This window comes from Archaeoglobus fulgidus DSM 4304, assembly GCF_000008665.1.
Lineage (GTDB): Archaea > Halobacteriota > Archaeoglobi > Archaeoglobales > Archaeoglobaceae > Archaeoglobus > Archaeoglobus fulgidus.
The window spans coordinates 935,806-988,712 of record NC_000917.1 but is presented as its reverse complement, the minus strand read 5'-3'; the positions used below and the strand labels follow the sequence as shown (position 1 = coordinate 988,712).

Below are 52,907 nucleotides of genomic sequence, written 5' to 3'. Positions count from 1 at the left end.
GACGTTTATGATTTTGATGTTCTTTGGACAAGCCTGCTCGCACTTCATGCACGCAAGGCACTGCTCCTCAAGCTGTGCGAGCTTGCTCAAATCTCCCGTTTTCTGCGCGTGAGCCATTCCCTGATCAACTCTAAGGCTGTGCGGGCAGGTGAAGACACAGTTCATGCACTGAGTGCACTTGTTAATCTCCTCCATCAGAGCTTCATCACTCTCGAAGAACTTGTACTTCCTCTCTCCGCCGTGCTTCTTGAATATTGCCTCAGCAACAAGCGGTGCAACCTGCCCCACTTTCTCAGGAATGGGCAGGAAAACTCCGGGCAGCTTTCCGCTGACGAGGGCATCAACAATCTTCTCAACGGGCCAGTCGCTCACATCCGGCAATCCGCGAGCGGCAGCATCGCTCGTTGCTATGAGCGGTATGCCCATCTTCTTGCATGCTTCGAGCAAATCAGCCCTGATACACTGCTCGTCGCTGATCATGACGTCAGGAATTCCTGCCCTTATAACTCTCAGCTGGTAGCTGATGGGCCCGAAAATCTTTGCCTTGGCGTTGTATCTCGTCATGTCGTGGGCTGTGCAGCAAAGCCCCGCAAGCTCGAAGTCGTCAATTCTGCCCATTTCCTCCAAGTAGTCGGCAACAGGTCTTGCGTACATGACGTTGTGCCCTACAACTACAATCGTTGGCTTGGATTTGTCGACGATGCCAAATCCAGTATCAACGAGCGGCGTATCTGGCTCAGCCTTGGGGAAGTTGTAAGCCACAATCTGAGCAATGTCTGCAACCTCCATTCCTACGTGGTCTGCCATGCTGACGTGCATCGCCTTGCTCTCGTAGTCGAGCAGGCTTTCCTCATTTCCTATGTGGGTTGAGTGGAGAACCTTCACAATCTCCTTTTCGGCCCAGTTCAGAGCCTCTCTTAAATCTCCCAGCGTTTTCGGTTTGATTCCCACGACTGTTCTTATGATTGGGGCCTCAACGTTCACATCCCCTCCCAGATCAATGGGGAAGTCCTCTCCAAACTCCTCAATGAGGTGGTCAACCAGATGCCTCGCATGGGCTGTGTGGGCTGAGGCACCAATGCAGCATGCAATAGTCACAAGTCTTGCCTTTGCAGTTTTCAGATCTATGCCGCAGGCTCCCCTCTTGTTCATTGACAAATCGCATGGCCCCATTGTGCAGAGGTTGCAGAAGTCCTGCATCGGGGCGTAGAAGGGTTCATAGCGCTCAAGCAGCTTGTGATCCCACTTCCTCAGCTCAAGAATTCCGGGCTTTGGTGTAGGGCCAGCCTCCTCCCATACTTCTTCCTCTTCCTCAACAACTTTGCCTATGCGGATGCTGACGTTTTTCATTTCATCTACAAAAAGTGCTCCTTTTTTCAATTCAAACATTTCACTCACCACCAACTAACCAACAATTAAAACATAATTACGACTTATACCTTATAAACCTTTGCGGCTATGGTGCTCCGGTAAAAACCGCTACTATTTTAAGGGCTGTGCGGAGTAACTTCATGGAATATAATGATGTGGTTGAGGCAGTTATTTCCGCTTTGAAGAAGGCACACACCGAGCTGCCGGAGGATGTCGTGACGGCAATAAAGAAAGCGTACGATTCTGAGGAGAATGATATTGCTAAAAGGAATTTGGAGGCCATACTTAAGAATATTGAGGCTGCAAAAAAGCTGGGAGTTCCGATGTGTCAGGATACTGGAATTCCTGTGTTCTTTGTTGAGGTTGGGAGGGAGCTATGCCTCGACTTTGACCTGAAGGAGGCGATTGTAGAGGGAGTTAGGAAAGCAACGGCGGAAATACCTCTGAGGCCCAACGCAGTTCATCCGATAACGAGGGAGAACAGCGGAGACAACACTGGCTTGGGAATTCCGCAGATAAACGTCGAGCTGGTTAAGGGAGATGAGCTGAGAATGGTCGTGATGCCGAAAGGGGCAGGGAGTGAGAACGTCTCAGCCCTTAAAATGATGCTCCCCACTCAGGTTGACAAGATTAAGGACTTTGTTGTCGAAACTGTCAAAAACGCTGGAGGAAAGCCCTGTCCCCCCATCTTCGTTGGTGTTGGTGTGGGCTCGACCTTTGATGGGGCAGCAAAGCTCGCTAAAAAGGCTTTGCTGAGAAACGTTCTGGAGATGAACGACTTCGAGCTTGAGCTGCTTGAGGCGGTGAATGAGCTTGGAATCGGTGCAATGGGGCTTGGAGGTAAATATACTGCTCTGGCCGTGCTGGTTGAGTTTGGCCACTGCCACACTGCCTCGCTGCCGGTTGCCGTGAACATCCAGTGCTGGGCGAACAGAAGGGCTGAGGTCGTGCTGAGGTGATGGTTATGGAGTATGAGCTCAGAACACCTCTCGTTAAGGACCAGATTCTGAAGCTGAAGGTTGGTGATGTTGTTTACATCACTGGAGAGATTTTCACCGCCAGAGATGAGGCACATGCAAGGGCTTTGGAGTGGATGGAGGAGGGGAAAGAGCTGCCCTTCAGCTTTGACAAAGGAGTGGTTTACCACTGCGGGCCGCTGGTTAAGAAAAATGATGAGTGGAGGGTTGTGTCGGCAGGGCCGACAACCTCAGCCAGAATGAACCCCTTCACGCCGAAAATTCTTGAAAAAGTAGAGTGCATGGGCATAATCGGCAAGGGAGGGATGAGCGAGGAGGTTGTTGAGGCGATGAGGGGCAAGGCTGCTTACTTCGCCTTCACGGGCGGGGCAGGGGCTTTGGCGGCGATGAGCATCAAAAAAGTCAAGGGTGTCGTGTGGGAGGACCTGGGAATGCCGGAAGCGGTCTGGCTGCTTGAGGTGGAGCGCTTCGGGCCGTGCATTGTGGCAATTGACGCTCACGGGAACAGCCTTTACAGGAGGTAACCTTTTTTAATTTGTTACCAACCTTTTTTCTGCCCCCGTGGGGTAGGGGACATCCTGGTGGCCTTCGGAGCCACAGACCCGGGTTCGATTCCCGGCGGGGGCGTCAGAAAGTATTTTATTAATTTCACTGATTTCAGGATATGAAAACTCTGATACTCGCAGGCGGAAAGGGGACGAGGCTCTGGCCTTTAAGCAGGGAGCTCATGCCGAAGCAGTTCATCAAGCTCTTCTCGGAGTCACTATTCCAGAAAACCGTAAAGAGGGCTCTTTATCTGTCCTCCCCCGACGAAATCTACGTGATTACAAACAAGGAGTACCGCTTCAGAGTTCTCGACGACTTAGAGGAGATCGGAATTTCAATTCCGGAGGAGAACATCATTCTGGAGCCGGAAGCGAAGAACACCTTGCCCGCAATCTGTCTTGGCGTCAAGGCGGCTGGAGAGGGGAAGTTTGCCGTCTTACCATCCGACCATCTTATTAAAGCGGATGAGGAGTACCTGAATGCCTTCAGGTCTGCAGAGAAGCTTTCTGAAAACTACATCGTGACCTTCGGGATAACCCCAACCCGCCCTCACACGGGCTACGGCTACATCAAGCCGGGAAAAGAGCTGGAGGGCGGTTTCGAGGTTGAGCAGTTCAAGGAGAAGCCTTCCAGGGAGCTGGCCGAGGAGTACGTCTCCAAGGGATACCTATGGAACAGCGGCATGTTCGTCTTTGACTCCAAAGTATTCGTTGAAGAGTTGAAGGAGCTCGCCCCCGAGTTCGCAAAGGTGCTTGAGGAGGGTGAAGAAGCTTACAAGCAAATTCCAGAAGCCTCATTCGACTACGCCATACTCGAGAAGTCGGGAAGGGTTGCAGTGGTTCCAATCAAAACCTTCTGGAGCGACCTCGGCAACTTCGATTCGATTTATGAGGTCATGGAGAAGGATGAGAGGGGGAACGCTATCAAGAGCGAGAGTTGCATTCCGGTCGACTCGGAGAACAACCTCGTTATTACGCAGCGCCTCACAGCCCTGATAGGCCTGAGGGATTTGATTGTCATCGACACCGACGACGCTCTGCTAGTTGCGAGAAGGGGGGAGGCTGAGAAGGTCAGGGAGGTTTACAGGCTGCTCGCCGAGAAGGGGGACAAGGCCGTTGAGGTTCACAGAACGGCCCACAGGCCCTGGGGAAGCTACACGGTCCTTGAGGAGAACAAGAGCTACAAGATAAAAAGGATAACGGTAAAGCCGAAGAAAAGGCTGAGCCTCCAGCGCCACTACCACAGGAGCGAGCACTGGGTGGTGGTTAAGGGCACAGCCAGAATTGTAGTTGATGGAAATGAAATTCTTCTGAGGAGCGGGGAGAGCACCTTCGTTCCCGCAGGAGCGATTCACAGAATCGAGAATCCCGGAAAAATCCCCCTCGAAATCATAGAGATACAGATCGGGGAGTATCTGGAAGAGGACGACATAGAGCGATTCGAGGACGACTTCGGGAGGAGATAGCTCACACTGTGTGACCATCATAACCGGTGAAAATTTTTCACTCTTTTACCTGCCAAATCGAAAGGGTTATATACCAGTTATGGTAATAATGATAATGCTAATGGGGTTTAACCCCGGTTAGGGAGGTGGTTAGATGGTAAGGAGAAAGATGGATGAGAAAGGTGTGTCGCCAGTGATTGGCGTGATACTGATGGTGGCCATCACCGTCATACTGGCGGCAGTGATTGCGAGCTTTGTGTTTGGGATGTCGAATGTGGCACCTGCAGCTCCGCCAAGCGCTCAATTACAAGTAAGAACTGGTAGTAGTGCTGATACAGTGGAACTAAAACACATGGGTGGAGATCCAATAAATTGTACAAGTATTAAAGTACTGGTGAATGGAAAAGAAGAATCAAATGCTCTAGGCAGCAGTGGAGGTTGCAGCGATAATTTACTTAAGGTCGGCGAGACCGAGACAATTACACTATCAGGATACGGTGGTCAATACGTAGAACTTACGTTAGTTGATATCCAAACTAACAAACCAATATTAATGACCCACGTTACTGTAGGAGGTTAATTAGTCGGTTAAATCTAATATTTATTAACAATTTTTATTTTTAGCAATGAAAGAATTTCTTCGGATGGTCTGATGTTCGTATTCTAAACCAAGGAATCTAAACCAAGGCGCTTTATCGATGATGTATTTTTTCCCGCAGCATTTCAGGACTTCTTTGGCGATTTCAGTGTAAAATGATCCTGTTCGCTTTGAGGACATCTTTGAGAACAGTATCGTCAATCAGCTTTCAGTGGGAACGGGTTTTCTTTCTTTGCCATTCGTGAATGGCATCGTAGAGACAGGATGAATTCAAAATGAAATTCAGAAAGGCCGTTCTCCTCGTCGAAGAAGTTTGGATGAAGCTGCTATTCCAATACCTTTAATCTCAGTACTTTGCCCATGATCTCTAACTTTCTCGATTCTATCAGACTTCATGCTGTAGCTGGGATTTATTGATTATTGATTCTTCTTGACGAGTTGAGGAGCAACTCTATCAGCGAAACCCTTTTCTTCTTCCAAGACAAATCACAAACATGCCAAAAATCATCGAGGCAATTTACGAGAACGGAGTCTTCAAGCCTTTGCAGAAGGTGGATTTGAAGGAGGGGGAGAGGATTAAGCTAAGAATAGAAGAAGGAATATTGGATGTGATAAAAAAATATCAAGGAAAGTTTAAACTTACAGAAAAGGACATCGAGAAATTCTTGGAAGAGAGAAGATGATTGTCGTAGATACGTCAGTCTGGCTCGATTTATTCTTAGACAACGAAAACAGGCGAAGACGAGCCTGCAGTAGTGGGTTGGAGTAGCGAACGCAGATTCGAATTGAAGCAGTCCAGACAAAATACCGACCAACGAAACCCTTTTCTTCTTCCGAGAAAGAGTTTGTGGAGTTTGATAGGTTTTTGCAGATATCTCCTCTGACATCTCCGCCTTTTTCATCTTTGATATCTAAGGCTGGGTGAAATCTACATGCATAATCAAGGAGTCTAAAACCTTATATTTACGATTCAACAAAATTAGATTGTGAAGGTGTTGCTGGATATAATTGAGGATATTGAAAACTTTATCAGACAGCTTGAAAAAAGAAGGGGAGAGCTGGAAGAACTTAAAGATGAGATTCTGATTTTTTCTGACGCTGAATTTATAGATAGCATACAGAGAGGACTTTCAGATCTTGAGCAGGGTAGAAGTAAAGTTTGCAGCAATTTGGAGGAAGTCAAAAAACTCTTTGAGGATATATGAACTACAAAGCACAGTTTTCTGAAGAATTCCTGAAAATAGCCAAAAAGTTAAAGGAAAAAGACCCAGAGCTTCTAAAAAGGCTTCAATCAAAAGTTGAAGAGATTATCAAACAACCTGAACACTATAAACCTTTAAGGGGGCAGATGAAAGGATTGAGAAGGGCACACGTTGGGAAATTCGTAATTATCTTCAAAGTGGAAGAGGATACGGTTAAATTCGTGACCTTCAAACACCACAACCACGCTTACAAATGACTGAGAATAAGCTCAATGTTTCCGAAACCCTTTTCTTCTTCCAAGACAAATCATTAACATGCCAAAAATCATCGAAGCCATCTACGAGAATGGCGTCTTCAAACCCTTGCAGAAGGTGGATTTAAAGGAGGGGGAGAGAGTGAGGGTTGTTGTGAGTGAAGTCGTAGCAAAAACGAGAGGGTTGCTGAAAGGTTGCGAAATGGAAGAGATAATCGAGGAGATCGAAAGTGAGGGTTTTCTTTGACTCAAACGTTTTCCTGCACCACTTAGCCGACACGAAAGATGAAGCTACAGAACTTCTTGAAAGGGTTGAGGACGGCACCTTTGAGGGAATCGTAAATGACATAGTCGTATCTGAAGTAATCTACGGTTATCTCCGTGCAACCTCCGGTTTAAAACCTTACGAGCTGAGGAAGAAAATTTTAACAATAGATATGGATCTCAAACCGGTGGAGGAGCTTTTTGGCCTCTTCGAGCTGCTTCCTTGCAACTTTGGTGTCGGTTTGACGAAGTTTATTAAAAAATACAAACTTCTGCCTAACGACGCCCTAATCGCCGCCACATGCAAACATTACGGCATCAACAAGATAGCCACTTTCGACGAGGATTTCAGGAGGGTTGAGTTTCTGGAGGTTGTTGAACTCTAACTTCCAACGAAACCCTTTTCTTCTTCCAAGAAAAATTACAGACATGCCAAAAATCATCGAAGCTGTTTACGAAAACGGAGTCTTCAAGCCTTTGCAGAAAGTTGATCTGAGAGAGGGGGAGAAAGTGAAAATTATAGCCGGAAATCTTGTTGAAAGACTTAGAAAATACAGAGTGAAAGTGGATTCGGACATAGTTGCAGAATTCATTTCGGAGAGGAGATGATGAGATATACAGTTGATACATCAATTTTCGCCGATTTTATTTTTGAATTCGATGAGAACAGAACAAGTGCGGCAGAAAAGGTTTTAAGCGAAATTAAAGGGAGAATTTTAAATCCTAAGGTCTTTAAAGTTGAGATGACCTGCATTCTTTCAAGAAGATTCCATTCTGAGATTGTTGAGAAAATAATTTCTGAAATTTTAGAGGATGTTGCACTGATTGAGAATCCTGACGAAATTGCATTCGAAGTTGCCCTAAAAACTGGAAGCAGAGCAATCGACGCTTACTTCATCGCCACAGCAAAGCTCACAAACTCAATTTTGATAACCAACGACCGAATTATGGCTGAGAATGCCAAAAAAGCGGGTATTGAAGCTTACTATTTGCTGGAAGAGTTTGAAGAGGTTAAGAGAAGGTTGCAATAAGGTCAGAGTGGGACGCAGATTCGAAGTGAAGCAAACAAAACACCCAACAATGAGACCCCCCTTTCTTCTTTTCATCATTCACAAGTTTAACGAAACCTCGTGTAATACTGTACACAAAATTATATATTGACCTCGCCAGAAAAGAAGAAATATGAACGAAATAACACCTCTCTTCGATGAGGAGGTAATAAAAGTTTTAGTTCAAACAAGAAATTTACTGGAAGAGATTCTAGAAACACTTGACATTATGGCGGATAAGGAGCTGATGGAGGCTATTTTCAAGTCGGAGAATGAGATAAGGCAAGGAAAAACCAGAAACTTCAAGGAGATTCTGAAAGAGCTGCCATGAGCTTTTAAATTGTAGCAACTCAAAAATTCGAGAAACTCTTTAAGAGGCTTCCGAAGCACGTACAGGAAAAATTGGTAGAAAAGATACTCGAACTCGCAGAAGAGCCCTTCAGAGGAAAACCTCTTCACGGGGAAGCTGAAAGGCAAATACTCGTTAGTTGTGGGAAATTACAGGGTTGTTTACATGGTGGAGGAAATACTGTCTACCTGCTTGCAGTCGGTCACAGAAAGAAAATCTACGAGAGATTGGAGAGAGGCTAGTCTTAGTTAATTCTATAATCCAAAAATTGCAAACCTAATCCATACGAAACCCTTTTCTTCTTTCAGTGCAAATCATCAACATGCCAAAAATCATCGAAGCTGTTTACGAAAACGGAGTCTTCAAGCCTTTGCAGAAGGTGGATTTGAAGGAGGGGGAGAAAATAAGGCTTCGCATAGAGGAGGGAATCGCAGACGTTATAAAGGAATTCAGCAGAAAAGTAGACCAAGACGTTTTGGAGGAATTCCTAAGGGAGAGAAGATGATTGTCATTGACACCTCTGTGTTTATTGATGCTCTGTTCAGATTTAACGAAAAAAGGTCAAATATGGCAAATGAGATTTTCGAGATTGCTCAGCATCGTCAAATTGCAGTTGTGGAGCCGGAAATATTCAGAATGGAGATAATCGGACAACTTGTCAGAAGAACTCCAAAGTCGGAAGCCATCACATTGTATGAAGGTATAGTGTAAAAAGTTAAGCTAATAGACTTTGCAGTCTTAAACGAAGTTGCATTTTCTGTTTGCTTGGAAACCGGCTGCAGAGCAATCGACGCTTACTTCATCGCAACTGCAAAGCTCGCAAACTCAACTTTAATAACCAACGACCGCATTATGGCTGAGAATGCCAGAAAGGCTGGGATTGAAGCCTACTATTTGCTGGAAGAGTTTGAGAAGGTTAAGAAAAGATTGCAGTAGCGGATCAGCCAGAGTAGTGAGCCATACTTAGAGAAGTCCAGATAAAATCTCAACAGCGCAACCATTTTCTATTCCCCAAGCCTGTTATTAACATGCCCAAGATAATCGAGGCAATTTACGAGAACGGAGTCTTCAAGCCTTTGCAGAAGGTGGATTTGAAGGAAGGGGAGAAGATAAGAATATTACTGAAAAAAATCGATGTCGAGAAGTTTATAATGGCAAAATTACCTGAGGAGAAAATCAGAGAACTTGAAAGGAGATTTGAGGATGAGAATCTTTATTGATACCTCTGTTTTCATCAGGCACTACTACGGTTCGAATAAAGCCGTGAGAATATTAGATTACGCTCTAAACGAGGAGGAGGCGATAACAAGCCCGAACGTAATCGAGGAGACTTTCTTCAAACTTCTGTATATGGAGACCGAAAGAATATTCGGTAAAACCGGAAAATACGCCCTAAAGGACAAATTCAGAAAGGAAAAATAAAAGTACGGGACTGTTAGAGAGTACATGACCGAATTTATACTTGATAGCCTGAACTCGGAGATTATCGCTCTTCTGATTCATAACGAGATATCCTGGAGTCCTCAGTTGAGTTAGCCTTTGAATTTGGACTCCTACCCAACGACGCTTTAATAGCTGCAACCTGCAAGCATTTCGGTATCAAAAAGATAGCCACCTTCGATGAGGATTTCAGGAGGGTTGACTTTCTGGAGGTTGTTGAGCTATAATTGATTGCAACCTTCCAGCTATTTAGAGGGAGGATTAATTCGTTGTTGAACCTTAGACGAGATCGCTGATGAGACGAAAGACTTAAAATTTTTTATTCTGAAATTAAAACATGGACATTCAGGTAATAAAACAGGCAGTCCGAGAGGTTCTGAGGGAGGAACTGCCGAGCATCCTGAAAGAGGTCATTCTTAGCACAATTCCACCGGATGAACCGGAAGCTGATGAAAAGCAGTTTGTGGATGAGGAGATTAACGAGGACGATTACGTGAAATTCGATGAATGAAGTTCTTATCCACAAAAAATTTCTTGACGGCTTAGACAGCGGGAGGAGAAGTAAGGTTTTGGATGCAATCAGAATGTTGAAAGACTTCCCTATCATACGGGCAGATATCAAAAAGATAGGCCCCAAAACTTACAGGCTCAGGAAGGGAGAGATAAGAATAATTTTCGATTTCGATATCGGGACAAACAGAGTTTTTGTTAAGTTTGCCGCTTCAGAGGGCGTGTTTACAAAAACTGAGGAAAAATTTTTCTAATCTCAAAACCAACTATTTGCATGCCAAAAATCATCGAAGCTGTTTACGAAAATGGCGTCTTCAAGCCTTTGCAGAAGGTTGATCTGAGAGAGGGGGAGAGAGAGTGAGAATCAAAATAGAGGACAGAAAAACGAAAAGGCTTAACTTTCTCAACTCATGGAAGCCGCTAAGGCTGGAAGGAAGATTAGCCGCTGAAGATATAGAAAAACTGAGGCTGCTGAAGTATGAGAATCTTCCTTGATACGAACTTCATTGTAAACTTGATTTTTGAAACAGAGTTTACCGAGACTGCAAAGGCAATATTAGTGAAATATGCCGACTCCGATTTAATAACCTCCATCTCTGTAATTGAGGAAACTTTGTTTGTCTTGAAAAGGCTCACAAGAAAAACCAATCGAGAAATTGCTGAATTGGTGGCAAATTTATTGGACGGAGTGGAAATAGAAGTTTTGGAAAAGCTACCACTAAGCGTTTTTCTCGAAGTGTTTCGAGAATACGACCTTTTACCCAATGACGCCTTAATCGCCGCCACATGCAAACACTACGACATCAAAAAGATAGCCACCTTCGATGAGGATTTTAAGAGAGTGGACTTTCTGGAGGTTGTTAAGCTTTAAAGCTTTAGTTTTTGATGTCATGCTTCTCGCAATTCCGTTACAAATCTTGAAGCGCAAGTCAAGCAACCGTCACAAACATCCCAGAAATCATGGAAGCCAGCTTCGGTAAGTTTTTAAATTTTCAGAAATAAATGGATTCATGGAAGTCATTCAAATCTCAAAGGATGAGCTTGAAGAAATCATAGAGAGAAAATTCAAGGAAGTCCTGATTAAGGCTTTGATGGAAATTACTCCTTACGTTTCCGATGAAGAGCAAGAAGAAATCGATAAGATAGCTGGAAAGCCTGATGAATACGAAGGTGAATTTGAAGAATGGCATGGAAAGTGAGATACCACAAAAAAGCAATAAAGTTTCTTGAAAAGCTCGATGAAGGAAAGAGGAGCATTCTATTGAGCAAAATTCAAGAACTCGTGAACTCCTTGGAGAGTGGAGTTTTACCAATCCAGAGAATGGACATAAAAAGGTTGAAAGGAGTCTGGGATGGTTTCTTAAGACTGAGGGTTGGAGAGGTAAGAATAATTTTCAAGATAAACGTTGAGGACGAGACCATTTTCATCTACAGCATTCATTTCAGAGAAAAAGTTTATTGAACCATTATTTAAATTAATCAGCAAGGTATAAGGTTTGACTTTGCTTTTATCAACCAACGAAACCCTTTTCTTATCCCGAGAAAAATTACATACATGCCAAAAATCATCGAAGCCATCTACGAAAACGGAGTCTTCAAACCCCTGCAGAAGGTCGATTTAAAGGAGGGGGAGAGAGTGAGAATTAAGCTCGAAAAGGTGGAAGAAGTTGTTGATGAAGTCTTTGGGATTCTTAAGGGAAAGGATACGCTAAAAGCTTTGAGGGAGCTTGAGGAGTGGGGTTTTTGTTGACTCCTCTGTGTTTCTGAAGATTCTTGAGGGAGATGAGAAAGCTAAGAATAAGTTTATTGAGTTGTACAGAGAAGGGCTTTATCGAAATGTTGTGGTTTACAGTGAGGTTGTGTCCGTCTTTCTCAAGCTCGTTACCGAAAAGAGAAGTTGAGAAAAAACCCCGAATTTGTTAAAGAAGCAGTAAAATTTGATTTTGCCAAGATAAAGCGCCTTCTGGATTTAGCTCAAACCTTATCTATCGCTCCAGAAGTAGAGAAAATTTCCGCTGAAATTATGAACTCATATGGGCTCTTACCCAATGATGCGCTAATAGCAGCAACCTGCAAGCATTTCGGCATCAAAAAGATTGCCACCTTCGATGAAGACTTTAAGAGGGTTGAGTTTCTGGAGGTTGTTGGGATTTAGTTTTTTAAGCTGCCTCACAATTCCACAACTCAGCAATGCTAAATTATCTGCTTCCATCTAATCCAGCAAATCAAATTGTGATCAATATCGAATCATAGCAACATTTTTACAAAAATGAAACCTATTTAGCTTTCCACAACTTAAAATTGTTCATGAAATTCGCTATTGTGATAGAAAAAGACGAGGACGGTTACTATGTGGTGAAAGTCCCTTCTCTCCCGGGCTGCCACACTCAGGCTAAAAGCCTCGATGAGCTCATGGAAAGGGTGAAAGAGGCGATTGAACTCTACTTGGAAGTTAAGAAAAACGTAGAAGATGGAGAGTTCATCGGGGTGCAGGTTGTTGAAGTTAAAACCGGTTAAAGCTGAAAAAGTAATAAAGGCTTTAGCCAAACTCGGTTTTGAGATAGTTCGGCGAAAGGGGAGCCATGTAATTCTCAAGCATCCAGACGGTAGGATGACAGTCGTGTACTGTTCCTCAGTGTGAAGAGCTTGGAAGGGGCATACTCAGAGAAATCATAAATGATGTTGGAATGGACAAGAACGAATTTCTGGAGTTGCTGAAAAAGATATAAACATTAACTATTTGCCTCTTCGTTTTAGCATTTTTCCAATACTGTGGTATCCCAAATTATTTTTACATCCTTTCAATCTGGGGGAAGCTTGCACCAGAAAGCATTGCAGAGTTCATCCCACTCCAAACTTCTATGAGGCTTAATCTCGTTATGCCATCCAACAACTGCTTCAACTGAGCCAAACTTTTCACTTTCTCTCAACCTTACTCTCGCAAGAATGTGCTTAACCTTCTCTCTGCTTTTCGCAGCCACAAACTGAGTTCCGTGGTCGGTAAGAATCTCTTCAGGAATGCCATACTCAGCAATCTCTCTCAGAACCTTGAGTATGTCCTTGTTCCTTAGCTTCCTCACGTGCTTATCCCATATTTTGCGATAAATCCTACGAAAAAGGTATTAACCTAAATCAAGGGAAAGTTTTTTAAATCAACACTCCTGTCTTTTCTAACATGAAAGATGTCGCAAGGGATATATACCTCTCACGGGACAAGATTGATGAAATCAAGCGAAAAAGATTCAGAAGCACTTTAAAGTATGTTTACGATAACTCGCCATTTTACAGGAGGCTTTTCAAGGAGAGCGGTGTAGACATCGACTCTATAAAGGAGCCCGCTGACATAGCAAAGCTCCCCTTCACCACAAAGCAGAATCTCCGCGAGAGCTATCCGCTCAAAATGGCCTGCGTTGAAAAGGAGAAGATCGTCAGAATTCAGATGAGCGGAGGAACGACGGGCCAGCCTGTAATCATCCCCTACACCCGCCACGATGTGGAGCAGTGGAAGGAGATGCTTCTAAGGGACTTCTACCTTGCGGGAATAACCTCAAAGGACGTAATTCAGATTACGCCCGCCTTCGGACTGTGGAACGGTGGTTTTGGCTTCCACTTTGCCGCTGACGCAATAGATGCTTTCGTAATACCAATTGGCGCGGGAAACACGAGAAATCAGGTCAGATTCATGGTCGACTTCGGCACGACTGTGCTTTGTGCCACTGCAAGCTATCCTCTGAGAATTGCAGAGGTTGCTGAGGAGATGGGCTACGAGCCAGCAGAGCTGCCTGTCCAGAAGATGCTGCTTGGTGCTGAGCCATGGAGCGAGGAGATGAGGAGGCAGATTGAGAAAACTTTCAACTGCAAAGCCTTTGACATCCCCGGCCTGACGGAGATGGGGGGTGTTGGGACTGTTGGCTTTGAGTGTCCCAGCAGAAACGGCCTGCACATATGGGAGGACAACTACATCGTCGAAATAGTTGACCCGGAAACGGGTGAAGTTTTGGAGGATGGAGAGGAGGGCGAGATAGTTTACACGTCCCTCAACAGGGAGGCGATGCCCCTCATAAGGTATCGCAGCGGTGAGGTCTCTGCTGTAGTTTCGAGGGAGAAGTGTGAATGCGGCATTGAGCACATGACGATAAAGAGGATAAGAGGCAGAACGGACGACATGGTGATTTACAAGGGAGTTAAGTTCTACCCGAGCGACGTGGAGCAGATTCTCGCATCCTATGGAGTGAGGCACTACAGAATTGAGGTTGGTGAGGGGATAAGGGTGATTTTCGAGGGTGAAAACGGACTTGCGAGGAAGGTTATAAAGGACATAAAGGAGTTCCTGGGGTTCAGTCCGAGGATTGAGGTCGTGCAGCCCGGATCACTTGAGAGGTTTGAGGGTAAGGCAAAAAGGCTCTTCAGGGGGTGAAAAAATGGTTATTGCAACTGTTTATGCGGCCTCTATTGGCCTGATGGTGTTTGGATTTGCCGTGGCACTGTTCAAGGCGAGGAGGATGGCATGATTATTGAAGCTGTGCTGATTGGCTACCTTGCCGTAGTCCTTCTTATTGGGATTTACGAATACCGCAAAACGAGGGGATTGCTGGATTACTACCTTGCAGGTAAAAAGCTTGGAACGCTGGTCGTTAGCTTCTCCTTCTTCGCCACTTACTTCAGCACGGCCGCCTTTCTGGGAGGAGGGGGGACGGGTTTCCTGCTGGGCTTTCAGTGGTCCGCGTTCCTAACCTTTTTCCACGTTCTCTTCGCAATTCTTGCGTGGATGGTGATAGCCCCACCGATGAAGAGAATTGCTGATGAGTATGGGGCTCTAACGATTCCTGAGCTTTTCAGAAAAAGAGCAGGTGTTTTCAGCCAGATTGTGGCGGCGGTGGTTATCATATTTTTCTTTGAGCTCTACATGGTCTCGATTTACAAAGGTGCCGGAAATCTCCTGCAGGTGATGCTTTCAATGGATTACACCACCGGTTTGGTGATAACGGCTGTAATCGTGATGGTTTACACTGCGATCGGCGGATTCAGAGCTGTTGTGATGACCGACCTCATTCAGGGGGTAATCGTTCTAATTGGTGGCGTTGCTCTGTTCCTTACCTTAATTTACTCACTTGGAGGTTTCAGCTCCGCAATTGAGGCTCTGAGCAATGCAAAGATTTTCGGAGAGATGGTCGGAAAAGCCTTATTTGAAATCGGAAAAGTTGGCCCACCGCCAATAGTTAAGGCAGGGATGATTGTGCCCTTTGTCCTCAGCCTGACCTTCGCCATTAGCGTCGCCCAGCTCGCAAGTCCCCAGCTTGTTGTAAGGTTTGTGGCAGCGAGAGACAGCAGAGTAATCGCGAACGGGATGATTTTGACACCTCTGATTATTGGTATTTTTGCCATCTGCGTTTTCAGCATCGGCCCCTTCGGCTGGTTGGTTATACCAAAGTACACCGATGATGTCACTCAATTTCTCAAAGACGTCGATCTGGTGGTGCCCTTCATAGCGATGAAGCTGTTTCCAGCAGGCATCAACGCACTGCTCCTCACGGCGATAATTGCTGCCGCGATGTCCACGATAAACTCCTTGATCCACTTGGTTGCCACCGCGTTTGTCAGGGACTTGGTTCAGAATGTCAAAAAGATAGAGGAGAGAACCGCGTTAAACCTGACGAGGTTTGCGGTATTCATCTTCGCAACCATCCCTGTAATCTTTGCAATCAACCCCATGGGGGTTATTGTCGAGATTGTAGGTGTGAGCTTTTCCGTTATCACCTCAGCTTTCCTCGTTCCGCTGATTGCCTGCCTTTACAGCGAAAAGCCCAATTCAGCTGCAATCTCAGCCTCTATGGTTGCTGCTGTGCTTGCAAGCGTTCTATGGTACTTCTACTACTACAAGGTTTACTGGATTTACCCCGTTGTGCCCGGGCTGCTGGTCTCGATTGCGGTGTTTGCAGCCTTCAGTCTCGCATTTCCGCAGCCTTCAAAGGCCGAAGCGTGAAAACGAGCTCAGTATTTTTTTCCTTTAAGTATTCAACCATTTCTCTGCTTAAGTCTGCAGCAGCCTTGTTTGCCTTAACGAGAAGAGTTCTGGGGCATGTGTAGTTGCTTTTTCTCACAACAATGTCCTCCGGATGGCTGAGCGTAAGGCTGGCATCTCCCCTACCCACGACCTTTTCAGACAGCCCATAGTCAGGCAAAAGAAGCTCAACTTCGAAAAAATGGCCCTTTTTGAGGAGCTGCTTAAAACTTTCGGGAATGTCTGGAAGCCCCTTATCCGCACCAACGCCGATTATGCAGTCTCCTCTCGGCGTTAAGTGCTCACTTTTCGTTATCTCAAAGGTCGTTCTGTGAGTCGCCCTGATGTTTTTGTGACCATGTGCAAAAATTTTAAACATGAAAAAGAAAAAAGTTTACTTCTTGGCGAGGATAATCTCGATAGCCGAAACGTTCGCGGTTCCCTGCTCGCTGTCAATCTGCTCGGTTGAAATTTTAATGTCCTTCACATCCACGTCTGGCAGGAAGCGCTTCCTGACAATCTCTGCTACGTCAACAGCCCTGCTGATTGCCCTACCTCTCGCCTTAATTGAAACCTCCGTCGCTCCACTGTTGAACTGCGTCAACACGGCCAGCACGTAATTCATCACAGGCTTGTTCCCAACAAACACCGAATTCTCTGCCATTTTTCTCGACCCCCTTTTTGTTTTTGTGATGAGAAACAGGATGGGAGTTATATTAAATTTTCTGCTATATCTGCTAAGTGCATTATCCCACTACATGATAGACCAATAATCAAAAGAACTCTTCCAGGAAGGCAGGGAGAATGCGCCAGAATTAAGAGATTCAGGGAGATTTCTTTAAAATCGGGGGAGAACTAGGAGATGCTCATTTAACCTAAAATAAAATAGGAAAAATTTACTTCAGCTTTGGAATGATCTCCTTTCCAATAAGCTGAATAGATTTCTTCTTGTCCGGGCCGATTGGAGAGCCTGCGACAACCTGTGTAACTCCAGCCTTTGATAGCTCGTTTATTCTCTCGATAACGTCGTCAGGAGTTCCGCTTATCGAGAAGATGTCGATCATCTCATCCGTAACACTCTTGGCAACTCCTCCCCAGTCTCCCTTGGTGAAGGCATTGTTCAACGCTTCCCTCACGGCGTTTACAGCGTCCTCTGACAATCCGTGTCTCTCAAGCACTGTCGGTGGACTTCCTGCGACGATGAACGCCACAACGATTCTTGCGGCATTCCTTGCCTTGTCCCTGTCCTTGTCAACGCTCATTGAGGCATACGCAACCGTATCAAAGGCATCCCTGCTCTTTCCAGCTTTGGCCAATCCCGCATCGATGTTCTCCTTTGCAACCTCAAAGTCCTTGGGGTGTGAGGCGTTTATCAGCACACCATCTCCAAGCTCTGCCGCAAGCTGGAGCATCTTCGGCCCCTGAGCACCGATGTAAATCGGAATACTTCCGGGCTTGAAGCCCAGCTTTGCCCCATTGAACTTGAAAATCTCACCGTCATACTTCACGGCCTTGCCCTCTGTGAGCTGCCTGATTATCTCAACAGCCTCCCTCATCCTCTTGAGCGGCTTCTCCCAGGTTATTCCGATCCTCTCAAATGTAACCTTGTCTCCAGCACCAATGCCCAAGACAGCCCTTCCACCGCTGATTTCATTTATCGTTCCGATTGCCGATGCCGTTAAAGCAGGGCTGATGTGGTAGGGATTTGTCACACCGGGGCCAAGCTTGATGGTTCTGGTCTTCAAAGCCAGAATTGTCAGCATCGAATAGACATTCCTGTTGTTGTAGTGGTCCGTAATCCACGTGTAGTCAAAGCCGCTGTCCTCGGCCAGCTTCACATAGTACTCAAGCTCGTAGTACTTCATATCTGGCACAAACTCAATACCAAACTTCATAATATCACCATTTGGGGGAAAGCAGGAAAGCAAATAATCTTTTCGATTTATTTTAGGTCAGTCAATCTTAACCCAGACTTGCGCTCCGCGAGGTATTTTAACCCTTACCTTCTTCTCAAACTCTTCTGGCTCCTCGAAAACCCAGGCATATAGTTTTTTTCCGCCTGAGTAGCTTCTGAGAAAGTCCTCGTCCGCTCTGTGGTAATCCTTAAACTCCAGAAGCTCCTCAACGGTAAACGGCCCGAGAACGTCAGCGAGCTTGGCCTTTCCCAGCGCATACCCCTGGCTCAGAATGATTACCTCCCCCCTTATGTTCGTGTTTGTCTTCCTAATCTCCCATTTTTTTTCTCCCCTCACTATCATGGATGCAAAGGGCTCTCTCACAATCAGACCTCTCACGAAAATTGTATAACTTGGAGGGAAAAATAACTTTTGATGATCGCAAAAGTAGTATCTCACGAGTTGCCCAAGCACCGGCACAGGTGGTTTGGAGCGGTTGAGCTCGACAACGGTTTGACGCTTTACATGTCCGGCATCGCTGCCTGGCTCTTTGAAGGTGATGTTGTTGAGGTTGTAATTAAAAACGAGCCGAAGGAAATCTACGGGAGAAAAATACTGTTTTTCGCAGATTACGAGCTGTACAAGTTTTACGGGAGTGAGAGGATCAAGGTCTGGGACGTTTTTTCAAGAAATCTGGAACTTCCGCGATACAGCTTCGGAAAGGAGGTTTACAGATACCGAATCAGGGCGAGAGAGGCTGTTTACGAAAAGGACTTTGAGAGGATCGCGGAGCTTGAGCAGTACCATTACGCAAGCCAGAAAAGCAAGGTTGCGCTGTGGAAGTGCTATGACTGCGGTAACCTCATCGAGGCAAACACGAAGCCCGTTTGCGAGTGCGGAAGCAGGAATGTGCACATTGTCGAGATAAAGGGCTCCACTCCAGCTTCGCGATTTTTGATCTTCGAGCTCGTCGAAAGACAGCCATTCGAGCCTGAGGTTGTTGCGTACGTCCGAGTTGACCCTCCTGTGCCGCTGATGCACAGAAAACTTGACGGAAAGATTGTGGAAAACATCAGAGAAAGGGTTTTCCCCAAAGAGTGGTTTGAAAACGTCTTCTCCCCAGAAAAAGAGCTTTCGGAATTGTTCAGGAAATTAAGAAGCCGCTTCTCGCTAAAGGTTGCGAGACACAGGCTATGGGAGGAGGCAAGCGAGGAGGCAATGAAGAAGTGCAACTCAGCAGCATCGAGAATTGCGAGGGTCGTTGTTCATCCCGACTACAGAGCGGATGGGCTGGGAATTCTTGCAGTCAGGACTGCAGTTGAGTGGATTGAGGAAAGAAGAGTCCCTGAGATGAGGATGAGAAAGCACCTCGTCGAAACAATTGCCCAGATGGCCAGGTTCAACCCCTTCTTCGAGAAGGCTGGATTTTACTACCTATGGGATACGGCTTCAGGAAAACCGGTTCTGTACAAGCCACTTAGCGAAGAGGCTGAGAGGTACATAAGGAAGTTTCTGGAGGAGGACGAGGTTGCGAGAGGCCACGGGGGAAAACTGTGTGTTTCAAGATACGGCAGCGTTAAACCTCTTGAGAAATTAAAATTCAGGAATGTCTCGAAGCTCTTTGCAAGCACCCTTGATCTGGAGAAGGTTAGCGATGAAGTAAGAACCGTCCTTGAGTCCTTCGGAGTCAGGCAGAGGGTGGTGGAAAGATATGTTCTGAGGGATGTGAATCTGGAGATAAAACCCGGAGAGATTGTTGCCGTCGTCGGTGCTAGCGGTTCTGGAAAAACCACCTTTCTGAGGTTGATTGTAGGAGAGGCTTTGAAATTGGACGATGATGTGTATAAGCCGAGCAGCGGGATGGTGGAGGTTGTGGTGGACAGCATAGCTGCGATGATACCGTCCGAACTCGAACCGCAGATAACCGAGAAAAGTATTCTGGAGCAGATATTTGACATAACCGGAGATATTCATCTGGCAGTGGAGGTTCTGAACAGGGCGGGAATCTCTGACGCGGTTCTCTACAGAGCAAGGTTCAACGAGCTCTCAACAGGGCAGAAGGAGAGGTTCAAGCTCGCAGCCTGTCTGGCCAAAAAACCGAGCCTGATGCTTGTGGACGAGTTTGCCGCCCATCTGGATGAGATGACGGCCGTGAGGGTGGCGAGAAAAATATCAGAGCTCGCAAGGGAGGCGAAGATAACTCTGATTGCGGTAACTCACAGAAAGGAGGTTATAAACGCTCTCTCTCCGGACAGGATTCTTTACGTGGGTTATGGTGGGGTTACCGAATCCCCTTAATAAAACTTCAGCTAGTTCATGAAATGCGAAGAAAAGTTTTTATTTTTTTGGTTGCATCCCAATATAATGACGAAGATACTCGTCGTTGACGATGATTGCAGCATCTGCGAGCTTTACAAGGAAATTCTTGGCAGCTTCGAAGTTGTCTCGGCTTGCAGCGGCCGGGAAGGGTTGGAACTTTACAGAAAACTCATGCCTGATTTGGTAATCGTGGACATCAATATGCCGGATATAAGTGGGGTGGAGGTTGCGAAGGAGATTTTCAAGCTCAATCCCGAGGCGGTTGTAATAGTTGTAACGGCCTACTATCAGGAGTTCGAGAGCAAAATGCTCAGACTGGGGGCAAAGGAAGTGCTGGGAAAGCCCTTTAACCTTAAACACTTCCGGGAGTGCGTTGCGAAGTACCTAAACAAGGGAAGCTGAAAAAATGTCCAATCGTTCAATTAGAAATGCAGCAAGCTCCTTTTTCAAGAAAGAGCGTTAAGAGTATGTCGGTCATTAACAAAACTTTTTTAAACTTCAAAGAGAAGAATTGAAAAGCATGCCGACGATATCGCGAATTCAGAGGATTAAAGAATACCTCTCAAAGAGAAAACTATCTCAGCGCAGGAAAGTTGGCGTACTTGTGGATGGGCCAAACATGCTCAGGAAGGAGTTTAATATTAATTTGAAAGAGATTAGAGAAATTCTTTCTGAGTATGGCGATATCAAGATTGCCAAAGTTTTTCTGAATCAATATGCCACTGAAAAGCTTGTTGAAGCAATAGAAAATCAGGGGTTCGAGCCTATAGTGACTTCCGGAGACGTGGATGTGAGGATGGCGGTCGAAGCCATGGAGCTCATATACAACGACTCGATTGATGCAGTTGCCCTCGTTACGAGAGACGCCGACTTCAAGGCTGTTTTGATGAAGGCAATGGAGATGGGAAAGGAGACGATAATCATCGGTGCCGAGCCCGGCTTCTCAACGGCCCTCAAAAACTCTGCTGATATTGCCATTGTTCTTAATGAGGATGAGGAAAAAGAAAAAGGAGATGCTGACGAAGAAGAAATTATAGAGGTATGAAACTTTTTTTATTCGAGTTCGCAACCTGCGGTGAAAGAATAGAGGACAGTACGGCCGTTGAAGGCCTTGCGATGTTTAAATCAGCCTTTGATGGCTTTAAGAACTACTACGAAATCACCGGATTCGTCAGACCTGAGTTCTCATGCCTCTTCACTCTCCCCGTGGACTCAATGGACTCAATGGAGAAATATCTGGAGAAAAGTGATGCCTTTCTGATCATCGCTCCTGAAGACGATTTTCTGCTCTACACTCTGACTAAGAAGGCTGAAAAGTACTGCGAAAACCTCGGCTCTTCAAGCAGGGCAATTGCGGTAACCTCAGACAAATGGGAACTCTACAAAAAGTTGAGGGGGGAGGTTCAGGTTCCGCAAACCTCCTTAAGGCCGCTCGACTGCAAGTTCATCATCAAGCCTCGTACGGCATGTGCGGGAGAGGGGATAGGCTTCAGCGATGAGGTTCCTGACGGCCACATTGCCCAGGAATTTATTGAGGGAATCAACCTGAGCGTCAGCCTTGCAGTTGGAGAAGACGTGAAGTGCCTGAGCGTTAACGAGCAGATTATCAACAATTTCAGATATGCTGGAGCCGTCGTTCCGGCTAGGATATCCGATGAGGTTAAAAGGGAGGTTGTGGAGGAGGCTGTGAGGGCTGTTGAGTGTGTTGAAGGTCTGAATGGATACGTTGGCGTCGATATCGTTTACTCTGACCAGCCCTACGTGATTGAGATTAATGCCAGGCTAACAACGCCGGTGGTGGCCTTTTCTCGAGCATATGGTGCAAGCGTTGCAGACCTGCTCGCGGGAGGGGAAGTCAAGCACGTTAGGAGGCAGATGGTGAGGAAAAGCAAAAGTGCCGAAAAACCCTACGTGAGTGTTGGGGATTACACTCTCGAAATAATTGATTTGGATTAGCCGAAAAGCCTCCTCAGGAACCCCTTCTTTTCCTTCTTCGCCTCAACTTTTTTGCTCTTCTTCTGTTTCTTTTTCTTCTTGTCTTCCTTCGGCTTCGTTACGCTCACAGCCTCACCGTGCTTGCTTCTCCTGCTCCTAACTCTAACGATAACTGGCCTTTCAAGCTCCGGACTGACGATCATCGCATGCCCGGGCGGAAGGCGTTTGATTTCCTCAACCATCTCTGCCGTAATCCCCTCAACTCCGTTTTTGATGGCGTTTATGTCGTTTGGATTCGTCACTCTCAGAATGATTTGGGTGTTGCACTGGCTTATCACGTTTTTATCAACTCTCGCGGGCCTTTGACTTATTACCATGAGGCCGAGACCGAACTTCCTTCCCTCGCTGGCTATGGTTCTCAGAATCCCCGTAGAAACCGCTTTGTCAAATCCCCTTTCAGGAATGAAGTTGTGAGCCTCCTCAATCACGATCATCCCAGGTTCAACCTCCCCCTTTTTTCTCAGCTCGAAAAGCTTGGTGCAGACCCTCGAGACTATTAAATCCTGGTAAGTTGGCTCAACTCCACGAAGGTCGATTATCGTTGCCTTTCCGCGTTGAAGGAGCTTTCTCAGGTCTGTGGGTTTCTCTCCGAAAAGCCCTGACTCCTCAACCTTTGCCAGCGCCCCGAGAAGAGTCCACTTTCCGTTGTGCTTTATACTTTCAACCTCATCCATGATATCTCTGATTGTGTAGTCTTCGTCTTTGAGCTCCTTCAGCGCCTGGTAAAGCAGAGCTTGGGCCGTTGGGTTTTTCAGCCCCGTTAGCTCGATGAGCTCCTCCGCTGACAGATTCACGCCGTCAAGGATGAGGAGCTCATCAGCTCTTTCGGCGAAAGGCGATATTGGTGGAGCGAGAATGCGTATCTGGTCTTCGTAGCCCTTCGGCTTGACACCAAAATCGCCATCAACAGACTCGTTTGGATAACGCATCGAGTGATACTCTCCATGAGGGTCAATAATCAGCAGAGGGACGTTTTTCTCGAGAAGCTCCTCTATAATCACACCCGCAGTGTAGCTTTTGCCGCTTCCCGTTTTTGCGAGAATGCAAACGTGCTTCTGCACGAGGCTGTTGGGATCGAGCTTTACCTTAACCCCGGTATCGCCAAGAAGACCGACGTAAACACCGTCCACACTCAAACCAAGGACTTCTGCAATCAGCTTATCTTCAGCTAGAAAAACGCTCTCTCCCGGAACGAAGGGACTTCTCGGAACCTTCAACCTTCCATCCTCTCTCTTACCGAGAACAACAGCTTTCCCGATAAAAACTTCCTTCGAGCCGTTTGCAATCTCCCTAATTTCCTTATCCCTGACATTTGACTTTGCAACTATGCTCTCGACGTATGCAACAACCCAACCGTCAACATCGTTCCAAACCTTAATGTAATCTCCCCTCTTTACCTGCTTCTGGTTGAAAATCACGAAGTTGAACTCAAACGGTGACGCTTCGCCGTAAATCTTACCTATGGCCCCTTTCATCGTTGAAACTCTTTTCTGGCTATTTTTAACATTTTTCCCATGAAAGATTGTAGAAGAGTGCTTGAATTCTGTGAGAGTATTCTGGCTGAGACTGACGGGCTAATAAGGGTTTTAAGCTGAAAGCCGAAGAGCTTTAATGTTGACTTCCCTGTGGAGGTCTTTCCGCATCTCGCAGGAGAGGAGAATCCAATCGTTAAGCAAGCTCTCAGCAAAGGTATGGTGCTTTTTGAAAGATAAGAAAGCTATGAAGGCTTTAGATCTCTTGAGCTGTATCAACCTGGGTTGAAGGATTACCCAGCTCTCCCCTGAGGGTGAGTTATGAGAAGATTGGCCAATCGACAGACCTATAATCTTTCGAAAACCCTTTCTCTCTTGTCTAGTTTTAGAATCCTTATTTCATTCCCTCTGACCGAATAAATTATCCTGAAATCTCCTACTCTGTGCTGTCTCTCCCCTTAATCTTCCTGTAGGGAATGGAGAAGGGATCTTCTTTCAACTTCAACAATTTCTCTTGGATCCTATCTCTGCTGACCTCGTTAAGAGAATCAAGAAATTTCTTTGCCTGCCTGCTGAGGAAGATTTCAAACATCATTCAAAACAAACTTTTCTCCTTTCTCCATCTTAGCTTCAATTTCATCAAGCTCTTTCAACTCCTCTTCGCTCAGCTCCTCGAATCCTAAGAAGTTTTCAATCTTGCTGTTAAGAATTTCGAGTTGTTTCTCTATTCTCTGGAGATGTTCGAGAATTACTTTTTCCATGACGTATTTTTGATAAGGGAGTTCATAAAATTTTTTGAAACATTGAATTGTATTGGTTGTTCACTGGCCAAAAGAAAAAACATGGACTCGGCGGGATTTGAACCCGCGGCCTCCGCCTCGCGAAGGCGGCGCTCTCCCGCTGAGCTACGAGCCCTTGAACCTTTTTGACCTCAGGGGTTATAAAGGTTTACGTCTTAGGTGTGAGTTATACGGTTCCTCATTCAGGGACTTCAGAGGGAAACCTTAATATAGTCTTGAAAGAGAGTGCTGGAAATTTAAAAAGGGTGATTTGAATGTTGGATGAAGGAATAAAGGCTAAGGCAATTGAGCTGGCTGAGAGCATTAAGGGTTTGGGAGAGTATCAGGAGTTTCTCGAAAACGAGAAGCTTCTTAAAGAGGATGAAGTTGCGCAGGAGCTGCTTGTCGAGTTCCAGCAGAAGCAGCAGGACTTTGTGACCAAGCAGCTCTCTGGTGAGTACGATCAGGATTTGCTCGGTGAGCTTACAGAGCTGCAGTCAAAGTTGAATGCGAGAGAGAGTGTCGTAAGGTTTATCGAATCATACAACAGGCTGCTTGCGGTAATTGGAGAGGTTGTGGATTTAATCAGCGAAAAAATCGAGCTTGACATTGGTGAAGTTTACAGAAGATGAATTTAAATATACATTTCTTTTTCAATTTTTATGCTTGAGATGCTGATGGCCTTCGCCCTTGGCATATTATCCGTCTTCTCTCCCTGCGTCCTTCCCGTAGTTCCCCTCATCTTCGCGGGTTCGAGGGGAAGGGCTTTGGATGCTTTCCTGATTGTTGCAGGCTTAACCATCAGCATGCTCATTCTCGGCTACACCGCCTCGCTCTTCTTTGGTTTTTTCAGAGTTGTTGCAATGCTGTTTCTCCTAATTTTCGCCTTAATTCTGCTATCTGACGAGCTTGACGAAAAGGTCTCGATTTTTGCCTCAAGGATGACCTCCGGACTTTCGTGGAAAATCCAGACTCTGCCTTCCTTCTTTTTCGGAATGCTCCTCGCCTTCCTCTGGCTACCATGCATACTCCCCTTTGCGGGGATAGCCATCAGCCAGACTTTGCTTTCAGAAAACCCGCTCGTGATGCTCTCCTACGGCCTTGGAATGGCCGTAACCATCGCTGCGGTCTTCAAGATGGGAGAGAAATTTGTCAAGGCCAACTTCCAGCTCATCAGAAAAGTTACTGGAGCGATTGTGCTGCTCTACCTCGCCTATTTCGCGCTTACGGAGGTGCTGTTGTGAGGGGATTCCTGATTGTGGGAAACAAGGCCTTCACACAGCCCTTCAGCCTCAACGACTTGCCGGGGGCGGGAAGAATGGATGTTCTCTGCCGCTGCACATCTCAGGCCCTCTTCATCTCCCATGGAATAAGAAGAGACGTGGAGGTCTACCTCCTCCTTCTCGGCCCTCCCTCCCCGCCAAAGTCCATCCTGATTAAGGGAGATGAGGTTAGAAGGATGTCTCCGGATGAGAGAAACGTCGCAGGGCACATAAAAAAGGCTCTTGCCGTTGAATGCGGAAAGAGCTGGAAAAAGGTGCATTCCGGAGTTTATGTTTCGAGAAAGGGCCTTGAAGAGCTGATTGAGGAGCTGAGCGAGAAATACTCGATAATATACCTCAAGGAGGACGGTGTTGATATAAGCAACGCTCAGCTTCCACCCAATCCCCTTTTCGTTATTGGGGACCACGAGGGGCTTACTGAAGAGCAGGAGAAGGTGGTTGAGAGATATGCAGCCCTTAAACTCTCCCTCTCTCCCCTATCCCTTCTTGCCGAGCAGTGCGTTGTTATTGCCCACCACCACCTCGACAGATTGCAGTTCTGAAATTACGTAAAGGAAATTTCAACTTAGAAAAAGGTAATTTCAACATATAAGAAAATTCTTATATATTGCTAATCGCTGGTTTAGTTTGAGGATGAGGTGAGAGGTGATGGGATGAGAGTAGGGAGTAGGAAATTGAGAAGGGACGAGAAGGGATTCACAGGGCTTGAAGCTGCAATCGTGCTGATAGCCTTCGTTGTAGTGGCGGCAGTGTTCAGCTACGTCATGCTCGGAGCGGGTTTCTACACCACGCAGAAGTCAAAGAAGGTCGTTGACACGGGAGTGAAGCAGGCATCGAGCAGCCTGACGCTCGACGGGCAGTACATTTATTTGAACTGCACGTCGGCTGCTAATGGGCAAACCGGGTCAAGCGGTAAGGTCGGGCAGGTTTACTTCTACGTAACCCAGACTGCCGGCGGTTCTCCAGTGGACCTTAACATGACCTCGATTGCGATTACCACTGACACTGGATTCAAGCAGCTGTTCTTCAACGATTCATGCACACCGGGAACGGACTGCCCCTGGTGGTATGATGATACGGTCGGTGATGGAGATAATGTGGTTGAGCCGAATGAAAAGTACAAGATAACGATTGACGTGAACAACACCGAGTGGAGCGGTATAGGTGAGCTCAACCCCAATGATGTGGTGACAATTGAAGTCCGCCCACCCATCGGCGCACCGCTGACGATAACCAAGACGCTGCCACCGAGCTTCACCAATCTGACATTCGTGTGAGGTGATGGGAATGAGGTTCCTGAAGAACGAAAAAGGTTTTACGGGCCTTGAAGCGGCAATCGTGCTGATAGCCTTCGTGACCGTCGCTGCGGTCTTCAGCTACGTGCTGCTGGGAGCGGGATTCTTCGCAACGCAGAAGGGTCAGGAGACTGTGCACACAGGAGTAAAGCAGGCGACGAGCAGCATGGAGCTTGTCGGTAGCATCGTGGCAAAGGGCAGCACCACCAATGACAACATAACCGAAGTTACCTTCACTCTCCAGCTCGCTGCCGGTGGGCAGCCAATCGACCTGAACAAGACCGTCATTACAGTCCTCGTTCCGAAGGACGGAGATTTCGTGGAGCTATCGTATGAGAGCAATAGTTCCTCCTTAGACAAGGCATCGGAATACTATGTCAACTGGATCTACAGCCTCCAGGGCAGCAGCCCCGACAACTACCTTGAGGAGTTTGAGAAGGCTGAGGTTACCGTTTACCTCGACTCCACAGGTGCTGGCCTTGACATCAACCCCAACGACGACTTCATAATTGAGGTCAAGCCACCAATAGGCGCAACATACCCGATTGAGCTGAAGGCTCCGCCAAGCATAGACAGCATGATGGTGCTGCTCAAGTAATCCCCCAAATTTTTAATTTTTTAGAGGTGATACCATGGATGTCGATCAGGCAGCGATTGACGAAATTCTGGCAAGTGCAGAGGCCGATACTGCTGAAGGCAGAATCGACAGACTTGAGAAGGAGCTCGACGTTCTGAAGGGGTCTGTTAAGAAGCTACTTCTCGACCTGAGAGAGACGCTGAACAACCTCGAAAACCCCTTCCAGAACCTGCAGAATCTTGCAGAGGGCGCACTTGCTGGAGGGGCTTCCTATCAGCCGCCGCAGATTCAGGTTGTTCCGGCACAGATTCCAGAACCACCGAAACCTGAACCTGAGGTGGAGCAACCTGAAACCGAAACCGGGCCCGAACCCGAGCCGGAAGCGGAACCTGAACTTAAAGAGGTTAAGGAGGATGAACCTCCTGAGGAAGATGTTGTAAGAGAATTGGATGAATCTAAATCGGCTGAGCCCATCCCGGAGGTGATGGAAGAAGTTGATTTGGAAGGTGATAGCTTGCAGGCTTACAGCTTTGAGAAACCTGTGAAGAGAACGACTCCGAAGACTGCTGATTTAATCACCAAATACGACATAGTCACGCTGTTCAACCTGATGGAGTGGGTAAAGGGGATGCTTGAGAAGTACAATCTCGACTCTCTGACGCTAATGCTGGAGCTCTTCGAGTCTGCTGGCTACATCTCAAAGGATGCGAGGGACTTCATCTGCAAGATTGCAGAGCTTGTTTCGCTCAACGATGGATTCGAGGACATGCTTCTTGAGCTCTACAGGCTGCACAAGCTGATGAATCCAGCAGATACGAGCATGGACTCAAAGCTGCTTAGTCTGATACTGGACAAGAGGCTGTGAGGCCGTGAGAGCGGCTGCGCTGAGGTATTACGATGGCAAGGGAGGTGATATCCACATCGATCCTGATGATAGCTACGGTGGTAGCGGTTACCGCTGCCATTATGGTTATTTTGCCCGCAGTTAAGGACTTGGCCCACTCATACACCTCTGTTTCTGGAAATTTGAACGAGAAGGTTGAGACCGACATCGAAATCATTTTTGTGAAGGTTACTGGCGATGCGACGAAGGTAAACGTTTACTTCTGGGTTAAAAACACAGGGAGCACTCGGCTCGACGCAGACCTAGTACGCATGAGCGACATCTTCTTCACTTCCTCCACAACCTACCTCCACTTTACCGGCTCAGACACGGGCGTTACCTTTACAATTGAAAACGGTGACGGCGATGAGTACTGGGAGAGAGGAGAGACGCTGAAGGTTGCTGTTGAGAACATCGACGCCAATCAGATGCCTCAGGACGAGTACCTGCTTACTTTCGTGCTGTACAACGGCGTAAGGGCGAACGATTACTTCTCGTGGTGATGGCCATGGGCTTCGACACGGTTGTTGCGGCGATAATGGCGACTGCGATCATTGTGGCGGTTGCTTACACCTTCCTTGCTGGAAGCACGAGCATTGCAGAATTGTCAGTTGAGAGCTACAAGGATGCCGTAAATTCTGCTGTAAAGAAGCTCAGGAGCGACATCGAAATTCTGAGCGTTAGCTACGACAACTCAACATCGAAGATTGTTGCATACTTCAAGAATACCGGAGATGAGAGGTATCCTGACTTCAGCGAGTTTGATGCAATAGTTTACGGCAGAACATCAGGCGGGGAAATGGTTTCGTTCTACGTAAACTCCACCGTGTTTTCAATTACGAACGAGCTGATCAATCCCGGAATTTTCGACCCGCAGGAGGTGGCGAAGCTCGAAGCAGTGCAGCCGCTCCAGAACGGTACTTACGTTCTGCTAATCTGCACTCCGAATGCGGTTTGCGACAGCGCAGATTTTAGTGTTTAGGAGGTGAGAGCATGGTAGAGAGTTTGGCTGATTTGGAGGAGGAAAAGAAGAAGAATATCTTATCGAGCGGTAATGGTGAAATAGACAAGAGACTTGGCGGTGGGATTCCTCTCGGCTCTCTGACGCTGATTGAGGGGGAAAACGACACAGGAAAGTCGGTTCTCTGTCAGCAGTTCGTTTACGGAGGGCTGATGAGCGGGCACAACATAGCTTACTACACCACAGAAAACACGATAAAGAGCTTTTTGAGGCAGATGGAGTCCCTGAGCCTTGATGTCTCTGACTTCTACGCGTGGGGCTACCTCAGAGTCTTTCCCGTCCATCTTGAGGGGATTGACTGGAGCACGGAGCAGATGAGAAGCATACTAAACTTGGTGGCGAACCACATCAAAACAATTAGGGAGAACATTGCAATAATAGATTCCCTAACGATGTTCACGACATACTCTACGGAGGATGACGTTCTGGAGTTTCTAACGAGGCTGAAGAATCTCTGCGATAACGGCAAAACAATTCTCATCACGCTTCACCAGCACGCATTTAAAGAGGATACTCTCGTCAGAATCAGGTCGGCGTGTGATTGCCATCTGTTTCTCAGAAAAGAGCAGGTTGGAGACAGATACGTGAGCGTTCTTGAGGTTTCGAAGATTCGCGGAGCGAGGAAGACGACAGGCAACATAGTCAGCTTCGAGGTGCACCCCGGATTCGGGCTGAAGATTATTCCTGTCTCCGAGGCGAGGGCTTAACCTTTGGTCACAAGGTGCAGTGTAATCCCAAAAATGAAAGCAAAGGTTAATAGCAACATCAGTTGATAGTAGTAATAGTTATTATAATGAAGGGGGGAGGATATGGGAAGCGAGGTTGACAAGCTCGATTTCAGTTTGAAGCCGAAGGGATTGAAGCAGGGAGTTGTTGCCAACTTCCCGTTCAAGCCGAGAGTGCTTGAGGAGGACCACGACCACTCCAATTTAGCTTCGTGCGGAATTTACAAGCTCCTCCCCGACAGAATGAAGAAGGAGGTTGAGAAGAACCTTCACCTTCTTGAGTACCTCCATATCCTCCCCCTCGACAAAATCGGAATTCCGAAATTCGCTCCGAAGCTGGACAGGAAAAAGCACGGAGACCTCGACAGGCCAAATCTCATTTATCCCGCCGACGAGCAGATTTACATTCACGTTTACCCCGACAAAAACGACATGAGGAACTTCTACATCCCAATCGAACCAACCCTGCTTACGGGTGTTGACGAACTCCTCAAAGAGGTTGAAATAAGGCTTGTAGACTACATAACGGATATAGACTTCGACCCAGAGGATAATGAGGAGAAGATAAAGATTCTGAAAGAGGCGCTCAGGGAGGTCTGCGAAATCGTTGATAAGGAAGAGTCCTTTATGGATGATAGCAGGGGCGAGGTTAAGCTGACGCCCAAATTCAGGTTTCCCTTCAGGCTGCCTTTTTGGAAGAACGGGAAGAATGGAAGCAGAGCTGTGATGGGAAAGCTGAAGGTTACCAAAGAGCAGTTCAAGGCTTTAGAGTATGCTTTGATAAGGGATAAAGTGGGACTGGGTGTGCTTGAGCCCTACATCAGGGACAAGTACATAGAGGACATTTCCTGCAGCGGTCTCGGGCCAATATTCGTTGAGCACAAGATTTTCAAGGGGCTCAAAAGCGTTATCGAGTTCAGAGATGAGGAAACGCTGAACAAGTTCATAATCCGGCTGGCTGAGAGGATCGGAAAGCCTGTCACCTACAAAGACCCAATCGTTGACGCTACGCTGCCCGACGGGAGCAGAATTAACATAGTCTTTGGCAACGACATCAGCAAGAACGGCAGCAACTTCACCATCAGAAAGTTCAACGAAACGCCCTTCAGCGTTCTTCAGCTAATCGAGTTCGGCTCCCTCGACTACATGATTGCCGGCTACTTATGGCTTCTCATCAGTGAGGGGATGAGCGGCTTTATCTGCGGTGAAACTGCCAGCGGTAAGACAACGTTGCTGAATGCCATTACAGCCTTCATAAGGCCTGAGGCTAAGGTCGTTTCAATTGAGGACACTCCGGAGCTGCAGGTTCCGCACAAGAACTGGACGAGGGAGGTTACGAGAGGCTCAACGAGGGCAGGAGGTATTGGTGAGGGTGGTGGTAGCGACGTTACGATGTTCGATTTGCTCAAAGCAGCATTGAGGCAGAGGCCCAATTACATCCTGGTTGGTGAGATTAGAGGTGTTGAGGGGAACATTGCATTCCAGGCCATGCAGACAGGCCACCCGGTCATGTCTACCTTCCACGCAGCCACGGTTGAGAAGCTGATTCAGAGGCTTACTACAGAACCCATCAGCGTGCCCAAAACCTTCATCGACAACCTGAACTTTGTCGTCATACAGAGTGCGGTAAGAAGGCCGGATGGGAAGCTCGTTAGAAGGGTTCTGAGCGTCAGCGAGATTGTTGGCTACAACCCGCAGAAGGGGGGAGTGTCCTTCATTGAGGTTTTTCAGTGGGACCCTGTTACAGATACGCACGTTTTCACCGGCTACGGAAGCTCCTACCTCCTTGAGCAGAAAATTGCGACGAGGCTGGGAATTCCACCGAACAAGAAGAAGCTGATTTACGAGGAGGTTGAGAAGAGGGCGAAAATTCTGAAGAAGCTCCACGAGCAGGGAGTTACTGACTTCTACGAGTTTTTCAAGTCCATATCGAAGATTTACAAGAGCGGATTGCTTGCTATCAAGGTGTAGCGTATGGAGGTTAAAACGGCAAAGGTTCCTAAGCTCTCGCTCGGATTCGGGAGGTTTGGGAAGGTACTTGATGTTCTGAGGAGCAGGGGAAAGGACCTTCTGATGGACAACGACCTTCTCTTCACCCTCACTTACATGGCTTCACTGTCAACCGCCAACCTCTCAAGGGACAAAATTTTTGAAATGGTTTCAGAGAAGAAGGAGTACGCTCCGAGCAGGTATTTTTCAAAAGTAAAGGATTTGACGCAGAAGTGGCACTACGATTATGCTACTGCATGCGATTTAATTGCAGAGAAGATTAAGCACGAGAGGCTGAAGAAGCTTTTCAACAGAATGGCAAATGCTATTGCAGCAGGGGAGCCAGACAACGAGTTCTTAGAGAGGGAATGGAGGGCCTTCAAGACCATAAGAAAGGACGAATACGAGAGGAACCTCGAGAGCCTGAGAAAGTGGAGCGACGCCTACACGTCACTTCTCGTTTCCGCATCGTTAATTTCCGTTGTCGTTCTGCTTTCGGTCATTATCTACAGCGCAGGCGACCCTGGAGCAACTTTAACGGCGTCAGCCTTTGCAAACTTCGCAATTTCGCTCTTCGGAGTTTTCATGCTTTTCAAGGCCGTTCCAAAGGACAAGAAGGTGCACGACCTAAAAATCAAGTCAAAGGAGCAGACGGCAATTTCAAGGCTCGCTCCCATGTTAATACCGATTGCATTTTTTGCTGTGCTCTTTCTCACAGTGCTGCCCACGCTTCTGAATTTCACAGGGGGTGGGTTGGGCATACTACCGAAAGCGGATTACAGGGGCGTTGGCTTTCTTCTTGCCGGTTTGGTCCTCCTTCCAGTTGGTTACCTAGCAAGAATTGACGACCAGAAAATCAGCAAGAGGGATGAGGCCTTCACAGCTTTCATAAGAAGTCTGGGGGCTATTAAGTCGGGTGCTGGAGTTTCCGTTGCAGAAGCTTTGAGCAGGATAGACCAGAAAAATCTGGGAGAGTTGAGGGAGCTTGTCATGCAGCTTTACAGAAGGCTTTCGATGGGACTTGATGCGAAGCTCTCATGGGAGAGGTTTGTGGGGGAGAGCGGAAGCTATCTGATTAGCAAGCTGACCGCAATATTCGTTGACGCAACGGATTTGGGAGGTGATGCAGACGTTGTTGGGGAGATAGTGTCATCCTCAAACTTGGAAATGGTTTTGCTGAGGCTGAAGAGGGACTTGATTTCTTCTGGCTTCATCAACCTCATAATACCACTCCATCTGGCAATGGTTGGGCTCGTGCTCTTCATAACGCAGATTCTCGCGATATTTTCCGACTACATCTCAAACCTCTTCGCCAGCCAGCTTGGTGGTGTGAGCACTGGAGAGGTTTTCAGCAAAATTCCGGGTGGGATGCAGGGGCTGAACATAGGAATCTTCTCCGGAATTCCGACGGACCTGCTGAATCAGTACTCTGTCTGGATAATACTTTCACTCACTATAGCAAACACCCTTGCGGCTAATGTTGTCAAGGGCGGAGGGAGGTATCTCTACCTCTACTATGGGGCAATATTTGCAATACTTTCAGGGTTGCTCATGCTTGTAGTCCCTCCGGTCGTGAAGTGGGCCTTCACGCTCCCATCCTTTGTTGAGTAGGAGGTGATGCGGTATGATTGAGATGCTAATAGGAATTGCCTTTGCGGGGTTCATCCTCGCAATCCCGTACGTTTACGAGAGAGTTGGAGGTAAGCTTTCGCTGGGCAAGCTTTCTTTGGGCATGCCAAAATTGAGGAGCAAAAAGGAGGTGGAGGAGAAGATAAAGGAGGTTGACAGGGAGCTTGAGGAGGTTGTTAATGCCGGTGTGAGCATCAACCCGAAACCTGCTGAGGAGAAGGTGGTTCCCCTTGACGATGCGAATGTTGAGCCAGACGACAACCTGCTTGAGGAAATGGAGACGGCTTCGGAGATAAAAGTTGAAGCGCCTGAGCCGGACGAGGAGAAGCTTCCGGACATACCCGATTTGCCTGAGCTGAACTCGGACCTCGACATGGACTTCGAGGATCTCGGACAGGAAATACCTCTCGACGCAGATGAGCAAGAGGAAGAAGAGGAGGAAGAGGAGGTGGAAGAGGTGGAGTTCGACGAGGAGGACGATTTGATCTCAAGCCTTGCAAAGGAAGTAGAAACCAAGGAGGAGGAAGAGATTGACTTGCTAAGGGATTTAAAGGGGCAGAAGTTCTCTGCAGAAGAGCTTGAGGCAGAGCTGCAAGAGATGATACAACGACTTAAAGTGCTATCGGGAGGTAGCTCATGAGTGAAGAAATTCAGCAGCTGAGGAGGATTAACAACCTCCTTTTCGATGCTTTCACGTTGTCAAGCCAGATATGGATGTTCAAAAGCAGGGAGGAGATGGTAGAGCTATTCTGCAATATAGTGGCTGAAGATGATGATTGCACGGCTGTTGTGGTTTCGGATAAAGGCGGGAACCATTACAGGATGAAGGAAGACGTTCTGAACTGCAAGTTTCTGAACTACACTCCGAACGTTTTCGGCATAGTCGATGCGAACTACTGCGAGTGCGAAAATGTTTCTCATAATTATCTTGTAGTGTTTCCTGCTGCCGAGGGAACGTCAGTCTATGTGTTTTTGAAGAATCTTGAAGAGGAGTATGTTCAAATTCTGAAGGAGATGGTGGACGTTCTCGCAAGGGCCATAGAGCACCTTGAAATTCAGAAGAAAAACGAGCTGGTTATGCAGAGGCTTAAGGAAAATCTTGAGCAATTCCAGTTCCTCGCTGACAGGTTGAGGAACCCCCTCGCCGTTATACAAGGGGTAGCGGAGCTGGCAGAGGAGATGGACACAAATACCGTTTTTGAGATGGTGAGGAGAAGTGCGAAAAAGATGAAGGAGGTGCTCGACAGTCTGAGCGAGGCAGAAGTTTCATCTATTGAGCTTTACCAGAGCCTCTTTTCCAAACGCTAATTACACTTCTGAATTTTCTTATTCGAAATTTTACTTTATAGAGAAAATTTTATTTTTTATTTTCGCAATCTACTTTCGGTGGTGTTATGAATGACGAGCTTGCAAACCTGATTTCAGCCTTGGGGGATGAGGAGGCTGTATCGAGGCTGAAATCTCTGCTGGAGGGATCGAAGAAGCCCCCAGATTCAGATTGCAAGGAGGAGAGGGAGGAGATTGAGGAACTGCGACGAAAACTTGCTGAAACGGAAAGAGAGCTGGAGAAAACCAAAAAGTTCGTCAGAGAACTGGTAAGGCAGATTCCGAAGCCCGCCTTCGTCCTTTTCCTTAACAAGGACGGCATTATAGAGTACATCAATGAATACGCAGCGGAGGTTTACGGTGCGGAGATCTCAGAGATGATTGGCAGGAAACCTTCAGAACTTGCGAGCAACGTTGCCGCTGGAGGAAAGACATTTGTAGAGCTGGCATTCGAAAACAAAATGAAAATTGAGGGGAAAGAGGGGTTCCTGGAGGTCAAAACCGGAAAAGCGATGCCCATCCTTACATCATGCGCCCCTGTGTACGTCGATGGAGAGTTTGAGGGAATGGTGGACTTCTTCATAGACATTACAGAGCAGAAAAAGAGAGAGGAGGAGGCGAAGAAGGCCTACGAGCTCATAAAAGAGGTTTTCAGAAACCTGCCGACGTACGTTATATTCGTAGGGGAGGATGGGTTGATAAAGTTCGCAAACAACAACGTAGCGAGGTTAGCGGGCTTCGAGACTGCTGATGAGGTTGTGGGGTTAAGGCCAGCGGATGTTGCAGTAATACACAAAGACTACCTCGACAACGCCAAGAAAATAGTGGAAGCGATAAAGAACAGGGAGAGGATTGAAAACGTCGAGGTTAAGCTCGTAGGGAAAGATGGTAGCGAGTTCATAGCTTCTGCTTCAATATATCCAGTATACGTCGGAGACGAATTTGCGGGGTACATTGAGGTCTTTTACGATATCACAGAGCTTAAGGAGAAGGAGGCGGAAATGAAGGGACTGGTCAACAGCACTCCTGTTGCGGTAATGTACATCGACTCCAATCACAACGTTGTTTACTGGAACAATGCGGCAGAAGAGCTTACAGGAGTTAAGGCTGAGGAGATGGTGGGGACGAAGAGAACATGGTATCCGTTCTACGATCAGGAGAGGCCAATACTGGCTGATCTGGTTCTCGACAACCCACATGAGGCGCACAAGCTTTACGACGTTATTAAGAAACATCCTGTAATTGAAGGAGCGTATCTGACCGAGATATGGCTCAACTTCCCGAGAAATGGCAGAAAGGCTTACGTCAGGGCTACAGCCGCACCGGTTTACAATGAGAAGGGGGAGATTATTGGTGTGGTAGAGTCTATTGAGGACCTCACCGAAATCAAGGAGAAAGAAAAAGAAATCGAAGAAATGCTCGCCTACACCGGCAGATGCCTCAACATGCTCAGCAACGGAATCAGAGAGCTGCAGGCAGGAAACCTCGACGTCAGGCTTGAAAAAATCAGGGACGACGAGTTCGGAGAGACGTTCGAGGCTTTCAACGAGTTCGCAGGAAGGATGCAGGAAATTGTAAGGAAGCTTGCCGATGACATGAAGGAAACTGCCAACCAAGTTAGAGAAGCTGCAGAAGCAGTAAACCAGATGAACGCTGGAATGCAGCAGATAAGCTCAGCCTCGCAGCAAATAGCAACGGGAAGCGAGAACCTATCAAGGCTGGCAAACGCCTCAACACTCGACCTCAAGGCAGCAGAAGAAATATTCAAGGACCTGACCGCAAGAGCCGAAAACTCCGCCAAATTCGCCGATGAGGCATCGCAGAATGCAGAGATGGCGAAGAAAGAAGGTGTTAAAGCTCTAGAAATCATCAAGAGCATAGTCCAGGAGGTAGAGAACGCATCAAAAGTCGTCGAAACCCTTGAGCAGGCGGTAAGAAACATAGGCAAGGTAACTGAAAGAATAAAATCAATAGCAGATCAAACAAACCTCCTCGCCCTCAATGCAGCTATCGAAGCGGCAAGAGCTGGAGAGCACGGAAGAGGCTTTGCTGTTGTTGCTGATGAGGTTAGAAAGCTCGCTGAAGAGTCGAGAAAGAGCACTGAGGAGATAGACGAGATAGTCAGGAACGTGCAGGAAGAAACGAGAAAGGTAATCGAGGCAACGAACAAGGTTAAGGAGAGCAGCCTGCAGGGGAGCGAGGGGATAGAAAACGCCCTCATGAAGGCAGGAGAAATAGCTGAAGCTGTTAACAGAATCAACGAAATGCTCGGGCAGGTTGCGGCAAAGGCAGAAGAAGGCCTCGCAAAGATAGAGCAGCTCGCCAGAAACTTCGAGGAGGTGGCATCAACAGCAGAAGAAAACGCAGCGAGCAGCGAGGAAACCTCAGCAGCAATTGAAGAGCAGACAGCAGCAGTCCAGCAGGTCAGCATCGCAATGGAGAAAGTCAACGAGATAGCCAACGCAACCCTGCAAACCATAATCGAGAACTTCAGAATCTTCGACGCTCTCGGCCAGGACATCTCCGCCAGCTATGCAAAGACGATGACGAATGGAGGGGACAAACTCCTCTAATTTTTTGGAGGTGATGTTAGTGCAGCAGTCGGAAGGTGTGATTAAGGGTAGCGAGACTGTTCAGGTTATCGTGTTCAACCTCGGCGATGAGAGGTACGGCGTTGACATTTCCCAGGTGAGAGAAATCATAAGACCGACTCAGATAACCAGGATTCCCAACGCCCCCGACTTTGTTGAGGGAGTGATAAACCTCAGAGGCCAGATAACGACCATCATCAACCTCAGAAAGCGCTTCGGAATGGAGCCCAAGCCGATAGACAACAACACGCGGATAATTGTTGTAGAGTTCGACAATGCGGTCATAGGAATGATGGTTGATACCGTAAACGAGGTCAAGTATCTCTCCACTGCCGACATCGAGGCTCTGCCGAACATAATAACCGCCAGAGAGGAAGCAAAGTTCCTCAAGGGTGTGGGAAAGCTTCCAGACGGATTGCTTATTATGATTGACCTGAACAAGGTGCTGAGTGAGGATGAGGTGGAGAGGCTGAGGTGATGCGAGGTAGGGTATGAGCGATGGGGAGAGGGTTCTGAAGATACCTGTGGAGTACTTCGAGGACGGCTGGAAGAAAGGTGAGGCAGTAATCACCAAGGATGCAATATCCTTTGCCGGAAAGACGATCAGATTCAAGGAGATTCAGGATTTGGAGAGGCTGAAACACGAGGGCAGGGATGCAATAAGAATAAAGAAGGACGCTGATTACTTTATCGACTTCGGAAGCAGGCAGGCGCAGATATTTAGATACCTTGCCTTCAACCTGAAATCGGACAGGTTTGCTGTTTACTTTCTCTCTCCCGCCACTCGCGGGGGGGTCGTTGTCAGCGATAGCAAGTGGGAAAAGGGTTACCTCAGCATAACCGACGAAGCCCTCTGGTTTCTCTCGTCATCGAAGCAGATTAGAATTTCCATTCAGAATCTCGGGTCGGTGGAGAAGGACATCAGGACTGTGGGCAAGAAGCAGAGGGTTGTGCTCGTTGTCACCCACGTTGAAAACGGGGAGGTGATTACGAGCTTCGTCCTATGCCCCGAGACGACGATGGACATGCTTCAGGAGTACATCCAGAACTTCATCGAGAAGTCAAAACCAAAGGAGAAGCTTTCCGAAGTGGAGGAGCAGATTCTGACCATGGTTTACACGGGAGTCGATTCCGTGAGTGTTGAGTCCATACTTGGTGTTACAACCGAGGAGCTAAACAAGATGTACGACAGGCTTGTGAATTTGGGATTGGCGAGAGTTGTGAAGATTAGAAAGGAAATCGAGCTCACACCGAGGGGTGTGGCTCTGGTTAGCGAGATTATGAAAAAGGCCGCGAGGTGATGGTATGCCGAAGGTGTTGATTGTGGATGATACGGCGTTTATGAGAAAGCTCCTGAGGAACATACTGTTCTCAGGAGGTTTTGACATTGCCGGAGAGGCTGAGAACGGAAAGCAGGCGGTAGAGATGTACAAGCAGCTCAAACCCGATATAGTCACCATGGACATCGTGATGCCGGAAATGAACGGCATTGAAGCGCTTAAGGCAATTAAGAAGATTGACCCAAGCGCGAAGGTGGTGATGTGCACCGCCGTTGGGCAGGAGCAGATGGTGAAGGCAGCGATAAAACTTGGGGCGAAGGGATACATCGTCAAGCCCTTCCAGGCTCCCAAGGTGATTGAGGAGCTGAAGAAGGTTGCCGGAATGGGCTGAGCATGAGGGTGCTTGTTGTTGACGACTCCGCCCTCGTCAGGATGGCCGTGACCGACATACTTACCAAGGCAGGAATAGAGGTAGTTGACACGGCGAAGAATGGTAGGGAGGCTGTTGAAAAGGCCCTCAAGCTCAAGCCAGATGTGATTACCCTCGACATCAACATGCCAGAAATGGATGGGCTGACAGCGCTGAAGCTGATAATGGAAAAACAGCCGACTCCGGTCGTGATGCTCAGCTCCCTCACCAAGGAGGGGGCGAGAGAGACTCTGGAGGCTTTAAAGATAGGTGCAGTTGACTTTGTAACAAAACCTGATGGGGCACTCGTCGATCTCTCCTCTGTAGCCCAGGAACTAGTCAGGAAGGTGCAGATGGCTGCCTCAACATCGCTGAACGTCCTCAGACTCCAAAATCTCAAGAAAATTAAGGGGGAGGTTGTTAGAGGTAACTGGAAGGGAAAAACAAAGGACGTGTGCGTCTTAATTGGTTCCTCTACAGGTGGACCGTCAGCGCTGGAGATGATAATCCCGAGACTTCCTGCTGACATCCCCGCCCCAGTTTTTGTGGTGCAGCACATGCCTCCCGGCTTCACAAAGCAGCTGGCGGAGAGGCTCAACTCCATCTCGGAGGTGGAAGTGAAGGAGGCTGAGAACAACGAGCGCGTTAAGGATGGAGTGGTTTACGTTGCCCCTGGCGGCTACCACATGAAGGTCAGGAGGGCAGCGAATGTTGTCAGAATAAAGGTGGTTGACGGAGAGCCTGTGAATGCAGTAAAGCCGTCTGTTGATGTCACGGCTGACTCGGTAGTGCAGGCTTACGGAGGAAACGTTGTTGGGGCCATTCTGACTGGAATGGGTGAAGATGGGGCTTACGGGATGAAGCTGATAAAGGACAGGGGAGGGTTAACGATAGCCAGCAGCGAGGATACGTGCATGGTCTTCGGCATGCCGAAGGCGGCAATTGAGCTTGGCGGAATAACTTCGGTAAAGCCCGTTTTTGAGATTGCCGAGGAGATAGTCCGGTTTTTGGAGGTGAAGCTTAATGAGCGATGAAATGGAGGAGTACAAGCAGGAGTTCATACAGGAGGCCAGAGAGTACCTTGACGTGATGAATCAGAACTTCATAAAGGTTGAGAAAGGGGACGTTGATGCAATTAACGAGATTTTCAGAGTGGCCCACACGATTAAGGGAATGGCAGGTTTCATGGGCTACAAGAATCTTGAGGAACTCTGCCACAAGCTCGAGAGTGCGATGGGGAAAGTGAGGGATGGGGAGATAGAGGTTACAGAAGAGCTCATCGACGTAATGCTGAAGGCTGTGGACGCAATAGGGGAGATGATAGACAGAATTGAGGATGAAGATAGCGACAGCGTTGATGTTAGGGACATTATTGAAGCTCTCACGATGTTTATGGAGAGCAGGGAAGAGGAGGAAGTTGCTGACAGGCATGAGCTTAAACCTGCAACTGCAAACCTCAGGGTTGATGTTTACATCAGCGAAGATTGCGTGATGAAGAGCGTTAGGGCAGCACTCGTTGTTGAAGCTCTCAGCGAGGTTGCCGAAGTTGTTGGAGTAATCCCCGACGAGAGCGATATGGAGAAGGAAACCTTCGACGGTCATTTCGTTGTTTACCTAAACGCTCCTGACGCTTCGGTTGTAGAAGATACTATCAGCAAGATTGCGGAGATTGACAGGTTTGAAGTTAGCCCCGTTGACGGTGAAACAGTAGAGATGGGACAGGCTGTTAGCGAGGAGGAAGCTGAGGAAAAAGCGGAAGGTGCTGCAAGGGCTGAAACCGAAGCGAAAGTTGAGAAGACGGAGAAGAGAGTGGATCCCGGCAGGAAGGATAAGAAAAAGCTCGAAAGCATAAGGGTGAACATATCGCAGCTTGACACGATAATGAACCTCGTCGGGGAGCTTGTGATAAGCAAGGGAAGGCTATTGCAGATTGCAAGCGAGTACGACATTCCTGAGCTGAAGGAAGCCGTTGCAATTATGGATAAGTCCATAACGAGCCTTCAGGACGAGATAATGCAGATAAGGATGGTGAGAGTTGAGAGGGTTTTCAGCAAGTTCCCGAGGATGGTCAGAGACTTGGCGAGAAAGCTCGGCAAGAAGATTGACTTCACTATGGAGGGGCTTGAGACGGAGCTTGACAGAACAGTTCTCGATGAGATTAGCGACCCGCTGGTTCACCTTGTCAGGAACGCCGTTGACCACGGCATTGAAACTCCGGAAGAAAGGGTGGCTGCAGGGAAGGATGAAGTGGGAAGAATTAAGCTCGCTGCCTGGAGGGAGAAGAACAACATCATTATCGAGCTTGAGGATGACGGCAGAGGGCTTGACGTTGAGAAGATTAAGCAGAAGGCAATTGAGAAGGGGATAGTCTCTCCTGCCGAAGCAGACTCGATGAGCGAGGACGAGATTAAGATGCTCATCTTCTCTCCTGGATTCTCGACCAAGGATGAGGCAACTGAGGTTTCCGGAAGGGGCGTGGGGATGGATGTTGTAAAAACAACCGTTGAGAGGCTTGGCGGCAGTGTGAGGATATCTTCGGAGAAGGGGAATGGGACGAGGATCAGAATACATCTCCCGCCAACAGTCGCGATCGTGAAGTCCCTGCTTGTGAAGGTGGCAAACGAAACGTACGCAATACCGATTTCAAGCGTAGTAGAGGCTTTGTACGTCGGAGAGGATAACTGGAAGGTTATACACGGCAACCCGTTTTTGATCGTCCGTGGAAAGCTCGTTCCGGCCTTCAAGCTGAGGGAGCTGTTTAACGTGAGGAATGGGAGGCCTGAGAGGGAAGTTGGTATTATCGTTGAGAAGGAGGGCGAGAAGTACGCCCTGATTGCAGACACCATAGCGGAGCAGCAGGAGATAGTTATAAAGCCCCTGACGGGGTATCTGGCCAAGATAAAGGGGTTTAGCGGAGTTACGATTTTGGGGGACGGGAGAGTTGTGCCGATTCTTGACGTGTCAAGTTTGTTGGGAGGTGATAGGCTTGCATAGCATTGAGGATTTTGGTGAGATGGAGCTTGATGCTTTGAAGGAGTTGGGGAACATCGGCGTGGGGAAGGCTGCCACTTCTCTGTCCCAGATGCTCGGCAGAAGGATAGAGATGAGCGTGCCTGAGGCGGTGATAGTGAAAATACCTGAGCTTCACAAGTACATAAATGCTGAGGAGATGGTGGCTGGGGTTGTTACAGGCCTTGAGGATATTGAGAACGGGCATTCAGGGTTCCTTTACATAACATTTCCGGAGAAGTCATCCAAAAAACTTGCTGAAATTCTGCTCGGTGACAGCAGCGACGAGGAGATGGTCGATTCAACGCTGATGGAGATTGGTAACATCCTTTCATCTTCCTTCTGCGATGCTGCAGCAGAGATGCTGGGAATTGTTCTGCTTCCCACTCCACCGAGCTTCGGAAGGGATTTTGCCATCGCCGTAATAGATGCGGTGGTTTCACAGCTGGCGGAGAAAAGCGATTATGTGGTGATTTTCGAGACGAAGCTGGAGGAAAGCGAAAACGAGATAGAAGCGCTGGTGATGCTCATACCGAATGAGAAGTTTGTCAGCTACATACTGAAGCTTCTCGGAATGGTGGAATAATGGGCAGCGAGATACTGGTGGGCATAGGGGAGTTCAGGGTAGCCAAGGGTGCGGTGCTGAAAACAATTGGATTGGGCTCCTGCGTAGGCATTGCGCTGTACGACCCAAAGCTGAGGCTGGGTGGTCTGGCTCACGTAATGCTCCCGCAGTCGGGCAACGGCACCAAGAGGAGTGCCAAGTACGCAGACCATGCGGTGGAAATGATGACCGAAGCGATGGAAAGGCTGGGAAGTGACAGGAAAAGGATAGTTGCGAAGATGGCAGGAGGTGCGCAGATTTTCAAGCACATGACGATGGACATGCTCAGAATCGGCGACAGGAACGCTGAAGCCATCAGGACGATACTGAGGGATTACGGCATCAGGATTGTGTCGGAAGATTTGGGGGGTGACGAGGGGAGAACCGTCTATTTTTTTACAAATGATGGAAGGATGCTGGTCAAATACAGCAGGGGTGGAGAGTTGTGGATTTAGCCTTTAAAACGCTTGTTGATTACGTAAGCAAGGAGTCGGGAATAAACCTCCACCAGTACAGGGAGAGCTACCTCAGGAGACGTATCGAGCTGAGAATGAAGATGCTCGGAGTGAAAGACTTCGGAGAGTACCTAAGGCTTTTAAAGTCCAACGGAAAGGAGGAGGTTGAGAAGCTGATAAACACCATTACAATTAACGTCACGGAGTTCATGAGGGACAAAACCCCCTTCGAGTTTCTCATGAAGGAGGTGCTGCCTGAGATAGCGGCTAAAAAAAGCAGGGTGAACAGCAGGGTTGTGAGAGCGTGGAGTGCCGGCTGCTCCTGCGGTGAAGAGCCGTACAGCATAGCCATATCAATACTCGAAACGCTCGGTGAGGGGTGGTTAATCTCTATTTACGCAACCGACATAGACGATGCGTGCCTTGAGATGGCGAGAGAGGGATTTTACAAGCCAACGCAGCTAAAAAACCTAAGCAAAGCGCTTATTGCAAAGTACTTCGACAAGGAGGATGATGGATACAGGGTGAAGAGCTTCCTGAAAAAAATTGTGAGATTCAAAAAGCACGACCTTACTACGGAAGAGCCCATTTCGAGGTTTCTGGACATAGTTTTCTGCAGGAACGTGATGATATACTTCAGCGAGCAGCAGAAGGCAAAGGTTGTGAACGACTTTTACAACGCCCTCGTTGATGGAGGCTACCTCGTCATCGGGCGGAGCGAGACTTTGCCTCCGGGATTCAAGGACAGGTTTGAGTGCGTGAATTTGAGGGAGAAGGTTTACAGAAAAGTAAGGTTGAAATAGCAGTCTTCAATACCTCTCACTCTCCCGCCAACCTCTCCGCAACCTGGAGCATTTTTCCCAACCGCTCCTTTACAATGCTCTTCAGACCATCATTTTCGAGAATTTCGAGGGAGAGTGTGACGGCTTTCAACTGCTCTCTCAGCTCATTTATCAGCTCAACTGTCCTGCGAACCTCTGCCGAAAGTTTGCTTTCAAGCTCCAGCGTTGAGATGAGGATTGAGACGTCTTCGAACGTCTCTGCCAGCATGTCAATTTCCTCGGATGATAGCTCTTTCCTGCTTTCAAGCGTTACCCGTCCCTTTTTACGGTGCATCCTTAAGGGGAACTCGTAAACGAACTCGCCATCTTTTTCTCTCACCACCTCCCGCAGCCCGTCGAGCTCCACCTTTACCTGAGAAAACAGCTCAAGTTCACCGAATTTTTTGGCCATCCCCTTTATTACCGTCTCAGCATCACCCGCACGTGCTGCGAGTCTCAGGATTTCGCGAGCGGCTTTGGAAAGCTCATCTTCAACGCTGAACCCGGTTAGAAGGCACAGCTTTCTTCCATCAGCTGAGATAGGGGTAAGCTGCACTCTTAGCAGCTTTCCGCTTACTTTAGCCCTCAGATTTGCTTTTTTCTCCTCCTCCAGCGCCTTTTCGAGTGTCGATAAAACCTTCTCGCAGAGTTCGGCAGGTAAAAGTTCGCGTAGGTGCTTTCCAGAAGGTTTCTCCCCTATTAGCTCAGCAGCGGCGTTGTTTGCATCCACCACCTTGCCGTTATCATCAATTACGGCCATTATCACCGGGGCATTTTTGAACACCGCGAAATATCTCGTCGTGAGGGAGATGAGAGTTCTGACGGCACGAAGCTCCGCATCGTCCATCAAGTGCGGTTGCCGGCAAAACTTAAAAAGAATGCTTTTGGATGGGAAATTGCACCTTTGAAATTATTGAAGATAATTACACTTTTGAAGATTAGGTTTATTTGCGCACTTTCCATTATTCTTCAAATGTTCAGAGATTATGGACTTTTCAAAGCCCTTGCGGAAATGAGCCCTCATCCGATAATTTTACTTGATGGAACTGTAATTCGCTACGCAAATCCAAAGGCGTTGCAGCTTATTGGTGAAAACTGTCTGCAAAGAGATATTCTCGATTTTCTGGATGAAAACAGCGGTAGATGTTTAAGGCAGGCACTTCGGAAAGATCGCGGGACTTTTGAGGTGAGGTTCAGGGGCAAGGCAGGTGCATTGAAGGCTGATTTGTTCAAACTTGACTCTAAAGCCGTGCTCACCTTAAGGTTTGACGTTGAGTCAGTTTACAGGAAAATTTTCGAGACTGCACCTTCCCCCATAGCGGTTGTTGACTTAAATGGTGTTGTGAGGGATGCGAACTTCTCCATGAAAGGATTTGCGGGATTCAACATCATCGGAAAAAAGCTCAGTGAGCTTTTCTCTCAGGAAAGAGCGGAAAGGATAATGAGTTATGTTAATTTGGCTTTGATGGAGAATACCGTGGTTGAGTTTGACGAAGAACTGGGAGACAGAAGGCTTGTAAGCTACTGCATTCCTGCTGAGTTGGAGGGCGAAAGGCTTTGCTTTATCATTTCCCACGATGTAACCGAGTTTTACAGACTGAACAGGCTGCTTGAAAGGATTGTGGAGGCAAGCGAAGCGATGATTAAACTCAGAAGCAAGAGCAAGCTCATAGAAAGTGTTGAAAGCATACTCTCAGATTACTCTGCAAGGGTCCTCGACAGACCTGAGGGTGTTGCATTTAAAATTGAGTTCGATAGTATTAGTTACGGCTACCTCTGCGTTAAAAATGCAGATTACGCTGAGAGACGACTACTCAAAACTCTTGCGAAAAACCTGGCGTTCGCTCTAAAAGCGGTTGAGGATGAGCTGAGGAGGGAGGAGTTCTTAAAGAGGCTGGTTGAAAACACCAAGGTAATCGCCTATCTCGTTGACAGAATCAGGAACCCGCTAACGGCAATCAGGGCTTTTGCCGAAGTAATGATATCCGACGATAAAGTGAGGGAGAGGATAACTCAGCAGGTGGACAGAATCGTGGGCATCATCAAGAACCTTGATTCGTCGTGGGCGAAGTCCGAGGAAATTGTTGGGAAGGTTGACGTTGCGGACCTTCTCTATTCCGATAGCGGATTTCAAAACTGAAATTATTAGTTGACATTTTCTCAATTATAACTTCAAACATAGAAGAATTTTTTATATAGCTCTTCTCAAAAGAATTTCTCGGTGGTGGTATGGTAGGTGAGGCTCAAAATGACTGCGAAAAGCTTCTGGAGAGAATTAACCAGCTGGAAGAACAGCTAAGGCAAAAAGACGAAGAGTTGAAGCAGAAGGACGCCTTTATAGAGGCCTTGATCAGGAGTGTGCCGAAGCCGGTATTTTTCTACTTCATCGATGCCGAGGGGAAGCTGAGGTACGTAAACGACTACAATCTGGAGTTTTACGGAAAGAGCAGGGAGGAGGTAATAGGAAAGAGGCCTTCAGAGCTTTTCTTAGACCCTACAGGGCAAAAAACGCTTGCAGAGGTTGGAATGAAGACTATGATTGAGACGGCGCTGGAGAAAGGGGGGCTGAAGATTGAAAATCAGGAGGTAAAGCTCGGGACAGAGAAAGGATTGATGCACATCCTCACATCCTGCGCGCCGGTTAAGGTAAACGGAGAGCTTGTGGGGATGGTTGGGTTCTACGTTGATGTAACACCCATCAAGCAGAAGGAGGAGGAGGCAAAGAAGGCCTATGAGCTGGTAAAAGAGGTCTTCAAGAACATGCCCTTCCCGGCTTACGTCCTCTTCGTCAACAGAGACCACAAGATTCAGTATGCCAACGATGAGATTGCCAAGCTTGCGGGATACAGCAGTGCTGAGGAGATAATCGGCCTGCCTCCGAGCGAACTCTTCAAAACGGAGGGAGGCAGAACAGTTGCAGACAAGGTCCTCGATACCGGAAAGGCTGTAATCAACCACCAGGCTGTAACGCGCACGAAGGACGGGAGAGAAGTGCCGGTTCTCGTTTCATGCATCCCGGTTTACGTTGACGGAGAGATGGTCGGCGTCATCGACCTCTTTACCGACATCACAGAGCTCAGGGAGAAAGAAAAAGAAATCGAAGAAATGCTCGCCTACACCGGCAGATGCCTCAACATGCTCAGCAACGGAATCAGAGAGCTGCAGGCAGGAAACCTCGACGTCAGGCTTGAAAAAATCAGGGACGACGAGTTCGGAGAGACGTTCGAGGCTTTCAACGAGTTCGCGGGAAGAATGCAGGAAATTGTAAGGAAGCTTGCCGATGACATGAAGGAAACTGCCAACCAAGTTAGGGAAGCTGCAGAAGCAGTAAACCAGATGAACGCTGGAATGCAGCAGATAAGCTCAGCCTCGCAGCAAATAGCAACGGGAAGCGAGAACCTATCAAGGCTGGCAAACGCCTCAACACTCGACCTCAAGGCTGCTGAGGAGATATTCAGAGAGCTTGCGGCAAAGGCTGATGAGTCGAACAGACAGGTCGAGGCTGCTGCAGAAAGATCTAGGATAGCGGAGCAGGAGGGAGGAAGAGCCCTCGAAATCATCAAGAGCATAGTCCAGGAGGTAGAGAACGCATCAAAAGTCGTCGAAACCCTTGAGCAGGCGGTAAGAAACATAGGCAAGGTAACTGAAAGAATAAAATCAATAGCAGATCAAACAAACCTCCTCGCCCTCAATGCAGCTATCGAAGCGGCAAGAGCTGGAGAGCACGGAAGAGGCTTTGCTGTTGTTGCTGATGAGGTTAGAAAGCTCGCTGAAGAGTCGAGAAAGAGCACTGAGGAGATAGACGAGATAGTCAGGAACGTGCAGGAAGAAACGAGAAAGGTAATCGAGGCAACGAACAAGGTTAAGGAGAGCAGCCTGCAGGGGAGCGAGGGGATAGAGGCGGCAATTAAGCAGGCTGGAGAAATCTTAGGGGCGATTAACAGGATAAACGACATGGTAAAAGCTGTGGCATCTAAGGCAGAAGAAGGCCTCGCGAAGATAGAGCAGCTCGCCAGAAACTTCGAGGAGGTGGCATCAACAGCAGAAGAAAACGCAGCGAGCAGCGAGGAAACCTCAGCAGCCATCGAAGAGCAGACGGCAGCAGTCCAGCAGGTCAGCATCGCAATGGAGAAGGTCAACGAGATAGCCAACGCAACCCTGCAAACCATCATCGAGAACTTCAGAATCTTCGACGCTCTCGGCCAGGACATCTCCGCCAGCTATGCAAAGACGATGACAGACGGTGGCAGGAGAGTTCGTTAGTTTTTAATTTTATTTAACTGAATTCTCAGCCCTCCAGCACGTCCCTCCCCCTTTTCAGCAGAAAGGCGTACTTGGGGTCGGTGGCTGAGAGCATCGCGCTTATTATAGTTTTCAGCTCTCTCCTCTTTATCTCCGCATGCCTGTGAGCGTGGATTAGCGGAATGAGGTATCCATCGGCCTCATAGTTGCAGAGCTTCGCAATCGTATCCTCTTCGATTGGCTTCGTGGATTCGAGCATGTAAATGCTCCCACTATCGGCAAACCTGACGAAGGCTCCGTAAATTTCAGCTTTATCCAGCCTTTTAAACTTCTTCGCGTACCACGGCAGGGATTTCTGAAGGTTTGGCTTGAACTGAATGAAGCCGGCTTTTTCTTCCCCAAACTGCTCTCTTGCAAGATAATCGAGCACAGCCGAGTCCGTTATGGACGAGTTCGCGGTAAACTCGCTCGTGTAGAAGCTCTTTGCCACAAAAATCGCATCCTTTTGCAGCAGCTTGTCCAGAGCGTGCAGGTACTCGATGTACTCCATCAGAATCATGAGGTTATCCCTGTCCCCGTTATCACCCTTCCTGCATCCCGCCTCAATCCTGTCGAAGTACTCGCTTCTGGTTAGCAGATAGTTTTTTCTAGCCATACCGGCCTTTACATCCTCCGTTATCTCCTTGTACCACTCCTCAAGCACTTCAATGAAGTCCTCTATCACCCCTTCTAAGTCGTAGAGCTTCGAAAGTGCGTTGTAAACGTCTTTCGTTAGGTAGGCAGGGGGTCTGATTATCGCCCCTCTAAGCGTTCCGTCCATCAGCACGATTTCCTCATCAGCCACACTGCCCAGCCTGTATTCGCTCGTGTGCATGTGGAGCCTAATCCTCTCCTCGATGTGCATGTGCGGCTTTAGAGTCGTTACTTCGTGCATCTCCCTTATATCCTCTCCGACGGAAGCGGCTGAGACGATGTAGAAAACAAGCCCGCTCAGCCTCTCTATCCCTCTGCTACCGTCCACACCGCATATTCTGCATCTCACAGGCTCCGGAAGCTCTTTCCACCTCTGCTTTATTGCCCTGGCGATGTTCACGACGCTCAGGTAGCTTTCCTCAAGAGTTCTCTCAAATTCCCTCAGCAACTCGTCACTGAGCCTCCACATATCTGACCCTCGAAACTCCCCCCTGAGACTCGACGAAAATCACCTTATCGGCGGCATCCTTCAGCTCCTCATCGTGGGATACGATTATAACCTGAGGTATCTTCCTAAGGTAGTTGGTCGTGATGTCAACGAGCTTCCTCCTCCTCTCCTCATCGAGAAACGGAGTCGGTTCGTCGAGTATGAGGAGGGGTATCTTGCCCCTTATCATGAACATGGAGAGAGCAAGCCTGAAGGCGAGGCCGAGAGCAATAATCTCTCCACCGCTCAAAAATCCTATCTCCCTCTCCTCACCCTGGTAAACAACGAAAACCTTGAGCTTCTCCTTTCCCCTCTCGGTCGTTTTCTTCAGCCTTACCCCAGAGTACTTCCCTTCCGTCAGCTCCTCGAAGATCTGGCTCGCGTACCTCTCGACTTCCCTCATCGAGTTCTCCGCAACCAGATTTCTGTATTTTCTGAACTTTTCTCTAATTCTGGTCAGCTCAGGAATCGCGATTTTCTCGAAAACTTCCACCTTCTTTCTGTACTCATCCATCTTTGCAAGCTGCTCCTCCAGAAACTTCAAGTCTTTTTCTGCGCTTTGCAGAGATTCTCTTAAAGTCTCAAGCCTGCTTTTCAATCCAGCAAGCTCCTTCGATTTCCTCAAGTGCTCGTCGCTCAACCTTCTGTGCTCTTCCTCACTGTAAATCCTCAGCAGCTCATCGATTTGACCGCGGATTTCCTCAGCCTTTCCGTTAGCCTCCTCAAGTTTTGCTATAGCTTCGGAAATCTCATCCTCAAGTTTTTCCCTCCTTTTTAGCTCGCTTTCAAGCCTGCTTTCCGCATCCTTCAGCTCGAGCCACTTGTTGTAGAAAGGTCTTAGGCTCTGAACCTCCCTTTCGAGCTCTTCAAGGCTCTCAAACCCCTCCTCCCTGATTTTCCTGTGAAGCTCCCCCCTTTCGCTTTCCACATTTTTGAGAGCTTCTTCAATCTCTCTTAGCGAGCTCTTCAGCTCTTTAATCCTGCTTGCGGAGCTGAGAAGAATCTTCTGCTGCCCTCTGAGCCCGTCGAGCCTCTCCTTAACTTTTCTGTACTCTTCGCTCTCCGCAGAGAGTTTTTCAGCGTCATGGGAGGACAGCTCATTTTCCAGGGCTTTGAGCTCATCTACCATCTGCCTGTACTTTAGAACAGTCTCCTGCTTTTCAAGAGCCTTTTCGACCTTCTCCAGCCTCTCTTTAAGCTTTTTCTCAATTTCATCAGCTTTTGCCAGCTCTTCGGCAATTCTTTTCATTTCTCGCGTGTATTCCGCCATTATATTCTTTCTGTGCTCTTCGTCAAGCTCCCTTCCGCAAACGGGACATGTTCTTTCAGCGGACTTCAGCTCCTCAACAGCCTTCTTCAGCTGAGCACCTCTCGTCTTCAAAGACGACTTCTTCGCGATCAGCTTTTTGAGCTTTTCAGTGATCTCCTTTTCCTCCTCTTTTGCTTTTGAGAGCAAATCGTACATTTTTTCAACTTTATCAGGTGTGAGGTTCTTTTCCTCAAGTTTTGCCTTTATGCCTTGCATTCTATCCATCTTCGGTTTGAGAGTCTCCAGCAGCCTGTGGCTTTTTTCAAACCTCTCCAGTTCCCTTTCAAGTTCCTCAATTCTCTTCGTTATCTCCTCAAGCTTGCTGTTATCTTCCTCGGCTTTCTTTAGCTGAGCCTGAATTCCCGCGGCCTCCCTCGTCAAATCCCCCTCCCTTTTTTCGACATCTCTGAGAGCCTGGTTTATTTCTGAGAGAAGTTTTTCAAGAATTGAGTATCTTTCCGCCTTTGGCTTCAGCTCCTTGACCTCTTTCGCCTTTTTTTCCAAATCTTCGATTCTCTCCACCACCTCTTTCAGCTGCTTTTCAAGCTCCCTCAGTTTCTCCTCCAGTCCCCGCACTTCCTGAAGAACGGAGCTCTCCTGCTTTCTCAAAGATTCGAGCCTGCTTTTGTGCTCTTCGAGCTCCTTTAGTCTGCTTTCAAGATTTCTGACCTCCTCCGAAAGCTTTTCCCTCAAGCTCTCGATGCTTTTGATTTCCTCACTGATTCTCTCGATTTCAGCTTTTTTCTCTTCCTTCTGCCTTTTAATCTGCTCTTCCTGGCTTAGGAATTCTTTTAACCTCTCTTTCTCCCTTTCAAGCATTCTTATTACAGCTCCAAGATTTTTCCAGGCGTTCTCGTAGTCCTCAATTCTCGTAATCTGCCTTATAATCCTCTCCCTGCTCTCATCGTCCCTGATTATGCTGTCTATCTCTCCCTGCCTGACGTAAATTGCCCCCGTAAAAACGTGTGCAGGGCAGAGGTGCCTTTCAACCCACTCCGTTATGTTGCTGTCTCCCTCCACAATCTCCTTTCCCGTTAAAATTGACTCACCGTTGCTCTTTCTTGAAATTGTGTAATCATCACCGTTTAAAGAAAAGGTCAGGCTGAGCGAGTATCCTGAGCTGTTCACCCTCACAAGGTCGTTTTTTCTCAACGTGGCGGGCTTCAATCCGTAGAAGGCAACGAGAATTGCCTCAAGTATCGAGCTCTTTCCCGCACCATTTCTCCCCGCAATGAGGTTGATTCCGGTGTCAAACTCAATTTTAGAGTCTGAGTGGGAGCGGAAGTTTTTGATTTGAAGCTCCTTGAGCAGAATCATTCCTCCTCCACCCCCAGAAAGTCGAGGAGGGTTTTTGGCTTTCTGGCTTTTTTCGTTGATTTTGCTTTCTCGGTTTCTTCTGCCCTTCTTTCTGCCTCATCTGCCTCCTCGTCCCCTTTAAACTGCTCTTCAACCTTCTTCTCCGTCTCCTCTTCCACCACCCGCTCCTCTGCTCCCTCTTCCTGCTTTAAGGCTCCACCACTCAAATAATGCTCCACAACCAGACTGTAAACCTCGTCCTCGTCCATCTCGCCCCTAAGCAATTCAAGCAGCTTCAGCTCAAATTCGGTGAAAAACTCGCTCTCCTGCTTTATCTCAACTTCCTCAATCTCCTCAAGAATCCTCTCGAATCTTATTTCTGCATAACGAACCCTCTTCGCCGCAACCTCGCTTAACCTTCTCACATCCACCGCATCGCTGCTTTTCAGCTTGGCAACCATTATCCCCTCTTTGTCCGCTCTACCCAAAACCTCCAAAAACTTCTTCTCCAGCCCCTC

The 52,907-nt window shown here is 47.7% G+C and carries 72 protein-coding genes, 2 tRNA genes and 2 pseudogenes (2 of these 76 only partly in view); 62 read left to right on the top strand and 14 right to left on the bottom strand.

Annotation, left to right across the window (positions count from 1 at the left end; all coding sequences use genetic code 11):
- On the bottom strand, positions 1 to 1,389 hold the 5' portion of the coding sequence (gene cdhA / locus AF_RS05560) for a CO dehydrogenase/acetyl-CoA synthase complex subunit alpha (RefSeq protein ID WP_010878596.1). The gene continues 1,020 nt to the left of window position 1, outside the view; the window shows 1,389 of its 2,409 coding nt (coding positions 1-1,389); it begins with the start codon at positions 1,387 to 1,389; the stop codon falls past the left edge of the window.
- A gap of 122 nt (positions 1,390 to 1,511) precedes the next feature.
- Here cdhA and AF_RS05555 point away from each other — a divergent pair, with 122 nt between their 5' ends.
- From AF_RS05555 to AF_RS13880, 32 genes and pseudogenes are all read left to right on the top strand, one after another.
- Positions 1,512 to 2,330 (top strand): fumarate hydratase, encoded by an 819-nt coding sequence (locus AF_RS05555; protein WP_010878595.1) that lies wholly within the window; start codon positions 1,512 to 1,514, stop codon positions 2,328 to 2,330.
- Between the two features lie 5 nt (positions 2,331 to 2,335).
- Positions 2,336 to 2,872 (top strand): FumA C-terminus/TtdB family hydratase beta subunit, encoded by a 537-nt coding sequence (locus AF_RS05550; RefSeq protein ID WP_048064673.1) that lies wholly within the window; start codon positions 2,336 to 2,338, stop codon positions 2,870 to 2,872.
- Between the two features lie 31 nt (positions 2,873 to 2,903).
- A tRNA-Arg gene (locus AF_RS05545) sits at positions 2,904 to 2,975 on the top strand.
- A gap of 37 nt (positions 2,976 to 3,012) precedes the next feature.
- Positions 3,013 to 4,359 carry a mannose-1-phosphate guanylyltransferase/mannose-6-phosphate isomerase gene (locus tag AF_RS05540; protein WP_010878593.1) on the top strand — a complete coding sequence of 449 codons (1,347 nt, stop codon included), beginning with the start codon at positions 3,013 to 3,015 and terminating at the stop codon, positions 4,357 to 4,359.
- Positions 4,360 to 4,492: 133 nt separating this feature from the next.
- Positions 4,493 to 4,918, top strand: a complete 426-nt coding sequence (locus tag AF_RS13290; protein ID WP_010878592.1) for a type IV pilin — start codon at positions 4,493 to 4,495, stop codon at positions 4,916 to 4,918.
- A gap of 512 nt (positions 4,919 to 5,430) precedes the next feature.
- The gene (locus AF_RS05530; protein ID WP_010878591.1) at positions 5,431 to 5,619 is read left to right on the top strand and encodes an antitoxin family protein; all 189 of its coding nucleotides are present in this window, start codon (positions 5,431 to 5,433) and stop codon (positions 5,617 to 5,619) included.
- A gap of 303 nt (positions 5,620 to 5,922) precedes the next feature.
- Positions 5,923 to 6,141, top strand: coding sequence for a hypothetical protein (locus AF_RS05525; protein WP_010878590.1), 219 nt, complete (start codon positions 5,923 to 5,925; stop codon positions 6,139 to 6,141).
- Positions 6,138 to 6,395, top strand: a complete 258-nt coding sequence (locus tag AF_RS05520) for a type II toxin-antitoxin system mRNA interferase toxin, RelE/StbE family (RefSeq protein WP_010878589.1) — start codon at positions 6,138 to 6,140, stop codon at positions 6,393 to 6,395. Before AF_RS05525 ends, AF_RS05520 begins: the two co-directional genes overlap by 4 nt.
- A gap of 58 nt (positions 6,396 to 6,453) precedes the next feature.
- Entirely contained in the window at positions 6,454 to 6,639 is a 186-nt protein-coding gene (locus AF_RS05515) for an antitoxin family protein (RefSeq protein WP_010878588.1), read from the top strand.
- Entirely contained in the window at positions 6,623 to 7,042 is a 420-nt protein-coding gene (locus tag AF_RS12670; RefSeq protein ID WP_010878587.1) for a type II toxin-antitoxin system VapC family toxin, read from the top strand. Before AF_RS05515 ends, AF_RS12670 begins: the two co-directional genes overlap by 17 nt.
- A 43-nt stretch (positions 7,043 to 7,085) precedes the next feature.
- On the top strand, positions 7,086 to 7,265 hold the full coding sequence (locus tag AF_RS05505) for an antitoxin family protein (RefSeq protein ID WP_010878586.1): 180 nt from the start codon (positions 7,086 to 7,088) through the stop codon (positions 7,263 to 7,265).
- Positions 7,262 to 7,687 (top strand): type II toxin-antitoxin system VapC family toxin, encoded by a 426-nt coding sequence (locus AF_RS05500; protein ID WP_010878585.1) that lies wholly within the window; start codon positions 7,262 to 7,264, stop codon positions 7,685 to 7,687. Before AF_RS05505 ends, AF_RS05500 begins: the two co-directional genes overlap by 4 nt.
- Before the next feature lie 151 nt (positions 7,688 to 7,838).
- Positions 7,839 to 8,036 carry a hypothetical protein gene (locus AF_RS05495; RefSeq protein WP_010878584.1) on the top strand — a complete coding sequence of 66 codons (198 nt, stop codon included), beginning with the start codon at positions 7,839 to 7,841 and terminating at the stop codon, positions 8,034 to 8,036.
- A 71-nt stretch (positions 8,037 to 8,107) separates the two neighbouring features.
- On the top strand, positions 8,108 to 8,296 hold the full coding sequence (locus tag AF_RS12870; protein WP_143274401.1) for a type II toxin-antitoxin system RelE family toxin: 189 nt from the start codon (positions 8,108 to 8,110) through the stop codon (positions 8,294 to 8,296).
- A gap of 80 nt (positions 8,297 to 8,376) precedes the next feature.
- Positions 8,377 to 8,559: an antitoxin family protein gene (locus AF_RS05490; RefSeq protein WP_048064330.1), complete on the top strand. Its 183-nt coding sequence runs from the start codon at positions 8,377 to 8,379 to the stop codon at positions 8,557 to 8,559.
- The gene (locus AF_RS13460; protein ID WP_244372820.1) at positions 8,556 to 8,765 is read left to right on the top strand and encodes a type II toxin-antitoxin system VapC family toxin; all 210 of its coding nucleotides are present in this window, start codon (positions 8,556 to 8,558) and stop codon (positions 8,763 to 8,765) included. The genes AF_RS05490 and AF_RS13460 overlap by 4 nt, the downstream gene beginning before the upstream one ends.
- A gap of 12 nt (positions 8,766 to 8,777) precedes the next feature.
- On the top strand, positions 8,778 to 8,990 hold the full coding sequence (locus tag AF_RS13455) for a PIN domain-containing protein (protein ID WP_287794972.1): 213 nt from the start codon (positions 8,778 to 8,780) through the stop codon (positions 8,988 to 8,990).
- 92 nt (positions 8,991 to 9,082) lie between these two features.
- Positions 9,083 to 9,274 (top strand): antitoxin family protein, encoded by a 192-nt coding sequence (locus AF_RS05480; protein WP_010878581.1) that lies wholly within the window; start codon positions 9,083 to 9,085, stop codon positions 9,272 to 9,274.
- Positions 9,258 to 9,476: a PIN domain-containing protein gene (locus tag AF_RS05475; protein WP_048064329.1), complete on the top strand. Its 219-nt coding sequence runs from the start codon at positions 9,258 to 9,260 to the stop codon at positions 9,474 to 9,476. Before AF_RS05480 ends, AF_RS05475 begins: the two co-directional genes overlap by 17 nt.
- A gap of 89 nt (positions 9,477 to 9,565) precedes the next feature.
- Complete coding sequence (locus AF_RS13705; RefSeq protein ID WP_081423299.1) at positions 9,566 to 9,721, top strand: PIN domain-containing protein; 156 nt, start codon at positions 9,566 to 9,568, stop codon at positions 9,719 to 9,721.
- 110 nt (positions 9,722 to 9,831) lie between these two features.
- A complete protein-coding gene (locus tag AF_RS13205) occupies positions 9,832 to 10,005 on the top strand; it encodes a hypothetical protein (RefSeq protein WP_010878580.1) in 174 nt (57 codons plus the stop codon).
- A complete protein-coding gene (locus AF_RS05470; RefSeq protein ID WP_010878579.1) occupies positions 9,998 to 10,258 on the top strand; it encodes a type II toxin-antitoxin system RelE family toxin in 261 nt (86 codons plus the stop codon). The genes AF_RS13205 and AF_RS05470 overlap by 8 nt, the downstream gene beginning before the upstream one ends.
- A 20-nt stretch (positions 10,259 to 10,278) precedes the next feature.
- A pseudogene (locus AF_RS05465) lies at positions 10,279 to 10,359 on the top strand (antitoxin family protein); the annotation flags it as partial.
- 2 nt (positions 10,360 to 10,361) lie between these two features.
- The gene (locus tag AF_RS13285; RefSeq protein WP_010878577.1) at positions 10,362 to 10,499 is read left to right on the top strand and encodes a hypothetical protein; all 138 of its coding nucleotides are present in this window, start codon (positions 10,362 to 10,364) and stop codon (positions 10,497 to 10,499) included.
- Positions 10,483 to 10,875: a PIN domain-containing protein gene (locus AF_RS12660; RefSeq protein WP_010878576.1), complete on the top strand. Its 393-nt coding sequence runs from the start codon at positions 10,483 to 10,485 to the stop codon at positions 10,873 to 10,875. The genes AF_RS13285 and AF_RS12660 overlap by 17 nt, the downstream gene beginning before the upstream one ends.
- A 139-nt stretch (positions 10,876 to 11,014) precedes the next feature.
- Positions 11,015 to 11,203, top strand: a complete 189-nt coding sequence (locus tag AF_RS05455) for a hypothetical protein (RefSeq protein ID WP_010878575.1) — start codon at positions 11,015 to 11,017, stop codon at positions 11,201 to 11,203.
- Positions 11,188 to 11,466 (top strand): type II toxin-antitoxin system RelE family toxin, encoded by a 279-nt coding sequence (locus AF_RS05450; protein ID WP_010878574.1) that lies wholly within the window; start codon positions 11,188 to 11,190, stop codon positions 11,464 to 11,466. Before AF_RS05455 ends, AF_RS05450 begins: the two co-directional genes overlap by 16 nt.
- 93 nt (positions 11,467 to 11,559) lie before the next feature.
- Complete coding sequence (locus AF_RS05445; RefSeq protein ID WP_010878573.1) at positions 11,560 to 11,754, top strand: antitoxin family protein; 195 nt, start codon at positions 11,560 to 11,562, stop codon at positions 11,752 to 11,754.
- On the top strand, positions 11,732 to 11,905 hold the full coding sequence (locus tag AF_RS13700) for a PIN domain-containing protein (RefSeq protein ID WP_143274400.1): 174 nt from the start codon (positions 11,732 to 11,734) through the stop codon (positions 11,903 to 11,905). The genes AF_RS05445 and AF_RS13700 overlap by 23 nt, the downstream gene beginning before the upstream one ends.
- On the top strand, positions 11,902 to 12,159 hold the full coding sequence (locus AF_RS13695) for a PIN domain-containing protein (protein ID WP_081423259.1): 258 nt from the start codon (positions 11,902 to 11,904) through the stop codon (positions 12,157 to 12,159). Before AF_RS13700 ends, AF_RS13695 begins: the two co-directional genes overlap by 4 nt.
- A 152-nt stretch (positions 12,160 to 12,311) precedes the next feature.
- The gene (locus tag AF_RS05435) at positions 12,312 to 12,521 is read left to right on the top strand and encodes a type II toxin-antitoxin system HicB family antitoxin (protein WP_010878572.1); all 210 of its coding nucleotides are present in this window, start codon (positions 12,312 to 12,314) and stop codon (positions 12,519 to 12,521) included.
- Positions 12,475 to 12,645, top strand: a complete 171-nt coding sequence (locus AF_RS13880) for a type II toxin-antitoxin system HicA family toxin (protein ID WP_081423258.1) — start codon at positions 12,475 to 12,477, stop codon at positions 12,643 to 12,645. Before AF_RS05435 ends, AF_RS13880 begins: the two co-directional genes overlap by 47 nt.
- Before the next feature lie 160 nt (positions 12,646 to 12,805).
- Here the strand turns inward: AF_RS13880 and AF_RS05430 are convergent.
- A pseudogene (locus AF_RS05430) lies at positions 12,806 to 13,033 on the bottom strand (IS481 family transposase); the annotation flags it as partial.
- Positions 13,034 to 13,179: 146 nt separating this feature from the next.
- Between AF_RS05430 and AF_RS05425 the strand changes: the two are divergent.
- Positions 13,180 to 14,421, top strand: coding sequence for a phenylacetate--CoA ligase family protein (locus AF_RS05425; RefSeq protein ID WP_010878570.1), 1,242 nt, complete (start codon positions 13,180 to 13,182; stop codon positions 14,419 to 14,421).
- Positions 14,422 to 14,511: 90 nt separating this feature from the next.
- Positions 14,512 to 15,987: a sodium/proline symporter gene (locus AF_RS05420; protein ID WP_010878569.1), complete on the top strand. Its 1,476-nt coding sequence runs from the start codon at positions 14,512 to 14,514 to the stop codon at positions 15,985 to 15,987.
- On the opposite strand, the gene AF_RS05415 is transcribed toward AF_RS05420, so the two are convergent.
- The 4 genes from AF_RS05415 to AF_RS05400 all read right to left on the bottom strand — a co-directional run bounded on the left by AF_RS05415 (position 15,947) and on the right by AF_RS05400 (position 18,299).
- Positions 15,947 to 16,384 carry a DUF371 domain-containing protein gene (locus AF_RS05415; protein WP_010878568.1) on the bottom strand — a complete coding sequence of 146 codons (438 nt, stop codon included), beginning with the start codon at positions 16,382 to 16,384 and terminating at the stop codon, positions 15,947 to 15,949. The two genes, AF_RS05420 and AF_RS05415, sit on opposite strands and share 41 nt — an antisense overlap.
- A 15-nt stretch (positions 16,385 to 16,399) precedes the next feature.
- On the bottom strand, positions 16,400 to 16,669 hold the full coding sequence (gene albA / locus AF_RS05410) for a DNA-binding protein Alba (protein ID WP_010878567.1): 270 nt from the start codon (positions 16,667 to 16,669) through the stop codon (positions 16,400 to 16,402).
- 232 nt (positions 16,670 to 16,901) lie between these two features.
- Positions 16,902 to 17,900, bottom strand: a complete 999-nt coding sequence (gene mer, locus AF_RS05405; protein WP_010878566.1) for a 5,10-methylenetetrahydromethanopterin reductase — start codon at positions 17,898 to 17,900, stop codon at positions 16,902 to 16,904.
- Between the two features lie 57 nt (positions 17,901 to 17,957).
- Positions 17,958 to 18,299 (bottom strand): ASCH domain-containing protein, encoded by a 342-nt coding sequence (locus AF_RS05400; protein ID WP_048064328.1) that lies wholly within the window; start codon positions 18,297 to 18,299, stop codon positions 17,958 to 17,960.
- A gap of 36 nt (positions 18,300 to 18,335) precedes the next feature.
- On the opposite strand from AF_RS05400, the gene AF_RS05395 reads away from it, so the two are divergent.
- The 4 genes from AF_RS05395 (at position 18,336) to AF_RS05380 (ending at position 22,175) form a co-directional block, all read left to right on the top strand.
- Entirely contained in the window at positions 18,336 to 20,198 is a 1,863-nt protein-coding gene (locus AF_RS05395) for an ATP-binding cassette domain-containing protein (protein WP_010878564.1), read from the top strand.
- 66 nt (positions 20,199 to 20,264) lie between these two features.
- Entirely contained in the window at positions 20,265 to 20,621 is a 357-nt protein-coding gene (locus AF_RS05390; protein ID WP_048064327.1) for a response regulator, read from the top strand.
- 118 nt (positions 20,622 to 20,739) lie between these two features.
- Positions 20,740 to 21,264 carry a TIGR00288 family NYN domain-containing protein gene (locus AF_RS05385; RefSeq protein WP_048064326.1) on the top strand — a complete coding sequence of 175 codons (525 nt, stop codon included), beginning with the start codon at positions 20,740 to 20,742 and terminating at the stop codon, positions 21,262 to 21,264.
- The gene (locus AF_RS05380) at positions 21,261 to 22,175 is read left to right on the top strand and encodes an ATP-grasp domain-containing protein (protein WP_010878561.1); all 915 of its coding nucleotides are present in this window, start codon (positions 21,261 to 21,263) and stop codon (positions 22,173 to 22,175) included. Before AF_RS05385 ends, AF_RS05380 begins: the two co-directional genes overlap by 4 nt.
- On the opposite strand, the gene AF_RS05375 is transcribed toward AF_RS05380, so the two are convergent.
- The 4 genes from AF_RS05375 to AF_RS05365 form a co-directional block, all read right to left on the bottom strand.
- Entirely contained in the window at positions 22,172 to 23,689 is a 1,518-nt protein-coding gene (locus AF_RS05375; protein ID WP_010878560.1) for a helicase HerA domain-containing protein, read from the bottom strand. The two genes, AF_RS05380 and AF_RS05375, sit on opposite strands and share 4 nt — an antisense overlap.
- A 433-nt stretch (positions 23,690 to 24,122) precedes the next feature.
- Positions 24,123 to 24,281, bottom strand: a complete 159-nt coding sequence (locus AF_RS13080) for a type II toxin-antitoxin system RelE family toxin (protein WP_156029518.1) — start codon at positions 24,279 to 24,281, stop codon at positions 24,123 to 24,125.
- Complete coding sequence (locus AF_RS13200) at positions 24,271 to 24,447, bottom strand: hypothetical protein (RefSeq protein ID WP_010878559.1); 177 nt, start codon at positions 24,445 to 24,447, stop codon at positions 24,271 to 24,273. The genes AF_RS13080 and AF_RS13200 overlap by 11 nt, the downstream gene beginning before the upstream one ends.
- Positions 24,448 to 24,529: 82 nt before the next feature.
- Positions 24,530 to 24,601 (bottom strand) — tRNA-Ala (locus AF_RS05365).
- Between the two features lie 139 nt (positions 24,602 to 24,740).
- Here AF_RS05365 and AF_RS05360 point away from each other — a divergent pair.
- From AF_RS05360 to AF_RS05255, 22 genes are all read left to right on the top strand, one after another.
- Positions 24,741 to 25,097 carry a YlbF family regulator gene (locus tag AF_RS05360; RefSeq protein ID WP_010878558.1) on the top strand — a complete coding sequence of 119 codons (357 nt, stop codon included), beginning with the start codon at positions 24,741 to 24,743 and terminating at the stop codon, positions 25,095 to 25,097.
- 30 nt (positions 25,098 to 25,127) lie between these two features.
- On the top strand, positions 25,128 to 25,709 hold the full coding sequence (locus AF_RS05355) for a cytochrome c biogenesis CcdA family protein (RefSeq protein WP_048064325.1): 582 nt from the start codon (positions 25,128 to 25,130) through the stop codon (positions 25,707 to 25,709).
- Positions 25,706 to 26,290, top strand: a complete 585-nt coding sequence (gene trmY / locus AF_RS05350) for a tRNA (pseudouridine(54)-N(1))-methyltransferase TrmY (protein WP_048064324.1) — start codon at positions 25,706 to 25,708, stop codon at positions 26,288 to 26,290. The genes AF_RS05355 and trmY overlap by 4 nt, the downstream gene beginning before the upstream one ends.
- 111 nt (positions 26,291 to 26,401) lie before the next feature.
- The gene (locus tag AF_RS05345; RefSeq protein WP_010878555.1) at positions 26,402 to 27,025 is read left to right on the top strand and encodes an archaellin/type IV pilin N-terminal domain-containing protein; all 624 of its coding nucleotides are present in this window, start codon (positions 26,402 to 26,404) and stop codon (positions 27,023 to 27,025) included.
- Positions 27,026 to 27,035: 10 nt separating this feature from the next.
- A complete protein-coding gene (locus tag AF_RS05340; RefSeq protein ID WP_244372816.1) occupies positions 27,036 to 27,641 on the top strand; it encodes an archaellin/type IV pilin N-terminal domain-containing protein in 606 nt (201 codons plus the stop codon).
- A 34-nt stretch (positions 27,642 to 27,675) separates the two neighbouring features.
- Positions 27,676 to 28,485: a hypothetical protein gene (locus AF_RS05335; protein ID WP_010878553.1), complete on the top strand. Its 810-nt coding sequence runs from the start codon at positions 27,676 to 27,678 to the stop codon at positions 28,483 to 28,485.
- Between the two features lie 32 nt (positions 28,486 to 28,517).
- Positions 28,518 to 29,006, top strand: coding sequence for a flagellin (locus AF_RS05330; RefSeq protein WP_010878552.1), 489 nt, complete (start codon positions 28,518 to 28,520; stop codon positions 29,004 to 29,006).
- 5 nt (positions 29,007 to 29,011) lie between these two features.
- Positions 29,012 to 29,485 (top strand): hypothetical protein, encoded by a 474-nt coding sequence (locus AF_RS05325; RefSeq protein ID WP_231487646.1) that lies wholly within the window; start codon positions 29,012 to 29,014, stop codon positions 29,483 to 29,485.
- Positions 29,486 to 29,496: 11 nt separating this feature from the next.
- Positions 29,497 to 30,231, top strand: coding sequence for an ATPase domain-containing protein (locus AF_RS05320; RefSeq protein WP_010878550.1), 735 nt, complete (start codon positions 29,497 to 29,499; stop codon positions 30,229 to 30,231).
- A 102-nt stretch (positions 30,232 to 30,333) separates the two neighbouring features.
- Positions 30,334 to 32,220: a type II/IV secretion system ATPase subunit gene (locus tag AF_RS05315; RefSeq protein ID WP_010878549.1), complete on the top strand. Its 1,887-nt coding sequence runs from the start codon at positions 30,334 to 30,336 to the stop codon at positions 32,218 to 32,220.
- Between the two features lie 3 nt (positions 32,221 to 32,223).
- Positions 32,224 to 33,849 (top strand): archaellar assembly protein FlaJ, encoded by a 1,626-nt coding sequence (gene flaJ, locus AF_RS05310; RefSeq protein WP_010878548.1) that lies wholly within the window; start codon positions 32,224 to 32,226, stop codon positions 33,847 to 33,849.
- Between the two features lie 13 nt (positions 33,850 to 33,862).
- On the top strand, positions 33,863 to 34,507 hold the full coding sequence (locus tag AF_RS05305) for a hypothetical protein (protein ID WP_010878547.1): 645 nt from the start codon (positions 33,863 to 33,865) through the stop codon (positions 34,505 to 34,507).
- A complete protein-coding gene (locus AF_RS05300; protein WP_010878546.1) occupies positions 34,504 to 35,175 on the top strand; it encodes a histidine kinase dimerization/phospho-acceptor domain-containing protein in 672 nt (223 codons plus the stop codon). The genes AF_RS05305 and AF_RS05300 overlap by 4 nt, the downstream gene beginning before the upstream one ends.
- 86 nt (positions 35,176 to 35,261) lie before the next feature.
- Entirely contained in the window at positions 35,262 to 37,766 is a 2,505-nt protein-coding gene (locus AF_RS05295; RefSeq protein WP_010878545.1) for a methyl-accepting chemotaxis protein, read from the top strand.
- Positions 37,767 to 37,779: 13 nt separating this feature from the next.
- Entirely contained in the window at positions 37,780 to 38,262 is a 483-nt protein-coding gene (locus AF_RS05290; RefSeq protein ID WP_010878544.1) for a chemotaxis protein CheW, read from the top strand.
- Positions 38,263 to 38,275: 13 nt separating this feature from the next.
- Positions 38,276 to 39,085 carry a CheF family chemotaxis protein gene (locus AF_RS05285; protein WP_010878543.1) on the top strand — a complete coding sequence of 270 codons (810 nt, stop codon included), beginning with the start codon at positions 38,276 to 38,278 and terminating at the stop codon, positions 39,083 to 39,085.
- A 4-nt stretch (positions 39,086 to 39,089) separates the two neighbouring features.
- Positions 39,090 to 39,455 (top strand): response regulator, encoded by a 366-nt coding sequence (locus tag AF_RS05280; RefSeq protein ID WP_010878542.1) that lies wholly within the window; start codon positions 39,090 to 39,092, stop codon positions 39,453 to 39,455.
- 2 nt (positions 39,456 to 39,457) lie between these two features.
- A complete protein-coding gene (locus tag AF_RS05275; protein WP_010878541.1) occupies positions 39,458 to 40,507 on the top strand; it encodes a protein-glutamate methylesterase/protein-glutamine glutaminase in 1,050 nt (349 codons plus the stop codon).
- On the top strand, positions 40,497 to 42,467 hold the full coding sequence (locus AF_RS05270) for a chemotaxis protein CheA (protein WP_010878540.1): 1,971 nt from the start codon (positions 40,497 to 40,499) through the stop codon (positions 42,465 to 42,467). Before AF_RS05275 ends, AF_RS05270 begins: the two co-directional genes overlap by 11 nt.
- A complete protein-coding gene (locus AF_RS05265; protein WP_010878539.1) occupies positions 42,451 to 43,068 on the top strand; it encodes a chemotaxis protein CheC in 618 nt (205 codons plus the stop codon). The genes AF_RS05270 and AF_RS05265 overlap by 17 nt, the downstream gene beginning before the upstream one ends.
- Positions 43,068 to 43,541 (top strand): chemotaxis protein CheD, encoded by a 474-nt coding sequence (locus tag AF_RS05260; RefSeq protein WP_010878538.1) that lies wholly within the window; start codon positions 43,068 to 43,070, stop codon positions 43,539 to 43,541. Before AF_RS05265 ends, AF_RS05260 begins: the two co-directional genes overlap by 1 nt.
- Entirely contained in the window at positions 43,532 to 44,344 is an 813-nt protein-coding gene (locus AF_RS05255; RefSeq protein WP_010878537.1) for a protein-glutamate O-methyltransferase, read from the top strand. Before AF_RS05260 ends, AF_RS05255 begins: the two co-directional genes overlap by 10 nt.
- Before the next feature lie 16 nt (positions 44,345 to 44,360).
- On the opposite strand, the gene AF_RS05250 is transcribed toward AF_RS05255, so the two are convergent.
- Positions 44,361 to 45,209, bottom strand: coding sequence for a PAS domain-containing protein (locus AF_RS05250; RefSeq protein WP_010878536.1), 849 nt, complete (start codon positions 45,207 to 45,209; stop codon positions 44,361 to 44,363).
- 126 nt (positions 45,210 to 45,335) lie between these two features.
- On the opposite strand from AF_RS05250, the gene AF_RS05245 reads away from it, so the two are divergent.
- On the top strand, positions 45,336 to 46,502 hold the full coding sequence (locus AF_RS05245; RefSeq protein ID WP_048064322.1) for a PAS domain-containing protein: 1,167 nt from the start codon (positions 45,336 to 45,338) through the stop codon (positions 46,500 to 46,502).
- Between the two features lie 89 nt (positions 46,503 to 46,591).
- Positions 46,592 to 48,625: a methyl-accepting chemotaxis protein gene (locus tag AF_RS05240; protein WP_010878534.1), complete on the top strand. Its 2,034-nt coding sequence runs from the start codon at positions 46,592 to 46,594 to the stop codon at positions 48,623 to 48,625.
- A gap of 25 nt (positions 48,626 to 48,650) precedes the next feature.
- On the opposite strand, the gene AF_RS05235 is transcribed toward AF_RS05240, so the two are convergent.
- The 3 genes in view from AF_RS05235 to AF_RS05225 are tightly spaced (each overlapping or abutting the next) and all read right to left on the bottom strand, a layout consistent with a single transcriptional unit that may run on beyond the window.
- Positions 48,651 to 49,766: a DNA double-strand break repair nuclease NurA gene (locus AF_RS05235; protein ID WP_010878533.1), complete on the bottom strand. Its 1,116-nt coding sequence runs from the start codon at positions 49,764 to 49,766 to the stop codon at positions 48,651 to 48,653.
- Entirely contained in the window at positions 49,750 to 52,410 is a 2,661-nt protein-coding gene (gene rad50, locus AF_RS05230; RefSeq protein ID WP_010878532.1) for a DNA double-strand break repair ATPase Rad50, read from the bottom strand. The genes AF_RS05235 and rad50 overlap by 17 nt, the downstream gene beginning before the upstream one ends.
- Positions 52,407 to 52,907 carry the 3' portion of a DNA repair exonuclease gene (locus AF_RS05225; RefSeq protein WP_010878531.1) on the bottom strand. The gene runs 831 nt beyond the window's last position, so 501 of the gene's 1,332 nt are visible here — the last part of the coding sequence; the start codon falls outside the window, past its right edge — the gene reads right to left on this strand; the stop codon is at positions 52,407 to 52,409. Before AF_RS05225 ends, rad50 begins: the two co-directional genes overlap by 4 nt.

Excerpts from the sequence above, each read along its gene's own strand:
- AF_RS05445 (WP_010878573.1), top strand. The coding sequence starts at position 11,560 with ATGCCAAAAATCATCGAAGCCATCTACGAAAACGGAGTCTTCAAACCC.
- AF_RS05325 (WP_231487646.1), top strand. The coding sequence starts at position 29,012 with ATGGGCTTCGACACGGTTGTTGCGGCGATAATGGCGACTGCGATCATT.
- AF_RS05540 (WP_010878593.1), top strand. The coding sequence starts at position 3,013 with ATGAAAACTCTGATACTCGCAGGCGGAAAGGGGACGAGGCTCTGGCCT.
- AF_RS05260 (WP_010878538.1), top strand. The coding sequence starts at position 43,068 with ATGGGCAGCGAGATACTGGTGGGCATAGGGGAGTTCAGGGTAGCCAAG.
- AF_RS05480 (WP_010878581.1), top strand. The coding sequence starts at position 9,083 with ATGCCCAAGATAATCGAGGCAATTTACGAGAACGGAGTCTTCAAGCCT.
- AF_RS05395 (WP_010878564.1), top strand. The coding sequence starts at position 18,336 with ATGATCGCAAAAGTAGTATCTCACGAGTTGCCCAAGCACCGGCACAGG.
- AF_RS05375 (WP_010878560.1), bottom strand. The coding sequence starts at position 23,689 with ATGAAAGGGGCCATAGGTAAGATTTACGGCGAAGCGTCACCGTTTGAG.
- AF_RS05385 (WP_048064326.1), top strand. The coding sequence starts at position 20,740 with ATGCCGACGATATCGCGAATTCAGAGGATTAAAGAATACCTCTCAAAG.
- AF_RS05550 (WP_048064673.1), top strand. The coding sequence starts at position 2,336 with ATGGAGTATGAGCTCAGAACACCTCTCGTTAAGGACCAGATTCTGAAG.
- AF_RS05470 (WP_010878579.1), top strand. The coding sequence starts at position 9,998 with ATGAATGAAGTTCTTATCCACAAAAAATTTCTTGACGGCTTAGACAGC.
- AF_RS05335 (WP_010878553.1), top strand. The coding sequence starts at position 27,676 with ATGGATGTCGATCAGGCAGCGATTGACGAAATTCTGGCAAGTGCAGAG.
- AF_RS05450 (WP_010878574.1), top strand. The coding sequence starts at position 11,188 with ATGGCATGGAAAGTGAGATACCACAAAAAAGCAATAAAGTTTCTTGAA.
- AF_RS05235 (WP_010878533.1), bottom strand. The coding sequence starts at position 49,766 with ATGTGGAGGCTCAGTGACGAGTTGCTGAGGGAATTTGAGAGAACTCTT.
- mer (WP_010878566.1), bottom strand. The coding sequence starts at position 17,900 with ATGAAGTTTGGTATTGAGTTTGTGCCAGATATGAAGTACTACGAGCTT.
- AF_RS05345 (WP_010878555.1), top strand. The coding sequence starts at position 26,402 with ATGAGAGTAGGGAGTAGGAAATTGAGAAGGGACGAGAAGGGATTCACA.
- AF_RS05275 (WP_010878541.1), top strand. The coding sequence starts at position 39,458 with ATGAGGGTGCTTGTTGTTGACGACTCCGCCCTCGTCAGGATGGCCGTG.
- AF_RS05420 (WP_010878569.1), top strand. The coding sequence starts at position 14,512 with ATGATTATTGAAGCTGTGCTGATTGGCTACCTTGCCGTAGTCCTTCTT.
- AF_RS05315 (WP_010878549.1), top strand. The coding sequence starts at position 30,334 with ATGGGAAGCGAGGTTGACAAGCTCGATTTCAGTTTGAAGCCGAAGGGA.
- AF_RS05380 (WP_010878561.1), top strand. The coding sequence starts at position 21,261 with ATGAAACTTTTTTTATTCGAGTTCGCAACCTGCGGTGAAAGAATAGAG.
- AF_RS05340 (WP_244372816.1), top strand. The coding sequence starts at position 27,036 with ATGAGGTTCCTGAAGAACGAAAAAGGTTTTACGGGCCTTGAAGCGGCA.
- AF_RS05490 (WP_048064330.1), top strand. The coding sequence starts at position 8,377 with ATGCCAAAAATCATCGAAGCTGTTTACGAAAACGGAGTCTTCAAGCCT.
- AF_RS05520 (WP_010878589.1), top strand. The coding sequence starts at position 6,138 with ATGAACTACAAAGCACAGTTTTCTGAAGAATTCCTGAAAATAGCCAAA.
- AF_RS13080 (WP_156029518.1), bottom strand. The coding sequence starts at position 24,281 with ATGATGTTTGAAATCTTCCTCAGCAGGCAGGCAAAGAAATTTCTTGAT.
- AF_RS05240 (WP_010878534.1), top strand. The coding sequence starts at position 46,592 with ATGGTAGGTGAGGCTCAAAATGACTGCGAAAAGCTTCTGGAGAGAATT.
- albA (WP_010878567.1), bottom strand. The coding sequence starts at position 16,669 with ATGGCAGAGAATTCGGTGTTTGTTGGGAACAAGCCTGTGATGAATTAC.
- AF_RS05500 (WP_010878585.1), top strand. The coding sequence starts at position 7,262 with ATGATGAGATATACAGTTGATACATCAATTTTCGCCGATTTTATTTTT.
- AF_RS05295 (WP_010878545.1), top strand. The coding sequence starts at position 35,262 with ATGAATGACGAGCTTGCAAACCTGATTTCAGCCTTGGGGGATGAGGAG.
- flaJ (WP_010878548.1), top strand. The coding sequence starts at position 32,224 with ATGGAGGTTAAAACGGCAAAGGTTCCTAAGCTCTCGCTCGGATTCGGG.
- AF_RS05390 (WP_048064327.1), top strand. The coding sequence starts at position 20,265 with ATGACGAAGATACTCGTCGTTGACGATGATTGCAGCATCTGCGAGCTT.
- AF_RS05515 (WP_010878588.1), top strand. The coding sequence starts at position 6,454 with ATGCCAAAAATCATCGAAGCCATCTACGAGAATGGCGTCTTCAAACCC.
- AF_RS05280 (WP_010878542.1), top strand. The coding sequence starts at position 39,090 with ATGCCGAAGGTGTTGATTGTGGATGATACGGCGTTTATGAGAAAGCTC.
- AF_RS13205 (WP_010878580.1), top strand. The coding sequence starts at position 9,832 with ATGGACATTCAGGTAATAAAACAGGCAGTCCGAGAGGTTCTGAGGGAG.
- AF_RS13200 (WP_010878559.1), bottom strand. The coding sequence starts at position 24,447 with ATGGAAAAAGTAATTCTCGAACATCTCCAGAGAATAGAGAAACAACTC.
- AF_RS05530 (WP_010878591.1), top strand. The coding sequence starts at position 5,431 with ATGCCAAAAATCATCGAGGCAATTTACGAGAACGGAGTCTTCAAGCCT.
- AF_RS05360 (WP_010878558.1), top strand. The coding sequence starts at position 24,741 with ATGTTGGATGAAGGAATAAAGGCTAAGGCAATTGAGCTGGCTGAGAGC.
- AF_RS05330 (WP_010878552.1), top strand. The coding sequence starts at position 28,518 with ATGGCAAGGGAGGTGATATCCACATCGATCCTGATGATAGCTACGGTG.
- AF_RS05290 (WP_010878544.1), top strand. The coding sequence starts at position 37,780 with ATGTTAGTGCAGCAGTCGGAAGGTGTGATTAAGGGTAGCGAGACTGTT.
- AF_RS13880 (WP_081423258.1), top strand. The coding sequence starts at position 12,475 with ATGGAGAGTTCATCGGGGTGCAGGTTGTTGAAGTTAAAACCGGTTAAA.
- AF_RS05300 (WP_010878546.1), top strand. The coding sequence starts at position 34,504 with ATGAGTGAAGAAATTCAGCAGCTGAGGAGGATTAACAACCTCCTTTTC.
- AF_RS05555 (WP_010878595.1), top strand. The coding sequence starts at position 1,512 with ATGGAATATAATGATGTGGTTGAGGCAGTTATTTCCGCTTTGAAGAAG.
- AF_RS05305 (WP_010878547.1), top strand. The coding sequence starts at position 33,863 with ATGATTGAGATGCTAATAGGAATTGCCTTTGCGGGGTTCATCCTCGCA.
- AF_RS05415 (WP_010878568.1), bottom strand. The coding sequence starts at position 16,384 with ATGTTTAAAATTTTTGCACATGGTCACAAAAACATCAGGGCGACTCAC.
- rad50 (WP_010878532.1), bottom strand. The coding sequence starts at position 52,410 with ATGATTCTGCTCAAGGAGCTTCAAATCAAAAACTTCCGCTCCCACTCA.
- AF_RS05320 (WP_010878550.1), top strand. The coding sequence starts at position 29,497 with ATGGTAGAGAGTTTGGCTGATTTGGAGGAGGAAAAGAAGAAGAATATC.
- AF_RS05495 (WP_010878584.1), top strand. The coding sequence starts at position 7,839 with ATGAACGAAATAACACCTCTCTTCGATGAGGAGGTAATAAAAGTTTTA.
- AF_RS05250 (WP_010878536.1), bottom strand. The coding sequence starts at position 45,209 with ATGGACGATGCGGAGCTTCGTGCCGTCAGAACTCTCATCTCCCTCACG.
- AF_RS05455 (WP_010878575.1), top strand. The coding sequence starts at position 11,015 with ATGGAAGTCATTCAAATCTCAAAGGATGAGCTTGAAGAAATCATAGAG.
- AF_RS13290 (WP_010878592.1), top strand. The coding sequence starts at position 4,493 with ATGGTAAGGAGAAAGATGGATGAGAAAGGTGTGTCGCCAGTGATTGGC.
- AF_RS05505 (WP_010878586.1), top strand. The coding sequence starts at position 7,086 with ATGCCAAAAATCATCGAAGCTGTTTACGAAAACGGAGTCTTCAAGCCT.
- AF_RS05425 (WP_010878570.1), top strand. The coding sequence starts at position 13,180 with ATGAAAGATGTCGCAAGGGATATATACCTCTCACGGGACAAGATTGAT.
- AF_RS05285 (WP_010878543.1), top strand. The coding sequence starts at position 38,276 with ATGAGCGATGGGGAGAGGGTTCTGAAGATACCTGTGGAGTACTTCGAG.
- AF_RS05355 (WP_048064325.1), top strand. The coding sequence starts at position 25,128 with ATGCTTGAGATGCTGATGGCCTTCGCCCTTGGCATATTATCCGTCTTC.
- AF_RS05245 (WP_048064322.1), top strand. The coding sequence starts at position 45,336 with ATGTTCAGAGATTATGGACTTTTCAAAGCCCTTGCGGAAATGAGCCCT.
- AF_RS05475 (WP_048064329.1), top strand. The coding sequence starts at position 9,258 with ATGAGAATCTTTATTGATACCTCTGTTTTCATCAGGCACTACTACGGT.
- AF_RS12660 (WP_010878576.1), top strand. The coding sequence starts at position 10,483 with ATGAGAATCTTCCTTGATACGAACTTCATTGTAAACTTGATTTTTGAA.
- AF_RS05270 (WP_010878540.1), top strand. The coding sequence starts at position 40,497 with ATGAGCGATGAAATGGAGGAGTACAAGCAGGAGTTCATACAGGAGGCC.
- AF_RS13460 (WP_244372820.1), top strand. The coding sequence starts at position 8,556 with ATGATTGTCATTGACACCTCTGTGTTTATTGATGCTCTGTTCAGATTT.
- AF_RS05435 (WP_010878572.1), top strand. The coding sequence starts at position 12,312 with ATGAAATTCGCTATTGTGATAGAAAAAGACGAGGACGGTTACTATGTG.